Origin of the sequence: Acinetobacter halotolerans (genome assembly GCF_004208515.1) — a bacterium.
GTDB lineage: Bacteria > Pseudomonadota > Gammaproteobacteria > Pseudomonadales > Moraxellaceae > Acinetobacter > Acinetobacter halotolerans.
This window is the reverse complement of sequence record NZ_SGIM01000002.1, coordinates 346,029-403,699: the sequence shown is the minus strand read 5'-3', so window position 1 is coordinate 403,699 and position 57,671 is coordinate 346,029. Positions and strand designations below refer to the sequence as shown.

The following is a 57,671-nucleotide window of genomic DNA, read 5'->3' as shown; positions in this document are numbered from 1 at the left end:
GCTGAATGATAAATTCGACAATAGCATTCGCTTCATTTGCATTGGTACGAGTATCTCCTTTATCGTAAATACCCTCAACAACATGTAGTTTTACAGCGTTATCCTCAGCTACAGGTGCAGGGAATGTAAATAATCCGCCTTTGTAATATTTCTGATTACTAAACTGGATAAGACTTTCATAACGACTACGATAATGCCAGTTCAGAGCCAATTCAGGTAACTGAGCAGCAAGACATTCATCAAGAATACTTTCCAAATCTTCAGTCACTTCTTCGTCAACCTCTTCTTCAGAGTCACCCTTACCAAAGAAGCTTGTTGGTGGCATTTGCTTATTATCCCCCACTACAATTGACTGTTTACCTCTTGCTAATGCACCGATTGCATCCCATACAGGTATCTGAGATGCTTCATCAAAAATCACAACATCAAATTTGGCTTCAGTATCTAAATATTGGGCAACAGACAATGGGCTCATCAACAAGCATGGCTTTAGTCCAACCAAAACATCAGGGATTTGACGCATCAATTCACGTACAGGAATATGACGACGTTTCTTCCCTAGCTCTTTATTCAGAACAGTCCATTGTGCCTTGTGCTGATTTTGTTCAGTAAAAATAGCACTCCAGCGATGAATGATTTCTTGACTCGCAGCAAGTTGATGTTCCCTATCCTGCTGTGCGAATGACTGGATTTTTTGTTCATGTCGTTGACTATTAAATTGATTTAATTCTGGGTGCTGACTAAATTGATATGTGATCCAGTGTCGCGCTAAATTAATATTCAAGCGTTTTAATGCAGCGTCTAATTCTAATGGTCTATTGAAAAGCTCAAATGCCAATGGTTTCAAACCTTTTTGGATCAACTCGCTTTTAATTGTCTGCCAATTTAACCAATGTCTCCAAGAGGAACTTTGCTGCTGTAATTGCTGCTGCCTTTCGACTATTTCACTAAAATTAATCTCAAAATACCGAGTGATTTCAGCATCATTTTGCAATACATCATCATTCAACAAATGTCTGAAAGTATTTTCAACCTGACTCATTGCTTGTGTAAATTCATCTAAACGATTATCTCGACTAAATGCTAAGCCGTTCAATAAGGTTTTTTGATCAGTTATGGTTGATGCCACAATTTTCTTAATTTCTTGCCATTGATGATGAAGCGTTTCAAAGCATTGCCATGAACTTTCCTCACCCTGCCAATAATGACCGAGTTTATTAGCTAATTGAGTTTCACATTCAGCAAATTGTTGTTGTTTTCTTTGAATGTGTTGCAAGATTGGCAAATCATGTGCAACGGCCAAAGCTGTAGGACGTTGAGTTGAAGATTGATAAGTTTTCACTAAATTTCTAAGCTGGAACTTAGCAAACCAAGAGAATGGGAAAAATTTCGACTCTGCTTCACGCCATTTAAAGGCAATTTGATTTAAATCAGCTTGATAAACTTGCAATTGGTATTGACCAACAAGATTAGTGCGATTTTGTTTTAAGTCTTGAACTAACTGTTTTGCCTGTGTAATTGTACTTAGATCGAAATCTTTAATTACAGCAAGTAGTTTTAAATCTACGTGCTGAACAATATCTGTTAATGCTTTGAAAATGGAAAAGTCATGTTTGATCTGACTCAAATTTTGCTTTTCGTTCAGTCCAAATGCTTGTTGCCATGTCAAAGCTTTTTTTTGTAGATGTTGAATTTGTTCAGCAAGTTTATCTTGTAATTGTTGGTACTGTTCTTGCCATGCCAAACTCCAAATTGGCTCAGATATACCTTCAGCAAAACCATTCACATTCAAAAGCTGGCGTAAACTTACTGCTCGTGCCACGGTATCATTCAATTGCTCACGATCTTCAACTGTCAAAGATACAATGTCAATTTCAGGAAAACGTAAATGAGGTATTTCTCGATATCGGAGTTCATCACTCATTGCTCCATATAAACTCCATCCAATCGAATGTGGTGTATGCAGATTTTTGACATGTTGATTCAACTCATCACGTGTTTGTACCAGTTGATCAGATAACTTTTGCCATTCTGTTTTCTTAGGCTGATTACTCAAAAAATAAGGATCATTATTTTTTTGAGCCCTTTCTCTCAATTGATCTAGCACTTCCATTTTTTGTGATTTAGATGAATGCAACTGCAAGCACAATTCACTGAGACCAATTTGCGTCAAACGACGATATACAACTTCTAAAGCCGCCATTTTTTCAGACACAAATAAAACAGATTTCCCGTCTGCCAAGCATTGTGAAACCATATTAGTAATGGTTTGCGATTTACCTGTACCAGGGGGACCTGATAAAACAAAAGTTCGCCCCAATGCAGCAGACATAACTGCGGCTAACTGCGAAGAGTCAGATGACAAGGGTGTAAAAAGCTGTTGTGGTCGATATTGTTGGTCTAATTGAGCAGGTTGTGGAAATTCATCTTGTTTGATGAATGGTTCACGTGGTGACTCAATTAAGTGATTCACTACGGGTTGATTTTTCAACTGCTCCATACGTGAAGACAAATCAAGCCACATTAAATATTTTGAGAACGAAAATTGACCAATAGCAGCTTCAGCTTTTACTTCCCAACCAGCTATATTGACGATTGCCTTACGTACAATATGTAAAATCTGATTCACATCTACACCTGACTCATCCATTGGTAATGGATTCAACCCTGCAATATCAAGCTCAAAATCTTGTCTTAACAACTGTAATAAGGTGGAATTAAAACGAGGTTCATCATCATACATAAATAGACGATATCCAGTTTTAGCAGTCTCTCGAGTTATTTGCACGGGAATCAGTAATAGGGGGGCTTTAAATGTACGTTTCGAACGCTCCGATTCTTTCCATTCAAGAAAACCAATCGCAAGAAATAAGGTATTGGCTCCTCCTTCTTCTAAAGCTGTACGTGACGCACGATAAATCTCAATCAAACGCTTATTTAATGTGCTTCCATCCAAAGAACTAAACAATAATCTTCTGGAAAGACTATCATCCACATACTGATTAATATGCTGACCTTCATTGTCACGTTGGACATCTTTTAACGAGATCGTATCAACACTACCAAAGAAGAAACCTTCTTGATTTGCAAGTGCATCTTCAAGCTTACCAAGGGTAAATTCAGAACACTGTAGTGGAATACTATATCGATTGTCTTTAAAGTTTAAGAGCTTATTTCTTAAGCTTAAATCGAGTAAACGCCGTAGCCAGCGATCGACACGCGTTACTTTATTTTCATTGAACTGTTCTTCTATTCCATATTTTGGAGTAGATACAGGTGTCCATTCAGCCCCTATTTCATCTTCATAATTTTTCTTATCTTGTAATGTAGAAATTGGCTTAATCCCACGTAAACGAGATTGTCGGACATCAATGGCGAAATAAAATTTTTCTGCGGCCTCATTAATATGCGTCATCGCAGTATCAAGTGCCTTCGTAAATTTTGCATGTTGGGTTAATAATGTCGTTTCAATAAAAATTACTTCCCCCAACACACTTCTTTTTCTTAGTGCTTGAACGTCATCAATAATCAAATCGATATTTGGAGTCTCGTTCAACCAAACTCCAAGATAAGCATGGCCATCTTCGATGACAAGTAAAGTATCCAAGCCAATTTGTTCAGCTAGTGCACTTAACAATAATGTTGTATCTAAACAACAAGCGAGCTTTTCTTCAAAAATCTGTTTCGCTAAACGAATACGCTGCCCTGTTTTCACAAAACTTGCTGGACTAACAATATAATGAATATCTTGTTGAAGTAAGGCTTCCCATATTGCATCTAACTGAGACAGAACCGAGTCTCGATCACGGTCTAAATATCCACTTAATGAGCCTAAATTTTTTGCTTTTAGAATTTCACTGGCTTTGACTAAAATTGAACTCAGTGCTGAGGCATTGGGTTGTGAAAGACTGGCTAGTAATTCGACGGGTTGGCGTTCTCCTCCCCATGTATCAATCGTTAATAATTCAATATCGATCCTTTGTTCTGCTAGAGTTTCTTCTTTCTTGTTCAACCAAGTGATTTCAACACTTCCTTTTATACTTTCGGGTAATTCTTGCAATAGTTTGACATCAAAAGCTAATTTGGGCTTATCAAGAGCCAAAATTTCATTAGCATCCATACTAGAGACATGAATTGTGTGTTCTTTAAAATATTCTGGATTTGAACGTATAACTATCCGAGAACCTTAAATTGTCTCAGTAGAGGATATTAGAATTTGTCGAATGAGGGGAACTGAATTTTGTTGTAGAACAAAATTTAGGGCAGAAGCACAATCAACTTGTAATGAATATTCTGAATTCACTTTTTTTTCATTGCCCACTTCAGACATAACTCATTCCCCTTCTCAATGTACAAATTTAGATTTTTTAGAATCATTTAAAACCTGAATCTTACCTCATTTATGCTTATTAAATAAAACTAAGTCAGATTTATACTTTCAACTTCTCATAATTTTATCGGGAGGGAGATTACCAAAGGACAAAATGGTTACTGCTATATAATTAAAAAAAACTTATATATTTGTTAAGTAAGGCTATTTATTCAAAATAATATAGTTTATATCTTCACCATCTTTCCACCGCGTACAAGCAGAATATCCAGCTACTGTGACTGTTCTATTTGTTGCTTGGGCTAACAAAAGCAATGCTAATTGTTGCTTCCCAGTAGACGAGGCCTCATTTTTAATTACCATATAGCTTGCTGTTGCACAAGTTGGTTTTTCTGTACGACTTCCAATAAAAGTTACATATACAAGTCCATCGCTATCTCTCACTATAATTCGATCAACTTTACCCGTTACAGAGCTTGCATTCACAGCTCCTATCATTAAAAAGAAAATTAAAAAACTTAATATTTTTCTGAACCTTATAATATTCTTATTTAATATCTTCACGGAACTCACCTCAATTACGGAAAAACCAAAGATGCTATTCTTCAATATAATTATTACTCTCAAACCAATAATTCAACTTATTTATAAACAAATCTAAATCAAAATCTTTAAATTTATACTTTTTCACAATTAAGGGAATTTCAGTTAAAAGCACCCTACATATCTCTGATATACGTTGTTTGTGAGATAATATACTAAACTTATCATAATCCAACATAATATCCATATATAATACTTTCTCTTTTTTTGAAAAACGTAATCTTTGCTTAAACATAGAGTTTTCTTCGCGGCACATTAAAACAATAGCTATACCATTTAAATCACTACCATAATTTTCAGATTCAATTAATCGATAGAACTGTGTCGTCGTAATGTGTTGTTTAGCCTCCAATACTCCTGAGCCCAAACTTGTATCGCTCATTAAATTAAATTGGAACATAATTATTTCACTCCCTTATTACCTGGAGGGACTTTACCATAAACCTCTCTATAATTTTTTAGCCAAGTGCTTTCTTTAATAAATGCATCTTTGGGAAAGTCTTTACTAATCGGTCTTAATTCTAACCCTTTCCCTGTATTTCGGAGGTATGATATAGGATATCTTTTGGTTGTATCGATTGTGACACCTATCTTCCATATATCACCAGCATCTAGCCAAATACCAGCCTGTGGCTCTTTATAGCCCCATTTCATTACTGGATAAAAGCCACTTCGCTCAGCAACGAGTGCATACGTATATGCTGGTCTATATAATTCTAATGTAGGTACTGTAAACTTAGATGATGCTGCAAGAATCTTTACTTCATTTATACCTAACTTAATACCATTTACAGCTGCACTACCAACACCTAAGGTACAAAAATTTAAACAATCCGAGAGAAATGAGGTAGTAAGTTCCCAACCAGTTCCATTATATCCGTTAAATAATGCACCTTTTAGATTAGAATAATCATAAGACTGTCCAGTTACTGCAAACCATGTTTCTGCTAATAGTCCACCAAATGCTTCTGTAACAGTAGCACCTGATGGATCACTATATGAATAACTATCATTCCATCCATACTGATAACGATTTGTTTGACCATGTCCTCCACTTAAGAACGTTATAGGATCCGGCTGATAAAATCGCCCCAGCACAGGGTTATAATGACGATGTTTTAAATAAACCAGATCTCCAGCATCTTGTACACCACCTACAAATGCATTTGGATTCTTAAGGTTACTCGGTTTCTTTAACTGAAGTTGCTGTCCAAAAGGTGCGTATTGGTAAGACTGACTTACTATCCCCTGTTCATTGATGACTTTTATCGTCGAGCCATCAAAATTTTGTACATGGTACTGGATTCGATCTTTCGCAAAACTGGTTTGGTTAAATACAAGTAGCAGAACCAATAGAACTATGTGAACAGTGTATAACCACGTTTTTTGCATAAGAGTACTAATATTATTTTTCATATACATTCCCCTTAGTCATCAGACAAGATCAAATCAAGAATAGGTGGTAACCATGTTGCAACATCTTCTTTAGGATCAGGTTCACTTGGCTTAATTGATGGATTTAAAACCCCTTTTGCACCAAGTAGACGATATTCATAACCATCTTTATGACCATCACCATCAGTATCAGGGTTAAACGGATCTGAACCAATAAATCGCTCGATGTAATCTGGTAAACCATCACCATCACTATCTAAATAACTGTCTGATAATTTAGTAACACCTAATTCAGCTGCTTCAAAGTCATTAACGAAATCAAAACCTTTATTTGTGTCAGGATAACGTTCCAAGGTAGCCACTAACTTGTCTGTAATATAAACATAAGCACGGCTATAGTTAGATGTATAGTTTATGTCATAGAGTAAATTACCATTAAGATCATAAATATAATCTGTTGTTCCATCACTTCTCACTGCACGAACACGGAGCCCGTCAGTGTTATAAAAATAACTTTCATTGCCATTTGTTGTTACGCGATCATAAGCATCGTAAGTCAGTGCACGAATACCATCATTAATCACATTCCCCATATTGTCATAGCTAAATCGATAGGCTGATCCACTAACACTACCCAATTTTGATGTATTGTTTAAATAGTTATATGTATAAATTGCAGGTGAAACCACTTGCCCTTTAGAGATAATATTCACTTTAGTAATATCATCATTATCATAGTTATATTGATAACGTGCTTGATCAAGTTCAACTGTACTCATAAGACCAGTTCCATAACGCCCTACGGTAACGTTATAGATTGAAGTGCATTTGTCAGTCAGACGATCAATTCTATTAAGGCTATCGTAACCATAATCAATATTCAGAAGACAGTTATTATTTAGACCTGCTGCAGAGACATTTTTTGGTAAACCATTTTCAAGATATGTATAAGACCAATTTACATCTTGATTAGCCTGTACCGTAGTCAATTGATGTAATGCATTATAGCCAAGCGATTGGATAACATTAGGAATGGCTGCAATTTCACCAAAAGCATTCTGATTGGATAGACTGACTGACTTACCGTTTGGATATTGAATAGACGTAATTTGGTTTAAAGCATTATAGCCATAGCTTATTGCATAAGAACGATTATTATCATTTGTCGTAATCGTTTGTGTATGTTTCTTAATACGACCATAATTATCCAAATCGAATATTTGATTGGTATTCCCGTTTGTAGATGTCTTTAAACGCCCAGCTAGAGAATATGTATAATTCGTCGTTATCCCTCTCCAATTTCGTGTTGAAATTGCATCATTAATAGGTGAATACACAATTGTTTCTACAGAACTATCAGGATGAGTCACAGTAATAATTCTTCCTGTAACATCATATCCAAAACTCTTTTGCCCCGTAATGCCATTATCTTTTTCTGTGGCTAATGTTGCATTAGAGTTATAAGTATAGCTCTGAGTAGACTTACCAGAAACAGCTGTTTTTGGTTTTAGAAGTGCTAAATCATACACGGTAGATGTTTGAAATATAGATCCATCTGTTCCCTTTCGTACAACTGCTGTTTTTAGATCAGCATTAAAATCTCCACCAGCTAAAAAGCTCGCTTCTGTTGATCCATAAGCATCTGTTGTTTTTGTGATCGCACCCTGTTTTCCGCCACAAGATTGGTAGCAATATGTGACGATACTGCCATTATCATTAACACTAATTGGACGACTAAATAGATCGTAATTGCTGGTCACACCTACACTGGATCCCCCAGCACTTGGATTTGAGGCAAATGTTTGATTTCCAAAAGCATCATATTTATTAGTACGAATAATGGTTTTATTGGATGCCTGTGCTTCACTAGAAATCAACAAGCCATCACCGTTATATTTTTCTATAGTCTTTAATGGACTACCTCCACTTAAGGTTTTCGTAATAGTTAAACCATCATAATTAATAGTTGTTGTCCCTAAACCAACAATAGGTGTATCAACTCGTAACCGTCCTGCGTCATCAAATTGTTTTCTAGTTGTAATATTATCAGCATCAGTATGCTGAGTAATGTTCCCAAAATCATCAACAATGCTTGTCTCAGTACCACCATTTGCAAGTTTAGTACGGGTAGGTATTCCTTTTTTATAGGCTGCAAATTGTGTTATCTGTTTACCATTCCCAACATCAACTTCTATTGGAAGACCAACATGTAAATCACCGAGAACATAGTTAGAGATACAACTCACAAATTTGGACCATTGGAAATCGGCTAAATTGCCCAAACATGTTGCAAATGAAACAGTTTCATACTTATATTTCGTCGTACGACCAGCCTGTACGTCACTTCTGATCGCACCTTGCGAATCATATTCAGTTGTTTGCAATGTAAAACTACCCGATTTCCTTTGTTTTGGTAAACCAACAATCCAAGGAAGATTACCTGAATTAACACTACTGTTCGCATAATCTGAGTTATAAAACGTAACCGTGGAGCTTGGGAACTGAGTAATTGTGGCTCCGTTTAAGCCTATTTTTTGGACTGTTTGTGCTTGACCATAAGAGTCAAAATTACTAAAAACAGTTTTATATTCACCAAAATGATTAATATTTTTTTGAGCTAAACGTACTAATCGGACATCTTCATAATCTGTATAATTATTGTCTGTCGTTTTAGTTTTTTGTCCAATGAGAGACAAAGTCGTCCAAACATAATTCTCTTCACGGTCACCGATTTTTATTTTTTTAAGCAATCCATGTAAAAAGTTCTCTGCATTCCCCCCTGAAAATGCATGCATTATATATGTATATGCTTTAGAGAATCCTGTGCTTACATCTTTAGTAGTGACCGTTGTAGACTGCTCATGAAGTGAATCATCTCTGTTATAACCATATGTAATTTGGTATGAGTTTGCATTAACCACAGAATATGTTGAGTTTTTTACTCTAAATGCTTTTTGTTCAATAAAACCTGGCCGCGCCATGTTGACAAGCTCATAATCCCAATTTACAGATAAACTATTGATGAGATTACTACTTGAATACTTATAGTATTTAATAGCTGTTAAGTCACTATAGAACCATAAAAACTCTTGAGTCGTTACACCACCGCTTTCAGATGGACTTGCATTTCCAACTACACGATATGGTCCACCATACGTATAAGTTATTACATCACCAGTGATATAGTTGGCTTTATCCAAATATAGTTTGGCAGCATTTCTATCCTGAAATGCCCCTATAGTATCATTTGCTAAGATAGCATCAGTCAGCTTATAGCTTGAACCAGCTTTCAACCCAGCTGAATACGTATATGAAACCCATTCTTTATAACTTCCGTTCAAGAACCTTTTCACTTTTTTTAGTAAGATATCTCCTTTGAGACTATCAAACTTACTTTCATCTATAGTTTCAGTGCCTCCCAAACTTTTAACGTACTCAAGTACAATTTCTGGAGAGTTTTTATTTACTATTTGCCCATCTAATGTGTGTTGTACGGACTTTATAAAGATTTTATTTGTATTCTTGAAACCACTATACAGCAGCATTCCAGCTTGTTTATTGAAATAATTTAGCAGATAACCTTCTTTATATTGGTTTTCTATCTTAGATGCATAAATCGTTACTTTTCCTGGGATATATTGACTTGAAAAAAATGAAGTAAATCCAGTTTGATTTTCTCTATTTGTGTTTGGAAAATAATATGTTATTCCAGAATTTGAGCGTACAACAAAGTCACTGCCTGACTCAGCACAGCTAATAAACCAATTATCTTGAGAAACATATTTTGCTGAACTTGGATAACCTGTAGCTTTTCCATTCGTTGGATAAAAAATTATATTTTTTTGACCAGGTAAATACAAGCTAATCACTCTTTGTCTTGAATCGACATCACTTGATGTTCTTAATGAGCTTGTTGAATACATGCCATCTAAAAGAAAAGGAGACTTAATCTGCTCAATATTTGAGTAATATAAATAACCAATAACTACTTGTCTTATTACTCCAGTTAGTAAACCGTTATTAGTTGTAACAGTTAAATTAGATGTGACTGTCAAATCATCTAAAACAGTACTGATATTACTTCTTGTTAAACGATATCCATTGACATAAATTTCCGTTTGCCCTGTGTCTAGGGTGTTTGTCAGACTTTGCTTATACTGTGCTTTTTTTGTCCTAGCATCATTGTAACTAATAGAAATCGCATTTACATTTGTTTTAAATGCATCAAATAACTGGTTTTGTAATGTGGTATAAGCAGCTTGTGCTTGTTGGTTATTATACTGTGCATTTGGATCGCTAGTTAGTGATGCAAAATATTGGAGGATATTAATAATTGATGTCAAAGTTTGATTAGCTAAGTTTACATTCACCTGATTTACATATGTTTTTTCTATTCTATCCTTAAATGGCGTATTTAATAAAGTAGCTGAAAACCTAGGACGTCCTGATGTATTATTGGTTGCATCGCCATTAGCCTCACAAATGCCCTTACCATTCTGATCTCCTTGAAGGACAGTTGAGGGGCCTGTATTCATCACTAATCTTGGAACATCAAACTCCCAATTCCCCATCGAGCGAAAACCATTATTTACTTTTCCATAAGAACGAGAAAGTGTAAAATTTAATCCACGATCACCTTTTAGCGTTACTTCAGGCACATCAAAAACAACGTTTCCTGTCAATAAGTCCACATAGCCATTTGGTGTTTTCTCATGACCGGCATCTCCAACACTTTGATCTGATGGAAAAGAAGTCATGGCAACAGACCAATCTATTGGGCCCGCATAAAGTATCGGACACAAAATACTTAAAATAAAGCCCAATAATATTTTCATATACTACTTCCTAGGTGATACTTTTTCTTAATTGATTAATTTTATAAAAAACTAAAACATAATTTTAATAAATATCAGATACCTGCTATTTTTTATTTTCCGATTCGAATCATATCAAGATTAGTACTATAATCTATACTTTCACAATCATAATTATCTTGTTGATATCTTAATACAATCGTATCTCCCATTGCATATGCTTGCATTGCTATAGCCATATGAGATTTAGTAATTGGTACGCTCCAACTTCCTAACCTTTTCCAAGTTATAACACCTGTAGAAAGCTGCAAACGAATAAGATTTACTCCATTCGCTTGAGATTGAATACCTAAAACCTTATATGGTCCGCAATTAGTTATCGCATTTGCTGATGATGCGGAAATCAACATAAAGAAGATCAAAACTATTTTTTTAAATTTTCTTATAAAAACCATAACCCAAGCATTCCAGTATTATTGTTGATTTTATTATATTGAGAAAATATTAATTTTCAACAACTGGATATGAAAATAATTTCTTTACAAGCAATTAACCTAAATTCCCCTCTACTATAATTACAAAACCATACTGCACCAGAATCGACACAACTAGATAAAACATTAAAAACTCAGCAATTAAGTAAAAAATCAAAAATAAATCAACAAAATAAATTTTATAAAATAATTGTTTATATTATTAAAGAAATTTCCTATCATTAAATAAAACAATCCTTTGAACTTTTACAAGGAACTAAAATGTTAAAAAAAATCTATTTTCTTATGCTATTCATGTGTTTTACCAATCAAGCAATCGCAGCCGATCAGTGTGCAGCTTGGGGTTGTATATCTAGAATTGAAAACCTTGTTATCCAAGATTCTGGAAGAATCCTTATAAATACTCCATTAGATCAGAGTATTGTAAATTGTAAACTGTACGGCAATACATATTTCGTAGTAAGTTCTGGGCAACCTAGATACAAAGAACTCTATTCAATGCTTCTATCTGCATATTTAACAAAAACCAAGGTTCAATTACGGATTGTTGAAGGCTCAACAAACTGTGAAATATCCTATATTAGAATGAGCAATGCTTATAAATAAGTGCTCCAATGATTACACCTTAGTCATTGAAATAGTTAAATTTTTAATTACTATGGCTGCCTTTATCATATCTTTCAGGTACTGTAAAATTTGTTTAACTCTAATTCCAATATGTACAAATAAATTATTCAGTATTAATATAATCAAAACAAGGCTAATAACTGTTGAATTATGAATATTCAAATACATAAAAAAATTGTTCTATTTATTTTTCTGCTTTGGAGTTTTATTGGTGGCTCCGCTACGAGCTATGCTGCGACCAACTCTGGACAAACTACCATCGGTGTTATTGAAAGAATATATATAACTGGCTACTCCTATAATGTTAGATTTGTTGGTGAAGACAATTGTGCAAAAAAAACTGGTGGCTCTAATGAGTACTACACCTTCCCTATCACTCACCCTACTGCCAAAAGCTGGTATGCATTATTGCTTGTTGCAGCTCAAACCAAAAAACCTGTTGTAATTCGAGCCGAAACAGATTGCGCAACTGATGGAAATAAAGTGGTTTCTTATATGTACCAAGATTTCAAATAAATCTTTTCGTTAAGCCTCAAGGGAAATGGCTCAAGATTGAGCCTTTTCCCTTCAATTAATATCATTTATGAAAACCAACAATTATCTAGTGCAAAACATTTATTCACTCAAAAACCACAAAAAAAAAGAGAGTAAAAACTCTCTTTATCGTTATCGTTTTGCCATTTTGGATTCAATCCAAGCATGTAGTTCGCTGGCGATCCAGCCTACTCGATTGTTGGAGAGCTTTATCTGTTTGGGAAAAGTAGAATCATACGTTGCTGCTTTAGGATCCAACATGTTATAGATCGTCGCACGACCTAGCTGAGTAATTCGCATGACTTCTTTAAGGCTGATGACTTGATGCATCTGAAAAGTTTCACCTGTAAACGCATTCATGATGTTTAACTCCTAATCAATGATGCGAGCGGTATTTGCTCAGATAAAAAAGCTCAAACAACCTTCTGCATTATCTACTTCAACAAAATAGGACAGTTAGTAAAGTGGTTGATTCTCTATAAAATTATAAGAGGAACATGCATATGTTCTTCTTATAACAAAAAAGATATATCACAAAAAACTTGAATCAAATTTTAAAACTTCTTGAATTGAACTTCTTTTTTCCAAATTATATTTTAAAATAAGAATTTTTGGCCATTTCTCTAAGTCTATAGAAAAATAGTCACACCAATGCAACATTACAAAGAAATAAAGATCTGCGATTGAGATTTCACCACTATTTAAATACTGATTTGAGTGAAGCTTACTTTCAAGAAAATCAAAACTTCTTGCAAGTTTTTGTTTAGATACCTCAATCCAAGAATCAATCTTTTCATTGTAGAAAAAAGCAGAAAAGTTCTTATGAATATCCATACTAATAAATGATAAAAGACTCATCATTTCATAACGTTCAAAAGAACCAACTTTGGGAATTAGATTTTTCTCTGGAACCAAGTCAGCTAAATAAGTCAGTATCGTTGTAACTTCAGTGAGAACTTTACCATTGTCAAGCCCAAGTGCAGGAACTGCCCCTTTAGGGTTAATCTTTAAATAATCTAGTCCAGATCCAGTGATTTTTGTTGATAATCCTACAAACTCTGTATCAAATATTTGCCCAGTTTCTTTTAAAGCAATATGAATCGCCATTGAACAAGCATGAGGATAAAAAAATAATTTCATAAATGGTTACCAAAATTTAAATAGAAAAAATAAAGGTAAAAATACAAAACTGCATTTCTACCTTTTGAAATTATTTAAGTTTTTCATCTACACTAAAGCTACCTGCTCCAAAGATAACAAGTGCCAAAAGACCTCCCGCCATTGAAATGTTTTTCATAAACATAATTTGGCTATTCATATCAGAACCACTGTGGAATAACACTGCTGCTACTAACGAGAAACCAAACAATAGGAATGCGGCAAGTCGGGTTTGGAAACCAATCAATACAAGGAGGCCTCCTCCAAATTCCACCATAATAGCTAATGGTAATAATGCGGATGAAACTCCCATAGACTCCATATACCCGGCATTACTCGAGTATTGAAATATCTTTCCTAATCCAGATAAGATAAAAATTACAGATATCATTACCCGCATTAGAAGTGATGCAAATGGAAATATCTTTGGATGTTGAATAACTTTTTCAATTGCATTATTAATTTTAGTCATGATCATTCTCCCTCAGTTTTGAGCAGGAATAGCAAACATTTCTGGAATACTATTAATTGTTTGGCTAATTGATTGAGAACGAGTTGGAAAAGCCATTCCTTCTGCACGGACTATAAATACATCTTGGACACCTAAGAAATTAAAAATATCTTTTAGATAGGATTCTTGATGATCCATTGGGAATTGGTCACCATAAGCACTACCGCGAGCACTTACAATAATAACTTTCTTACCTGAAACTAAACCTTGTGGTCCATTTTCTGTATATCTGAAAGTCCGACCTGCAATTAAAATTCGGTCAATCCATGCTTTCAATGTGGTAGGGATACTCAAGTTATACATCGGTGCACCTAGTACAAAAACATCTGTTTCTTCAAATTGTTGAAGAATACGTTCATCAACCTGAGCTTCAGCACTCAAGCTATCTAAATGTTTGACAAAATGTGGAATTGGATCTGTATGCAAATCTCGATACGTCACGTCTAAAGGACCATGTTTTTTTAACTCTTGAACAATTGCATGACCAATCTCTCTGGTGGCAGAGTATTCACCGAGTGCACTTGAATCTAAATGTAATAATTTCATTTCATACCTATATCGGTTTTTAAGTCGTGAAATGAGTTTATTCGTTTTAGATTTGCAACTTAAGATCTATAATTGGGAACATATGTTGCAAATAATGCAACCAAAAATAATATAGTTCGAAGTAAAATAAATTATTAGTTCATTAAGATTAAAAAACATCTATGAAAGATTTGAATGACTTATATATTTTTGCCCTGATTGTTGAACATGGTGGTCTAAGCAAAGTAGAACAAAAAACAGGTATATCTAAATCCAAATTAAGCCGCAGACTTTCAAATTTAGAGAAAAATTTAAATGTAAAATTATTACAACGAGACTCAAGACAAATTAAGCTTACTGCAATCGGAGAACAGATTTATCAATATGTGCAATCAATGCTTTTGGAGGCACAAACTGTCTATGATTTAATTGATCAGTTGCGTGGCGAGCCCATTGGATCGATTACTGTCAGTCTGCCAATAGATGTTGCAGAAAGAATTATGCCTCTCATTCTGCCTGAATTTATGGATAGATACCCTAAAGTAGAAATCAAATTTATTGTGACTAACAAGAGAGTCGATATACTTAAAGAGTCAGTTGATATAGGTATACGTATTCGACAGAATTTAGATAGTGATCAGAATTTGGTTATGAGACATCTTGGTTATACACAGTCAGTGTTAGTTGCTAGTCCCCACTATCTTAAGCAACATGGCATACCTACTCATCCCACCGAGTTAACCAAATACAAGCTTTTAAGTAATATAGAAAACGAAAATCAGACATGGTTATTCAACAATCAAACTCTTAACGAAAACTTAAGTTTACCTATTAAACCATTTGTTAAAGCTGCAAGTTTAACCTTGCTTAATTGTTTAGCTACGGATGGAAAAGGTATTGCTTTACTGCCTTTGTTAAAATGTAAAAGTCTAATATTAGAAAAGAAACTTATAGTCGTTTTACCGGAATGGGAACTTCCTACTGGAAATTTTCATTTAATCTTTCCATCCCGAAGCGGTGCTTTACCAGCATCAAAGGTTTTTCTTGATTTTTTGATAGAAAAAATTCCTCCTCTATTAAAAGAAATGCAGGATATTTAATTAATCCTAATCCACCTTAAGCTTACGTGATGTGTGCTAAGGCACTAAATATTAGTGATATGACCGTTTTTGTGGTGGGATTAATCTGTCCATTCAGTACTAGGGCATTACTGGCTATGATTGGCTGGAAAACTATGAATATAGCTCTTATTCCTTGGTTAATTATAATCATAGGAGCGCTATTTTGGCTTCATTATAAAAACTTAATGACAATCAAGACTTGAGTATTTCTAGCAAATATCCATCTGATACTTCAATTTCGAAGCCTGAGCCAACGGCTATCACCTTTATAAAATAGCCCACACATGATCCAATCCCTCCTGATACAACCCTGCTGCTTTCAAGGGTGACCAAAATAAAAAGGAGCAAAATGACTATTAACTAACAGCAAAAAAACAGGATCAAGAATCAACTACTCAGGACCTAAATGGCAGTTTGCTCAGTTAGAGTTCAACTTAAACGCAATTTATCCATTATCTAAAGCCATCTCAACTATTATTATTTTGACTGTTCCAATCCAGAATTTTATGTGGGGTAGGTTGAGGGGTAAAAGCACAAGTAAAAAATAAGCCCTTGTAAAAACAAGGGCTTATTTCGATATTTGGCGGAAGCGGTGAGATTCGAACTCACGGAGGACTCACACCCTCGTCGGTTTTCAAGACCGGTGCATTAAACCGCTCTGCCACGCTTCCATGTGCGTAAGAATACAAAGCTTGTTTAGTTTATTCAAGGAATATTTAACTGCAATGTATTCAAATGCATATTGTTTCATCAATTATTAAAGTCGAGCAGCCAACTCTGCACCATCACGAATCGCACGCTTCGCATCAAGTTCGGCAGCTAACTTAGCACCACCAATAATATGATAGTTAGCAAAAGTATTTTCGCCGTCTTTAGGCATTAAATCTTTTACCGACTCTTGCCCAGCACAAACCACAATCGTATCGACACGCAATAACTGATCATGCCCATTGTGCTCAACCCATAAGCCTTCATCCGTTACCGCTTTATATTGCACACCACGAAGCATACGCACGGCATGCTTTTTCAATTGTGCGCGATGTACCCAACCTGAAGTTTTACCTAAACCAATACCAAGTGGTGTAGTCTTACGTTGTAATAAAAAGATTTGGCGTACAGGCATCTCAACTTGTGGACGCTGCATGCCCCCTTCAGAAATATAATTCGGGTTCGGATCAACGCCCCATTCCCGCTGCCAATCTGCAAGCGGTTGTGGCTGAGGTTGATGTTCAGGTTTTAATAAAAACTCCGATACATCAAAACCAATTCCACCAGCACCAATCACAGCAACTTTATGACCAACTTTGGCGCCTCTTAAAACTTCGGCATACGATAGAACTTGTGGAGCGGTACTGCCTTGGATTTTCAAGGCACGAGGAACAACACCTGTCGCTACAATAACTTCATCAAAACCTTCACCCTCAAGCTGTTCACGACTGACTTGAGTATTCAAACGTAAATCAACGCCTGTTTGTTTGAGCTGTACTTTAAAATAACGAATGGTTTCGTGAAATTCTTCCTTACCCGGAACAACTTTGGCCAAATTAAACTGACCGCCGACATCGTTATTTGCTTCAAACAAAGTTACTGCATGCCCACGACTGGCTGCTACAGTAGCCGCTGACATCCCCGCAACACCACCACCCACAACCGCAATACGTTTTGGTTTTTGCGTTTTGACATAAACCAATTCTGTTTCAAAAGCTGCTTGGGGGTTAACTAAACAAGTCGCACGTTGATTTTTAAAGGTATGATCTAAACACGCTTGGTTACATGCAATACAGGTATTAATTTCATCAACACGATTGGTTGCGGTTTTATTGACCCAATACGGATCAGCCAAGAATGGACGCGCCATTTGCACCATATCGGCCTTACCAGAAGCAATAATATCCTCTGCAACATCAGGCATATTGATACGATTTGATGCAATCACGGGGATAGAAACGTGCTGTTTAACAAATGCGGTATAGTCCACAAATGCGGCACGAGGAACAGAAGTCACGATAGTCGGAATACGTGCTTCATGCCAACCAATACCCGTATTTAATAAAGTAACACCAGCCTTCTCTAATGCTTTAGCAACAAGAATAACTTCTTCCATGGTGTTGCCATCATGTACTAAATCCAACAAAGATAGACGGAAAGCAATAATGAATTTTTCACCAACTTTTGCGCGAATTGATTTAACAATTTCCACCGCAAAACGCATACGATTTTCAATATCGCCTCCCCAACGATCGGTACGCTGGTTGACATGACGACTGAGAAACTGATTCAGCAAATAGCCTTCTGAACCCATAATTTCAACACCATCATAGCCCGCTTTTTTGGCTAGACGAGCACAACGTGCATAGTCATCAATCGTATCTAAAATATTTTTATTACTCATTTCACGCGGTTTAAATGGTGAAATGGGTGATTTCACTGAGCTTGAAGACACCACAAATGGTTGATAGCCATAACGACCCGAATGCAAAATTTGCATTAAAATTTTAGCACCATGCTTATGTACTGCATGCGTGACCAGACGGTGATGGGGAATATCGACTAAGCTATTCATGGTACCACCAGCAGGCAACAACCAACCTTGGCGGTTTGGAGAAATCCCCCCGGTGATAATCAAACCAACACCACCCTTTGCTCTTTCTTCAAAATAAGCAGCAAGTTTAGGATAGTTAAAAAAACGATCTTCTAAACCTGTGTGCATAGAGCCCATTACCACACGGTTTTTAATCGTGGTAAAGCCTAAATGTAATGGTTTTAAGATATTTGCATAGCTAGTCATGGTATTCCTTCTCTATTTTTTGGCTTTGCAACTTGTTGCATAGTACTTTAATACTTTTTGGGTGCTTTGGGATGACTATTTCTCATATTTTCAGTGTAGAAAGTGTCAATTAAAGGCTAGTATTTCAAAGTTTTTCATTTAAATAGCACAAAATAATAATGACTTACAATTTATGCCGTACTTATCGGATCAATTGCATCGATAAAAATAAAAATCAGCCATGTGCACATGACTGATTTACGATTCGACCTCTTTTATCATTTTTATAACTCCCTTATGCTCCTCCTACTAAGGAGAGACACAAGGGATTTGGTAAAGAAAATAGCTAGCGGTTTTGGTTGCTTGAATAGATGACACGATTTCTAGGTACTTTCATTCTCAAAGCACTGATAAAAATTCCTAAGCAAATAAACGCCGCGCCAATTAAAATATTGACTGTTAATGGTTCATGCCAAACTAAATAGCCAAATAACAAACTTAAGATTGGAACACACATAATTGAAATTGAAGCAATAAAAGTATCGACCTGACTCACAATCCAATTCCATAACACAAAGGCAATACCTGTCCCAATCACAGCGATATAAAACAGCATCGACTCATTTAAAGGATTCAACCAAACTTTAAAATCAATCGGTTCAAAGATTAAAGCCCCCACTAAAATGGCACTCCCCCCCATCAATAATTGCCAAATTGTGAGTTTTATTTTGTCATAAGTAGCAAAATTCTTTTTGATATAGACCGTTGCCATGGCCCAAAAAAAGCCAGAGAACACCAAAACGACTTGCCCCATCAAGGATACATTCATGTGTAGATGATGGAGTTGTGGCCAAAGTATCGCAATCAACCCTAAACTGCCAGAAAACAAGCCCAATACTTTCTGGGCATTTAAACGTTCATTTAAAAAATAATGCGCTAAAACCCCAATGAAAATTGGCATGGTAAACACCAAAACGGCGGATAGACCTGAATCAACAAATTGCATCGCAAAAGTCTGTGTCGCGTAAAAACCAAAACAAATAAGCAAACTTGAAATGATCAATGGCTTCCATTCACCATGTTGAGGCAGAATAGATTTCCTCAAAATTAGTTGCAGCACCATCAGCGTCAATGCAGCTAAAATCAATCGTGTAGAAATAAATAAGAAGGGTGGAAAAACCAGTAAGCTATGTTTGACCAGTCCCCACAACGATCCCCAAACCAGACACAGTAACGCGATTGCACTGATGACTCTAATATTCACGAGTTCTACTCAACAGATAGAAAGTGTGACCAGTTTAAATAATAAATGACATCACGAATAATGCTATGTTTTAATGTGTTCATCATTTTTTATGATGCCAATTTGAAAAATGATTATGTCCATTTTTTGGAAATAGAGTTCTTTCATAAGCATTCAACCCTTCTGTGTATTTCTTCCATCTGGAGAATGAGCAACGATTGAAGTTCCGCAAGGGATTTATGCAAGCGCTCTAATGAATGAATTGTAATATTGAGGATAGAGCGTGAATATTGACATTAACGATATCAGATCATTTGTCACCGTTGCTGAACTGAAAAGCATTACGGCAGCGGCAAATAAGCTTAATTATTTACAATCCAATATGACCGCTAAAATTAAAAAAATTGAAAATCATTATAAACGGCAGCTGTTTATTCGTAAGCCCAAAGGTGTGGAGTTGACTGAGTCTGGAATGAATTTATATGCTCAATATAAAAAAATGATTTTTACTTGGGAAGAAACCGAAAACAAACTGTATCAACAAGAAAACTACTTACGTTTCGGCACCAATACCAGCTTAGGCGGCATGCGTTTTTATCCCTCTTTTAGTCAGCTCTATTCAGCTTACCCTGACCTTTCAATCACCATGAAAACAGGTGCAACGGGTTTTATCGAAGATGAAATTTTACGAGGAAATCTTGATATTGCTTATGTACTCGGTCACCCCACACAAAAAAGCCTTCAATACATTCAGAAAGCCGATGATCAACTGGTGATCATTGGTAAAAATGTCATCAATCACGATAATCTAGAGGATTGTCTCAATCATCAGAATATTCTGCTTGCTTCAGAGGAATGTTGTTATGCCACCACACTGAATAATATTTATGCAGACTATCAACTCAGCAAAGGTGAGTTAACTCATATTTATGACCATGAAGCTTTAGTTCATTTTAGCCAATTGGGTATGGGCGTCTCGATGATTGCCAAATCTCTAATTAAAAAATTTAATATCCAATATTATATGGAAACACCTGAACCCTATCGGAATATTGGTTTATATTTGATCGCTCGTCATGATCATGTATTTACCCCGATTGAAAAACAATTGATCGGCTTAAATGATTCACTTTAAGTTAGGTTGATCATTTCGAGAAATCAATATGCATATTAAACCTAAACTTTTATTCCACGGTTCATCTCAACATCTTGAACGACTGCAACCCACTCAAGCAGTGGGCGATGGACTAAAAGATAATGCTTTTGGTATATATGCAATCGAAAATAAATTGATCGCTCAGTTATTCTCAATTCAATATATCAGCCTAGCTAAAGACGCTAGATTCGCGATTAAGCTTGAGAATGATCAAGTGTTCGTGGAACTAGATCGGTGTACTGTCAATTGGGAGCGTGTGGGTTATGTCTATACTCTACCGTCTGATCACTTTGTTAAAATTGATGATCTGCAATGGCTATCGACAAAAAGTGTGGTACCACTGAAGATTGAACAAATTAATCCTTTCGATTTTAAAAAATACATACGCCAGTTATAAAAACGAAAATATCTGTCCTCACATCCAATGGATATCGCATTTTTTAGCGTTCTGATTTGCTTGGCGTGGGTTACTTGAAAATTGCGATTAAGATTAAAGCAATGTAACCTCTAAAAAGGTTTAAATTTTCCTTAAGATCAACTCGATTTTACAAAACCATGACGCACGAAAAGTGTTACAATAGTTCCGATTTTTGATTATCCAAGACCACCTGTTCGGGGTCTTATTATAACGTTAGGACAAGCAATGACTGATAATGCAACTATCTTGCAGCACGTACCTGTAGGCAAAAAAGTTGGGATTGCCTTCTCTGGTGGTCTCGATACTTCAGCGGCTTTATTGTGGATGAAACAGAAAGGCTCAGAGCCTTATGCTTATACCGCAAACTTAGGTCAACCTGATGAAGATGACTATGATGCGATTCCAAAAAAAGCAGAAGCTTATGGTGCAGTCAAAGCTCGATTAATCGATTGTCGTTTACAACTTGCCTTAGAAGGTATTGCTGCGATTCAATGTGGTGCATTCCACATTAGCACTGGCGGTGTTCCTTATTTCAATACCACGCCGTTAGGCCGTGCAGTGACAGGTACGATGCTTGTAACTGCAATGAAAGAAGATGACGTCAACATTTGGGGTGATGGCTCTACTTATAAAGGCAACGATATTGAACGTTTCTATCGTTATGGTTTGTTGACCAACCCAGATTTAAAAATTTATAAGCCTTGGTTAGACCAAAACTTTATTGATGAGTTAGGCGGCCGTGCCGAAATGTCGCAATTCTTAATCGACAACGGCTTTGACTATAAAATGTCGAAAGAAAAAGCTTACTCAACTGATTCAAACATGTTGGGCGCGACGCACGAAGCTAAAGATTTAGAATATCTTGATGCTGGTATTAAAATCGTTGATCCAATCATGGGCGTTGCATTCTGGAAAGATGATGTCGAAGTTCTGCCAGAACAAGTGAGCGTAACTTTTGAAGCGGGTACTCCTGTTGCTTTGAATGGTAAACGTATTGATGATCCTGTTGAGCTTATTTTAGAAGCCAACCGTATCGGTGGTCGTCATGGTCTAGGTATGTCTGACCAAATTGAAAACCGTATCATCGAAGCAAAATCTCGTGGCATCTATGAAGCACCGGGCATGGCGTTATTACACATCGCTTACGAGCGTTTAGTGACGGGCATTCATAACGAAGATACCATCGAACAATACCGTATTAATGGTTTACGTTTGGGCCGTTTGTTGTACCAAGGTCGTTGGTTTGACTCACAAGCACTGATGTTACGTGAAACAGCTCAACGTTGGGTTGCAAAAGTAATTACAGGTACTGTGACTTTAGAATTGCGTCGTGGTAATGACTACACGATTATGAACACTGAATCTCCTAACCTCACTTATGAAGCTGAGCGTTTAACCATGGAGAAAGGTGATTCTATGTTTACGCCGATGGATCGTATTGGTCAGTTAACGATGCGTAACCTAGATATTACCGATACTCGCGCTAAACTCGGTCTTTATACAGAAACAGGTTTACTTGCTGTGGCTCAAGGTTCAGGTTCTGCGATTCCTCAACTTGAGAATAAATCAAAATAAGTGATTGATAAATAATTTTATCTTACTTGAAAAGGCTGAATAATTCATTCAGCCTTTTTTATTCACCAGAAGAAAGATACATAAAACAAAAACATTCTATTTATAGAACAATATGTCGCATTAAAACACTATTAAGCATCATTATGAATCGATAATATGATGTTTAAGCAAAACATAATAATTTGGAGATGAAAGATGAATGCTTATCTACATCGTAGTGAAAACCGTGGCCATGTCAAAGCAGGCTGGTTAGATACTTATCATAGTTTTTCATTTGGTAGCTGGTATGACCCTAAATATATGGGTGTTAGTGCTCTACGTGTGATTAATGATGATACGGTTGCCGCACATAATGGTTTTGGTACCCACCCCCATGACAATATGGAAATCCTAACCTGTGTACTCGATGGTACGATTTCACATAAAGACAGCATGGGAAATGAAGGACAAATCAATGCTGGTGAATGGCAATTAATGAGTGCGGGTACGGGTGTGACCCATAGTGAAATGAATAAGCATGATAAAGCCGTGCATTTATTACAAATTTGGATTCAACCGAATGTGCAAGATGCTGAGCCAACTTATCAGCAAATTTTGCTCAATCCTAAAGATCATCCAAACCAATGGCATTTAATTGCTGGCGATGAATCTGCACCCATGTTGATTCGTCAAGATGCTGAAGTGAAAACTGCGGTGATTGAAAAAGATCAACATTTAGAGATTGCAGCACAGAAGAAAGTAAATTATGTGCATGTGATTTCGGGTGAAGTAATGATTGCTGATCATTTGGTTAAAGCGGGCGATGCTTTGCTGTTTGATGAAACTGCAACTGTTACCGCACTGCAAGACAGCCAAATGATTTGGTTTGATTTACCGTAACCTACTGTTCTAAGTTGTAGACATTAAAAAAGCCCGATTTACGGGCTTTTCTACAACCTTGAACATTTTTAAAAACGATCAGAATCGTTTCGTTCGTTGTTAGCTGTTATATACGGGTTTGTCATATCTTTGTTCATTTAGGCAAGATCGCTCTTGAATCCCAAATAGTATATGACTTCCGTATTGTTTAAATTATCACCATTTTCTATTCGGGTCAAGGGATTTGGAATATCACTAACATTCTAAAAAGCTAAGCAATAAAAAGATTGATAAGATTTGACTTATCAGTCTTTTTTAAATCTTGGTAGGTATATCCAGACTCGAACTGGAGACCTCTACGATGTCAAGATTGAGTCAAAAGCGATCTAATCAATTGAATATTAATAAAATAATGCTCTTTTTTTACCTAAAATTCAGGTCAAAAACTGCTTACCTAACTTCAATAAAATCAGTCATTTAGAAATTCATTCCCCGAAAGTTTTTGAGCGTTTTTTAATCAAACACGAAAGTTTTCACTATAAAATTCGGGGATAAAATTACAGTAATCTTAACCTTTCATTTATGGTTAAATTCCATTGATGAGCATCCAACTTTCTGCGTAATGCTGCTTTCTCAGATTCATCTACATAACCCCAAGCGACGAATGAACCATCTATGAAATAGTCGTGTACAGATGAAGCAATATTCGGGTTAATTTTACGAATAGCATCACCGTACTCTTTCCACCACTGGCGACACCAAATCATGCAGTGAGCTAAAGCAATCGTATTCATATCTGCCGTTCTGTGTTCTCGATGGCTAAATAGTGCAATCAGATGATGGACGTATTCAACCGCTACAGGGATCTGGTCAAGTGAGATCTCATCTATGCCTTCCACACTAAAGCGTTGGTGTATGAGTTTGTAGGCATCGGAAAAGTTAAGATGTTTTGATTTTGCCACAAGCATATTCACAGCATCGTTTAAAACCACACGTTCAGTTTTATGGTTCTTGGTTTTAGGCTGTACTTCCCTATCCAAAATGTCTAAAACCCATTTTCGGAATTCTTTAGCAACTGGTGTACGGGCAAACATAGCAATAAGATGCGCACCACGTAATGAAAATATGCGTGTTTCTTTTTCAGAATTACCATTACCAAACCCCTTGGTGGCTAAATTGACCACCAAGCACATACCAGCACTAAATTCATCAGCATAACGATTATATATTTTGGTAACGGATCAGATATCTACATACCCTAAAGCATTCGCTAATTCGGAAGATGTGAGCCATATTTGATCATCGTTTTGTTGTACTGGATGAAATTCGATTGAGTTAAATGTTAGACTACTCATGTCTATTCTCCGTTCAGGAATTAGATAGAAGCCCCTAGTCCGCCAAGATTCAGGGGCTTCATTGTTTCAGTTCGATTGAGTAAGTAATTTGATACGAACTTCTTCTAGTGATTTAACAATAAAATTATTTAAAGAACGACCATCTTTTTTAGCCTGATTAGCTAGAAAAAATTTTAAATCTGAAGGCAATCGCAAATTATATTGCGGACTCTTATGTTTACCCATTACAGCCCCTCATAATACCCACTAGACACTATTTAATATGTATACATGTCCACATGTGGACAATACATCAACTTTATATCTTTTACTTCAAAGGCATAACATGAGCAGTGGTCATTTAAATGCACAATATAATTTAAGACTTCCTGATGACTTGAAGCAAAAAATTGCTCATTCTTCAAAGGAATTAAATCGTTCAATGAATGCTGATATTGTTGCGCGATTGGAAGAAAGTTTTGAGCAAAAAAGTTTTAACAAGTTAGATGAAGTTCCGCTAGAGGAACTTTTAGCTGTAGTTATGAAAAAATTGGGGAGAAATTCTTTGAGCCTCACTCGTGAAGAAATCGCGCGCGCAAAAGAATTTTCAAAAAAAAGAGAGAAAACCTAAGTTTAGTTAGTTTTTAAATTAAAACCAATTTGACTTAACATTTATAAATATTTAATACTTTTCTTATGGGTGAAAAATGTCCAGCGGTATAAATTCAGCAATTGAACTTATTTTAAACATTATTGAAAGAAATAAAAAATTCGTTTTAATATTTTCAATTTTCTTAATATTATTCTCCTACTTCGGTTATCAATTATATCATCCACCAATTGATAAAACTAAAACTTTTGAACTATTTTTTGAAGAAAATATTTTTACATATATAGGTATCCCTATAATATATTTACTCTCAATAGAATTATATTCTGTATTTAAAAATACAAAAAACCTAAGTGATATTGATACTTCTAGAGAAACAACCCAAAATTCATTCGATAATGATAATAAGTCTAGAAAAAATGAAGAAGAAAGATTAACTACTTTAGCCTCACTAAACAGTTTTAAGTCATATTTTTTAAAAATTATAAATATATTAGAAGAAAAAAGCATTGATTCTGACAAAAAAGCATCGATATTACTTGATAATGGAAAACTATATTTTATTACAGGGATTACTTACTTTATTGTTGCAATTATATTTTGGCAAATATATATAAGCTATATTGGTGAATTTAAGACGAATCATATCTATGGAATTGTCTCCACATCTTTAGTTTTTATCTTTATCCAGTTTATAAGTGCGTGGTATCTACGACAATACAAAAGTTTCTCAGACACATCAACGTACCTCACAAAAATTAAATCAATTTTTGATAAATATATGCTTATCTATCTTGTCTCAGTTGAGAAAGGTGATAAAGATTTTTCAATTTTATTAGAGCAATTAAGTTCTGAAATAAAATGGCCTGAGACTTATCTACTAAAAAATGCAGATATAAGTTTTGCTAAGGATGCTTTAGAGACAATGACGACAATGGCTCAGGCATTTAAAAAAGAAGCAAAAAATACTTCTTCTAACAACTAATTCATCTAAAAGAGAATCATAGGATTCGTATGAAACCAAATAAGTTAGATTTTCCAATAATTTCAGTAAAAAATTGGTGAGGCTAAAGACATTACTGAATATGAAAATTTTAGAACTTTAGTGAAAAAAACAATCGAAATCCATAATAAAATTCAACAAATATGTATCGATGAACTTAAGAGAGAGCTAGAAAGGAAGCCTTCAAATGTTTAATTTTAATTTTAATAATGTATAATAAATAATTTATCCCACTATTTTCTAAACATGCTTCATTAAGCATCGTGCAAATTTAGAAATATTTACAATAAGGTATAATTATGCCTAATGGATTTACTGAAAATAAGTTACCACATAATTGTAACTACTTAGTTCTTAAATCTCAGTATCTAGCAAATAATTGCATTCTTGAAAAAAATCAAGAGAATACCTATTTTCTAGAGCATTCAACAGATACTACAGCTATGAAGTCATTTGATGATGCAACATCAATGACTCTATGGATAGCTATATTAGCAACTCTCCTCGCATGGTGGTATGGTAAGCAAAGTTTTAAACTAACCCAGCAAGCTTTTGAACAAAGTATTGAACAAATTAAAGCCAGCATCTCTATATCTTCTCAAAATACTGCTGCAACCTTAAAATCTAATCAAATATTAATAGATCATCAAATATTAACTCAAAATAATCAATTTAACTTTCAGAAAGACCAAGAAATCAGAAATATCTTGATAGATCTATCAACTACATTTATTCAATCGGGGAAAAAAATATTTTTTATACTCACAAAGTATACTGACCAATTACATCCAAAAGATTGGCAAAATTTCGTCAACTATTCAAGCCCTCACATATCATTAGCTTCTAAAAATAATTCAGAATATTTAAACACTCATTTATCCATTAATAAAGAGATTGAAAATATGCTGGAGAGTTTATTTAAATTTTCGATGGTTACTAAGCCAGATAATCCAAAAGTTTTAAATACATTAAGCTATTTGCAACAAGCAACTGACCTTGCTGTTGAACAAAGAAACATGCACTTGTATAAAGATAAAGATCAGCATATTGAAAAACTAAACAATCTAGATAGAATGATACAGAACTCTAGAATAACTTTAATTGAAGTCATTCAAGATAAAAATTGTTTTTTATAAAAAAAAGCGCCCTTAGGCGCTTTCTTTTACAAGTGTAGGCATTCTTGGTTTTTTAGAAATCTCTATTCCTACCAAATTTTCAAGAAAACTAACATTCATATCTAAAGCTTTAGCTATATCTTCAGCATAAATTTTCTTCTTAGCAAGCATTGCAAAACATGCTTGAAGCAGTTCAGGTCTTTCTTTTGGAATTAAGTGATCTTCTTTCTCAGTAATTGCTTCACTTCGTTTTCTCAAAGTAACTACACCACTCGTATATTGCTCTTGAGTGAGTAATCCTAAAGATTTAGCTCTATAAAGAATTGCAGCCTTACTCACTTTCCAAGTTTGTTTAAATTCACTAAGCTTATCCCAATCATAACGTCCACTTCGAAACCACGTTGGGAAATGAGAATGCATCATCGTTTGAGGAATCATAAAAGCTGAAGCGAACTGATTTGCTTCAGACTCAGTAATACGATCACCTGTAACCATACCATCGTGAAGTACCAAATGACCAAGCTCATGCGCTAAATCAAACCGCTGACGACATTCACTCTCTTTCGCTTCATTACGTACAAAGATTGGACGTGCTGTTGCTAATGAAAGCGCATCTACTTCGGTCGACAATGATTTAAAAGTAGTAACGACTACACCATGTGACTCACACAAACGAATCATATTACTAATCGGGCCTAAACCTAGTCCCCAATCAGCACGACACTGTTCAGCAATCGCTTCTATAGAACCAGAACGACTAGAATCTTGAATATCATATTTAGGCAACCGAAGTTTAGAATCTAAATATTCCGTTAAACGCTTGAGGTATTCACCACGTGCAATAACAACTTGTTTAGTAGTTACTTTCGTAGATCTCAGACTTCTAAAATGGATTTGCTCTTCCTGTAATACGGGTTTTACATGAGTGAATAACTCTTCAGGAACATTAAAATAATTCGCAGCTTGTTGAATAAATTGAATACTAGGAATGGTCTGTCCTGTCTCAACTTTGTGAACATACTGCCGTGTGCACTCTAGGTGCTGACCTAACTCTTCCAAAGACAGTTGATTAAACTGTCTTAGAAGCTTTAGTTCTAATCCATTAAAAGGCGTGTTCATAATGACATTGCTTGTTACGACTATTTGAATTTAGTGTTTAAATCTTCATCTAAAAGATCATCTTCATCAGGATCTTCAATAAATGGAGCATTAAGCTCAACAGATTCAGGAGTAATTGGGTCTACCAAATGTAACTTATTACCATCTAAATTGTCATTAGATCTCCAATAAGCAACTGGCACAGTGGCTAAATTAAAACCAACAAATTCAACATAAGCTTCATCTTCATCAGTTTTCGGTTCATTGAGAATAAATTTCCATACCACTGGTTGATTGTCATCAAACTGGAATAAGTCATAATTTGTAGGTGTGTATTTTCTAAGCTTCAATGATTTGGGATCAGTGAAATCACCTTTACAGAAACCAATCTGAGCATATCCAATTTGAAAAACAAATCTGAAAGTGCCATCTTTTAGGTGTACATCAGCCGGACAGTCTTCAGATACGATTAGCTTTTTAAATTGCTCATAAGTACGACCAAATATAGCAGTACCACGAGTATAGTTATTATCATTGTCACTATTTAAGATTTCGTGAACATCATGATAAATTTCGAGCATTGGTGTTGCAAAGTATCTCAGCACCTCGTCTGTTAACTGAGGCTCAAAGGCTGAAGGAGGATGTAATTTATTACCGTCATTCATAAAATTATAAGTCCAAAAAATTTGAGATGTGGGTTAAATATAACTTAGGACTAAATAGCAACTTTGTCAACCAACTTTTGTGACTATTTTCATAATTTGTCAACCAATAAAGAAAACTGAAAACTCGTTAGCAAGCTACAAAGTTTCAGCAACTAGAATTGCAGAGCTTAATTAAGCACTGATACAATGCTTTCAAACATTTATCAAAATTAAATTTATGAAATATATAACCTTTATATTACTAGCTCTAATTTCAGTTCAAAGCTATGCAAAGAAATGTGCTGACTTTACTACACAACAAGAAGCTCAATCATGGTACGAAAAAAGAAAGAAATCGGGTCAAACAGGATGGAAAAGTTTGGATCGTGACGGCGATGGTCAAGCTTGTGATTGCTTGCCGGGTGGAAATGGCAAGAAATGCCCGAAGAAGAAGAAATAAGGAAAGAAAATGAAGTTTAATTTTTCGTTGGATACAGCAATTATTATTTCTCTGATTACCATTTTTTTATTTGTATCGGGGCAAGCATATTTAGGCGGCTTATTACGCCCTTTTTTTGTCGATCCTGTAGTCTTAAATTTTAGCGTTCAAGATAAAATTTACTGGGGATTTCTAAAAGCACTAGGACCTTTAATTACCTTTTTCTTATTTGGCATAACTCTTTATGTTTTAAGATATATCTATGTTTCTTTAGATTTAGATCAAACGATCGTTAATTTTTTGAGACGAAAAATTAATTTTCGCTTTAAGCATGAAGTTAAACCTCACAATTCAAGCCAAATTGATTCGTTGGAAAAAAGCTATACAACCTTTACCATTTATGTAGCATTGATCATAAGTTTTTCTGTTGGAACATTCTTTTCAATTATTGATACACAAGAAAAAGGTAAAAAAAATGGTACTGACATTCTCGCAAATATAAAAGAACAACCTTTAGTAAAAATTACTGGTGCTGAAACCAATCTAAAACAGTACGGAATTTTATGCGGCTCTGCCCTTTGTGCGGTCATAGATGAACAGAAGAATGTCTCTTTGGTTGAACCCAAGAATGTTGTGTATTTGAGTTCTAATTTTGCTGAAAAGCCTGAGAACAATAGTTAAGGAAGATTGGAGAAATAGAATGCTCTATCCGTGTTTATGCTGTGGTTACTTAACCAGAGGTGAACCATCAAACGATGACTATGATATCTGCCCTGTGTGCTTTTGGGAGAATGATCCCGTACAAGCAGAGGATCATGATTACGGCGGTGGTGCAAACGTGCCTTCACTTAACCAAGCCCGTGAAAACTTTCAAAAGTATAGAGCAAAGGAAGAACGGTTTATTAAGGATGTGAGAAAGCCGAGGGATGATGAGATTCCAAAGGGTTAATCATTTGTGATTAATTTTTATTTTATCTTTGCAATTATCGCAATTTCAAATAGTAGATAAACCATCAAATATTACATTTTTATGACAGGAAGTCCTTATAAAAATGTTTAAATTCATATAGATATTTTACTTAATTTACACTATTCTTCAATGAACTCTTAAAAGTGAAGCATTTTTAAAATGAGTGAAACAAGTCTTCTAAATGAATTAAATGCAACTATTGAATACTATGTCAATAGAAATGGATACCAACCCACGCGGATTATTTTAGGATATAAAGCTTATTCAAACCTCATGAAAGACAAGACTTTTGCAGATGAAGTAAACAATTCTGCAGTTAATCCAAATAAACGCAAATATAAAAAATTAAAAATAAAAGTGACCAAAGATGATCATCAACTAGAACTTGAATGATCATAGATACGAACAAAGCCCTCACTAGAGGGCTTTAACTATCTTTTTCAAATAAGCTTTTGTCGAACTTCAGTAAGCGACGCATGAAGCTTTTCATATTCAGTTCTAGAAATACTTCCAACAGCCAATAAAGTACGCAGTGTTCCGTAGAGAAAACCTATATCAAAACCAAGTGCATAGTCCGTATTTAGATCATCTTTGTTCAATTTCTCTAACTCGCTGATGCCTTCATTTAACCAAGTTAAAGCGTCTTCTGTAGCGTATTCCATACCAAGGCTCGAAACTAAAAATTAAGATACCTAATTTATAAGGCTTTAACACATATCCCAACATGAATATTGTTATTGATCGTATGCGCTGAGCACTCGAATTAAGACCTTTTCACCCTTGGCCATAAAAGTTTTCAAGGCATTCAAAGTGGCTGGTCCATAGATTCCATCAATAATCAAATCTGACCATCCGCCTTTACCTTGATTGTTCAAAAGATTTAAAGCACGTTGCAGTAATGGTTTGGCAAAGCCCGTCCCACAGTTGACACCTGTATCCAGTAACTCTTCAGCAACGGCGTTACTAATCAGATTTTGATCAAATCGTGGCGAGATCCAATACTGTTTTCGATAAATGCCTTTGGCCACATCCAATGGTAGATCTCGCATGTGACCTTTAAAGCCACTCGCACGTGCGACCGCTTCAGTGATACCAAACTTGGTCGCTCCTCCTCAGTCAACAGGATTATTTACATACCCACCTTCACGTTTAATCAATTCATTAAGATATTGTTCGATGTTCATTTTTACTTTCCTTTAGGCGTAAAAAAACCGACTTGGTAGGTCGGTAGATTTTAAAAATTGTTAATTAAAACTATAGAATGGCTACAACCCCCCCCGAGATTTAACTTGAGAGGTTTTTCTTATAATCAAAGTTTAATCGATATGATTACTTTTGATTTTTAAGTTTCTTTTTCAATTTAGCTAATTTGCCTTCGTGTTTAGAGATTTTCTTAAGGCGCGCTTTAATTTGTTTCTTAAGGGATTTTACTTGTTTAGCCACGATGTTACTCCTTGGTTTGTTTATCCGCTGACTGATTTTTTTTTATAAAACTACGAATATATTTTCTTAACTCTCTAGCTGCACTTGTGTCCAAGCTATCACATAAGTGAATGAACTCATCACGCTCAGCTGTATTAATGCGAATTAAGAGTTGACCATCTTTCTTATTAACCTTAGTTTTTTTGGGTAACTCAGTCATATCGTTTTAATTCCCAAAGGCAACAAGAAAATGTATATACAATGTATATGCCATATCAATGAATGTCAACGCCCCTAGTCTTTCGATAAAGCTATTGGCTATTAGCAATAAGGTGTGTAAACCTTGCCACTCTAACAGTTGAACAGAACAAACCTCCCGAAAAAATCAGTGCATTAGTGGAACTATTAAAAGTTATCTTTGTAGTCTTTCATTTCCTTAGCTACGTCGAAGATGGTTGCATCCTCTCTTGCATTCAAGTAGTTAAACATCCAGCGAATGATGGCCCAAAATGGCAAACCTGCAGCAAAGAAAATGCCCCCTATTGCACATAAGCCGGACCAAGTTAAAAGGTAATCATGCAATTCGAAGTGCTGAATTAAGAATCCACCACCGGCAATACTCCCCACCATCGTAGTGATTAAACTCACGACCCATTCACTGCGTGTACGAGGCATTCGAGTCAATGAAAACCAAATAACCCAAAACCACCGCTATAGCCGCAATGGCCATCAAAAACCACATACCATAAACTTTAATTACAGTTGCGACCCCGCCACCGCTACTCATAGGCTCTGCCATTTTTCATTTCTCCAGATGTAAAAAAACCGCCTTTTGGCGGCTATTGATTCAGACATAATCTTTATCGTTTAAATAATATTGATCAGTGTAGTTTATTGCTGTGACTGAAGATCACCTCACCAAGCAATTCCAAAAGTATCGGGATTTATCAGGTGCATGTGATCATTTAGAGCCGAGACAAAGACCATCTTTTCATGATCTGCGTGCTTTAGGTATTTTCAATATTACCGAGAAATATGGCAAAGCTTATGCTCAGGCATTGGCCGGTCATGCGACCGAAAAAATGACGGATCCCTACCTACAAGGACATGAAGAACCGAAGCCGCAACGAGTCAGTTTTAGATGATTTTTTAAATTCTAAACACGGCGATTTATTGTACTTATTCACATTAAAACCGAACGGAGTTCCCCGAAAACACCCCGAAAACAAAAAAGCCCACTTTTTGAGTGGGCTTTAATATACTGTTTTAACAGTGAATTTTGGTAGGTATAAGCAGACTCGAACTGCTGACCTCTACGATGTCAACGTAGCGCTCTAACCAACTGAGCTATACACCTAGAATGAAAAGCATGATATTCATTTTTTAGCATGATCACAAGTTTTTTTGATCTTGTTTGATCACAACCGCACAGTCTTTAAGCAACTTTTTAAATTGTTGTAGATCAACGCGATTCATTTGCTCTAAAAATACGATTTTCTGATACAGCACAATCACTTGTTCAAATGGTTGTTGATTTTCAACAGTTAAAGATAAACGCTGCATCCACGTTTGGAACGTTTCAGTGGGTATTTTCTGCAAATGCTTAGGAAGTTGCTTTTGAAATTTTAAAATCATCCGCTGATATATGGCTTGTTGCTTACGGTGTCGCCACCAAGCAAAAAACAAAAACGAAATTAAAATTCCACTTATGCCGATGATTAACACCACAACATAACCATAAGTTGAATCAAGCCCGAGTTTAGATAGCCAGTTTTTCTGTTTTTCAGCGTCGTAGCCTACAACTTTGCTTTGCCATTGATAACTTAAATAGTCATTCCAAACACGTACATTTTTTAGAAATTTAAACTGTTGTAAGCGCCAAGCTTTCGCTTGCTGATCGCCCCAAATACGTTGGTCTTGCGCCAAATAATCCTGCATACCAGTATCAATACGTTGCGGCGCAATCATTGCGGTTGGGTCTATCCTTTTCCATTTTCCATCTAAATAGACCTCACTCCATGCATGCGCATCCAGTTGACGAACCTCCCAACTTTTCGCATCAAATGCTGGCTGCCCTCCTTGGTAACCCGTCACTACTCGAGCAGGAATTCCGACATAACGCATCAGCATCACGAAGCTAGATGCATAGTGTTCACAAAAGCCTTTACGACTGGAAAATAGGAACTGATCTATACGATCGCCACCCAACGTTCCCGGACTTAATGTGTAGACAAAACCATTTTTACGATACCACCCTAAAACAGCTTGCACATATTTTTCAGGATGTTGGTGGCTTTGCTCAAACAGCTTGCTCGCTAATTGTTGGGCTTTTTGATCTCGTGTTTCATCAAATCGGGTGTTTAATTCAAACTGATGTTCAGCGAGTACACTTGGCTCAGCGGTGCTTCGTCCTAACCAGTACATTTGTATCGGTTGGTTTCGTTTGATCAATTTTGTAGGACGAATACTATCGTCCTGATAGAGTTGTAAATATCGCTCTTGGGGAATTGAATACTCTAAGCCCATAATCCAATTGGCTTGTTCATCAGCAGGCAAATACTGATATGGCACAATCCGCCCAGTGCTTTGCGTGTTTTTTGCATGTTGATTAAAAATACTACTGGTCCATGTCACACCATCATATTCATCTAGAACTAAAGCACGCCAATACAGCTCTTTACGGTTTGGAAACTGATACATGTCTGCTACAACACGAAAAGCCAAAGCTGTGGACTGAGACAAACGTGCAATATCTCCGGGTGACATTCGATCACTCATACCCGTAACAGCCCGATCATTCTGAATCGGAATGGCCCAAAGTGGTGGCAAGCGCGGGAAGAAAATAAACAACAAAATAAAAAATGGCGTTGCTATACCAATGAACTTAAAAACTTGTTTAATATCTTGTTTTAATTGATTGGAAGACAACGTATTTTGATTAAACAAACCCGTTTGGATACGATACAAACCCATTAAACACATAACAAATGTCACGAAAACAATCATTGCCATCCAAAAGGCTTGGCTATGTAAAAGTAAACTTGCACCAACGAATAAGGCAAAATTGAAAACAATCAATAAATCTCGGGTATTTTTAGCTTCAAGACTCTTGGCAAATAAACAGGTACTTAGCAAAGCGACACCTGGTTCAACGCCAAGCAGACTTTGATAGTGGAAATAGATCAGCGCAAATGAGACCAAGACAAAAATAATCAGTATTGGTTTCGGGAACGGCTTTAAATTTTGTTTGTGATAACGCCAAACTAAGATCAGCCACACAATTCCCCATAAACCACTCAAGGAAATTGGAACAAAGCTAACCTGCCCGAGTAGTACACATCCGAGCGCAGCCAAGATAGTGAAAAAAATTGGTTTGTTCATGCTTAGGCCTGCGCAAGTAAGCGTTTTGCTTGAATCAACTGAGATGATCCTTGCCCACTTTCCAACCGAGCATGTGGCAGAATCAAGGCATAATCATCTCCAAACTGTTCACACTGCTCAATCAATCCCATCATAAAGCTTAATTTTTCTTCATGACTTTGTACGGGTATCTGCTGATAATCAATCTCTAAATGTTGATGATTGGCTTGAGCTTCAAACATTTTGATAAAAAAGCCTTGTCCCCGTGCGACTTGTTTCCATGCCACATTTTGATAAGAATCCCCTTGCTGAAAAGTTCTTAGCTCACGAAATTCATCCAGACTATCGTTGGTATGTGATGGTTGATTTTTATGTTCTTTTTGCCAATCATAAGCCTTAGGTGCAATCCATACCTTTTGCTTTAGATTTAAATAGGTCCAAGCGCGAACCAATCCCAAAGGATAGGTCGAATAGATTTTAATCGTATCAAAAGCATATTCGCCACGTTGTTGCGGGAAAAAACCCAGTTCAAGACTTTGCTGTGCTTGGTCTAAATAAAAAATTTGTTCCTGATCGTGCCATTGAACTCGTAAATATCGAGCTACATTTGATTTCTGTTTCAGAAAAAGTTTAAGTGCTAATACCTGCCCCACTTGTCCGACTTCAGTGTTCATGACCTCAATATGTAAAGCATGCAACTGTTTGAAGGTTAAATAAAAACTAATACATAAAATCGCACTTAATAAGAAGCAAAACCCTAAAATCAGATTATTGCCATAGTTAATGCCAGCGATAAAAGTAATTAGAATCAGAGCAAGATATAAAAAACCATGTGTATGAATAAAAACCAAAATATCTTTTTGCAACAGCGTTTTGCTACGGTCCACTTGAAAGCGCTTTGCAATCCACTGCCGAACTTGTTGTTTGAATCGGCTTTGCATGTATCTATCCTCAACTACAACACATCAACCAATTGCAAAATTTGTTTCACGTCCACTTCTGCTAAGCTTAAACGATGCGCAACTACAGCCACGAAAACAGTCTGCACATCATCTGTGGTGACAAAGCTACGACCCTCAACCAATGCATACGCTTGCGCCGCAGCTTTAAGTGCCAAGACACCACGCGTTGACAGACCATGCCGTTGTTTACGTGTTTCAGCAGCCAAATCTAAAATATAGTTTAAGACGGCATTGCTTAAAAATACCTGCTGAGCCAATGAACGCAAATGTAATATATCGGCTTGATCAAATACAGCAGTTAACTGATGAATCAACACATGACGGGAACTTTGCTGTAAGAGTAATTTCTCTGCTTGGCGTGATGGATAACCGAGTGACAAGCGCATTAAAAAGCGATCCAATTGCGACTCTGGCAATGCATAAGTACCACTTTGAAATAGTGGGTTTTGTGTGGCGAGGACCCAGAAAGGCTGTGGCAATTCATAATGTACACCATCGACGGTGACCGCCCCTTCTTCCATTGCTTCCAGCAAGGCACTTTGGGTTTTTGGACTACAGCGATTGATTTCATCGGCCAGCAAAATTTGAGTGAAAATAGGCCCTTTTTTAAACTCAAATAAATGCTCTTTCTGGTTAAACATATTAATCCCAATCACATCGCTTGCCAGCATGTCATTGGTAAATTGAATCCGTTGAAACTGCAAACCTGTTAAACGTGCCAATGCACTGGCTAAGGTTGTTTTTCCAAGTCCAGGTAAATCCTCAAACAGCACATGACCACCAGCCAATAAACACGTCAGCGCCAATTTGGTTTGCTGCGGTTTATCCAAAATAAGCTGATTAACCTCGAGCAAAAAACTTTTGATCTTATGCTCATAATGCTGAATATCTTGTTGTATTTTTTGATTTTGCTGATTGTTTTCTTGAACTGAAACTTTTTCCAGACCCCACATTATTCTATCCCCCAAAAATAAAACAGTGTATGAATCAACATACACTGTTTTAGATTTTTTTCAAAGAAATCAAATAATTTCTATTTCTAACAAGGGCATTTCTTCATCCCACCGCCCGCACTTGGATAGCGCGAATCTACACAGTGACGATAAAAAGTTTTAGCATCCATTGGGGTTAAATCTGGATGGTGTGTTTTCATATGTTGCACATAATTTTCATAGTCAGGTACACCGACCATTAAACGAAAACTCTGTTGCAAATGCTGCCATAAAACCGCGATTTTCGACCAGTTTCTTGGTGACAATAACAAATGTTTTTGCGACATGATGGTGAATTTAATGATCTTCACAATCACTGCACTTCCTTTACGAGCAATTTTAAAATCCATCATCACTCTCCTTTGATACTATTTGCAGTCATCGGCGTTTCGGTATAGACCGCAGGTGCTTCATTGGCTGTTGGTGTTGGACTTGCCAAGGCTCTACGAATCGCGCCAATCGAGGCAATTATCATCACAATTGCAACAATCATAAAGAACGCGCACAACCCTGCATTAATCTGATTTGACAATACAATAGTCTGCATCTCAGCCACAGATTTTGCTGGAGCAAGTACTTCACCACGTGCAATCGCATCCGAGAAACGATTGGCTTGAGCAAGGAAACCAATTTTAGGATTGTCATGGAAAATCTTTTGCCATCCAGCGGTCATTGAAGTAATGATCAAGAAAACAGTCGGTACAATCGTAACCCAAACATATTTTTCTTTTTTCATTTTAAATAGAATAACCGTACCTAAAATCAATGCCATCGATGCAAGGATCTGGTTACCGATACCAAATAAAGGCCATAAAGAATTGATACCACCTAGAGGGTCAACCACACCTTGATAGACAAAGTACCCCCAACCTGCAACCGCAACAAACGTTCCGATTAAGTTCCCAACGAATGAACTTGAGTTTTTCACTGCTGGAACAACGATACCCACCGTATCTTGCACCATGAAACGACATGCACGTGTACCCGCATCTACCGCTGTTAAAATAAATAAAGCTTCAAATAAAATCGCAAAGTGATACCAAAATGCCATCATCGAACGATTATTAAAAATTTCAGAGATGATATGCGCCATACCAATTGCAAAGGTTGGTGCGCCGCCTGTACGCGATAAAATCGAGCTTTCCCCCACTTCGTGTGCCAACACAGTCAACATTTCAGGGGTTACCACAAAACCTAAATTTCGTACCGCTTCCGCAGCAGTTTCAACACTTGTTCCCAAAACTGCTGCTGGTGCGTTAATGGCAAAATAAATACCCGGATCTAAAACAGTGGCACAAATCATCGCCATAATACCGACGAATGATTCCATCAACATACCGCCATAGCCAATCACACGAATATTGACTTCGTTATCAACCAGTTTTGGGGTTGTACCTGAAGCAACCAAGGCATGGAAACCTGAAATCGCACCACAAGCAATGGTAATAAATAAGAAAGGAAATAAACTTCCAGAAAAAACAGGACCTGTTCCATCGACAAAATGCGTCACTGCTGGCATTTTTAACTCAGGCATCGCAAATAAAATACCGACTGCAAGACCTGCGATCACACCAATTTTAAGGAATGTAGAGAGATAATCACGTGGTGCCAATAACAACCAAACGGGTAACACTGAGGCAATAAAGCCATAGATTATCAGTCCCCACGTTAGTTGCGTTCCAGTTAAGGTAAAAAACTCACCCCAATAAGGATGTTTTGCAACATCGCCACCAAATACAATTGCCGCCATCATCAGGACAAAGCCGATAATCGAAACCTCTGCAATTTTCCCGGGGCGCAGATAGCGCATGTATATGCCCATGAACAGTGCGATTGGAATGGTTGCCGCAATACTAAATACCCCCCATGGACTTTCGGCGAGTGCTTTAACCACGACTAAGGCCAATACAGCAAGGATAATCACCATCACGCCTAACGTACCCAGCATGACGATCACACCAGCAAAAGTGCCTAATTCCTGTTTTGCCATTTCACCCAATGAACGACCGTCGCGTCTGGTAGAGATGAATAACACCAAGAAATCTTGTACTGCACCTGCGATGACCACACCCACTAACAGCCAAATTGTTCCAGGTAAATACCCCATTTGTGCGGCTAGAATAGGTCCAACTAACGGTCCTGCACCTGCAATTGCGGCAAAGTGGTGACCAAATAAAACGTATTTATTGGTTGGCACATAGTCCAGACCATCATTCAAGCGATGCGCTGGGGTCAACCGTTTAGGGTTTAACTCAAAAACTTTAGTCGCGATAAATAAACTATAGAACCGATAAGCAATGCTATACACACACACCGCAGCAAGGACCAGCCAAACTGCATTGACATGTTCACCTCGACTCACTGCGAGTATCCCAAATGAGATAGCGCCTACAATGGCAACCAAACTCCATAAAAGTTTGGAGGGAAGCGATGATTTTGTTTGTGTTGTTTCCATTCAGAACCTCTCAAATACATAACTTTTCGTTAGTTGTTACATGGCTTTCCATACCTATATTTTCTCTTCGGAAATATCTTCGTAAGTTTATCGTTTTTAAAAGATGATTTATCTAATACTTTGGCATAAAAAAAGGGATGATTTTCATCATCCCTTCGATAATCTTATCGTTAGATTCGATTATGCACGTTCTAAATAATCACCAGTACGGGTGTCTACACGAACGCTTTCTTCTTGCTGTACGAATAACGGAACACGTACCACAGCACCTGTTTCTAATTTAGCAGGTTTACCACCACCGCCAGAAGTATCACCACGTACACCTGGATCAGTTTCAATGATTTTAAGAACCACGAAGTTAGGTGGGCTTACGGTCAAAGGTACGCCATTAAATAACATAATGGTACATTTTTCATTTGAGTCGTCTTTTAACCATTTCGCAGCATCACCCATCGCAGTTTTATCTGCAGCGATTTGCTCGAAAGAGACAGGATCCATGAAATTCCAAAGTTCGCCATCGTTGTAGAGGTAATCCATTTCAACTTCTACAATATCAGCCGCTTCCAAAGAATCGCCTGATTTAAACGTTTTTTCTAATACTTTACCAGAACGTAAATTACGCAATTTTACGCGGTTAAATGCTTGACCTTTACCTGGTTTCACATATTCATTTTCCATGATTGAACATGGGTTACCATCAAGCATAACCTTAAGGCCTGCTTTAAAATCATTTGTAGAATAATAGGCCATGAAAGGCGCACTCCAAACTTAAAACTCAAATCTATTAATGCTAGACTAGGCAAACAGCTGCGGCTAACACTATTTTTACGTATGGCATGATAAACTATTTACATCAAGAGAAAAACTGGCAATCACAACTCAGTGATCTAATTACCGATCCTTTAGAGCTGTTAAATCTGCTTGAGCTATCTACCGAACAGTTATTATCTGGGGCAATCCTCGCCTCTGAGCAGTTCAAATTACGTGTTCCTCGTGCATTCGTCGGGAAAATGAACATTGGCGATCCTTTAGACCCGTTATTACTGCAAGTTTTACCACACCATTTAGAACTTGAAGAACATCCAGCCTTCGTTACCGACCCATTAGGTGAAGAAGCCGCCAACCAAATGGCAGGTGTTTTACACAAATACCAATCACGGTTTTTACTCACTTTAACGGGCGCATGTGCGATTCACTGTCGCTATTGTTTTCGCCGTCATTTTCCATATCAAGAAAATCTGCCTAAAAATGATGATTGGATAAATATTAAGCAGTACATTGAGCAAAATCCGAAGATCAATGAAGTCATTTTAAGTGGCGGTGATCCACTCACCCTCAGCAACCGAAAACTCGCTTTATGGCTAGAACGTCTAGCATCTCTCCCTCAAATTAAAATACTGAGAATTCATTCACGTGTTCCGATTGTTATCCCCAACCGTGTCGATAAAGAGCTGATTTCTATTTTAAAAAACAGTAGGCTACGCATAATAGTAGTGGTACACTCAAATCACGCAGCTGAGCTTGATGATTACACTTGCTCAAAGTTATTACAGTTATCATTGCATCATATTACCGTGTTGAATCAGGCGGTTTTACTCAAAGGTGTGAATGATTCTGCAAAAACGTTGACTGAGTTGAGTAGCCGGTTATTTGAAGCAAGAGTAATGCCGTATTACCTGCATGTTTTAGATAAAGTCAAAGGTGCTCAACATTTTGATTTAAGGTCTTCAGAGATAGACCATATATACAGTGATGTATTAGCAAGTTTACCGGGATATTTAGTTCCAAAACTTGTGAGGGAAATTGCGGGCGAAAAAAATAAAACACCGCTTTTTGGGGCTCAAACATTCTGAGATTGATAACACAATGATGAACACAGCTTTTTCGGATATTTTTCAAATTCCAACTGTACTAAGACGGGACAAACTGAGTTTTTGTGACACAAACACCAAAAGTTTGAATGAATGGATTTCCAATCTATCCATCATGCAATTAGGTGATACATCCAAAGCACTCTTTGCCGCTTTATTAGAACTCAGCGAGTTAGAATGTTCGGAAACCTTGCGTTTTGACTTAGTCCAAGTCTTACACCCGACCATCGAAAATGTTTTAGGCAGTTTAGAAAAGAATTTTTTCAATCAAGGTGTGATTAGCTCTGATCGCAATGAACATATCATTGAACTCGCGATGCTATTACGCTGCTACTTTGCAGCGGTTTATATCAATATTGTACGTCGTAGCAATGAACAGCTAGACCAGCAGAAGTTCTCGATATTTGCACTCAATCAAAAGAAGAATTTGCAGACAGCGAGAACACTGGCAACCTTCCAATCTTTACAACAACTGACCCAACTCTTATACCAACAACATATGTTGTATAGTGAACCCGTTGCAGGACAATGGCTCATCGCACATCAACTCTATGATGCCGCTGTTACACATAGATATCACCATACCAACTTAGATCAAGTTCATGGTACATCGAGTTCATTGGGCAATATTTCCCAAGCTTACGCCCAGCTCATTTTGATGGATATTTTTAATACCAATCAAATACGCCAATCTGAAATACAAGCGCTGTTCCAGTGTAGTTTTGACTGGGCGAAGATGGTTCAAATTCTACCCAAAGAAACAGACTTAACCAAATATGTGGTCGACACAAGTAAAGATCACCCACCGATTTATAATAAAAAGCAAAGTTCAGGTTTTCTACCGAACATTTTTATTAGTACGCATAGCCTATTGGATCATGTCACTGCAACCCTACATAAAAATGCGGAATATGTGTCCAAAAACGAAAAAGTCTATCTCACTCCTGCTTTAAAATTTCATGTGCAGACAATTCTAGGAACGATCGCGGAGCGTCGCCATGAGCGTTATGAATATAATGCTCAGCTACATATTTGTTTTGGTCTTTTGACCGCACATTTTTACCTGTCCAAAGCGAAGAACTTTTCAGAAACATTATTTCTAGATCATAGTTATGGGCTACAGAATGAATCAAGGTTCATGTCAGCTTGGGATAAAAAGAACACAACAGATAATCAAGAGTCTGCAATTCAACGTTTAAACCGTGAAAGTAAAACGGTATATCAAGCAGATATACTGGACATTAGTGTCAATGGTTATCGTATAAAGTGGTCTGGAGATGCACCTAAAAACTTAAGAACAGGTGAATATATTCTCGTTAAAGAAACCTCTCATGGCCATTGGCGTGGTGGTGTGATTCGCTGGCTCAAACAGTCTACTGAGAAAAGCTTAGAATTGGGTTTAGAAGTGCTTGCACAAGAAATTTTCCCTTGTGCTGCGCGTATTCAAGCGGATCGACATATCAGTAATTATCATCCAGCGCTTTTATTAAAAAATCAAAATTTGGATGAAACCAAAACAACTTTAATATTACCAGGTTCACAAATTTTTCGGGAACACCAAGCTGTTCATTTGAGATTGGGGAAAGAGGAAGTAAAAGTGTATTTATTAAACGCACAACTAATTACCCAAAGTTTTGTTCAATTTGAATTTGAACTACTGAATGAGGAAGAACAACCCGTTCTTCGTAAGTTTATGGCACAAAAAAATCTAGATAAAATTGATCAAGACTTATGGGAAGCATTGAAGTGAGAAATTCTTTACTCTCTAAAAAACTAAAACGGACTGAAACTCGTTTACTCATCATTGATGATAATCAATTACGGTATAATCAAATTTCGGCATTATTTGCGGCTCAAGATCATCAAATTCAAGCCACCTTATTAGATGATCTTAAAGCATTTGAAAAACAATTGAATTTAGCTTGGGATATTGTGATTTTTGGCCGTGCATACGATCTGAAAATTGAACAAACCCTATCGCTCATTCAAGCATCAGCACAGCCTAGCTTACCTGTTTTACTACTTGAGCCAGATGATTATCAGACCGATCAATATCAGTCTTATATTCATAAAGGGATTTATGATGTCTTGAATCTCGAATCACCTGAAAAGTTTTACATCAACATTGTTCGTACACTTTCTTACAGTCGTTTGGTTCAAGCTGAACATCGTTTGTTGAGTGAGTTAGAAGCAGCTCAAACCCAAGCACAATCTCTGGTTGCCGAGAGCCACAAAGCCGTTGCGATCTTACAAGAAGGCATTCATATCGAAGTAAATGCCGAATATGCAACACTATTTGGCTTTGACAGCGCAGACGATCTAGTTGGTTTACCAATTCTCGATGTTTTACAACCTGAAGATTTAAGTCAGTTTAAATTACGTTTTAAGAAAATTTCGCAGGGACAGTTTGAACAAGCACGTTTTGAACTGCGCACCCAGAATCCAATCATAAAAAATAATCCGCTACAAATTGAATTCCTCCCTTCTGGCAATGAAGATGAAATCCAACTCAATATTGAATGTGAATCAACACATCAATCGGTAGCCGCGACTCCAAACACAACACCGACCGAAAAAAGTTCGAGCTTATTTACTGCATTACAGCAAATTAATCGACAACTCGCAAACCAGCCAGCCAATGCCAATGCACTGGTGTTGTTTAGTCTAAACAACTGTCCAAATGAAGTTTTCCAAAAGGATTGGCACGCGACAAAAGCCTATTTCTCTAATATTCCAAACTTTATTAAAGAGCAAGTGAGTGTTCCTGTATATCAAGTTGATACCGCACTTTATGTGGCTTTATTCCAAGCAGAATCCAAAGTGGTATTGAACTCGTTATTGATCAGTCTAAATGGTTTGCAAAAGCCTCAATTGCTAGTCACGGAACAATATAACTTCCCTTTACATTTAAAATTAGGCTATTGCGAACTGACCAAACAGATTCCTGATGAAGCCCATTTTGAGCGCATCCTCTCTAAAGCATTCTTACAGGCATTACCTGTCTTTAACACCCCTAAGATTGATACCAATATCGGTTTAACCACTGAACATATTCCAAAAACGGTTCAAATTAGCCTATTACAAGAGCTGAAACAGAAATTAGATACCGGTGATATTCATCTTAAATATCAACAAACCTATGATAAACAAGATCAATATACGCATACTTATGAAGTTTCAAGTGGCTTTATTCACAATAATCAATGGCAAGATTTAAGTGATCTTGCTGATTTAAAAGATGATCCTGAGCTATCGGTTCAATTAGACCGCTGGATATTGGTAGAAGCATGTAAACAATTACATAATTTCATTACCCAATATCCAAAAGCAAAACTGATTATCAATCTAAATCATCACATTTTATTAAGTGATAAAAAACTTCCTGAACTAGTTGCAAAATTACTCACCATTATTGGAAGTAAACAAGCCCATCCAATCATTTTGCAGTTCTCCGAGCAAGCACTACAACAAAACCTATCACACGCTCAGCCGCAAATTGCTTTACTCCGTCAATATGGAGCTGAAGTGTCGATTCGTGGCTTTGGTGATTCTCTTTATAGCGATACAATTCTTCAGCAAATTGACACCCAATATGTGAGCTTCCACCCAACATTATCGAAAATGCTTGTATCAGATAAAGATATAGGAGCCTTGCAAGAAAAGGTGCTGCATTTTATTGCTCAGAAACCTGTTGAAATATTCTTAACTGAATTAAATGATATGAACTTATTTGCAAATGCGTGGAATGTAGAGAGTCGTTTCTTACAAGGTAATTATTTTCAGAAGAAACTTGATCGCTTAACGGATGTACAAGATCAATAAACACGATATGTAAGAAAATGATCATCGGGCGTAGTCAATACGCCCCTACATCTAATTTATGATCATAAAAAAAAACGGGCATATCGCCCGTTTTTTTGTTTTCTTGATATTAACGTTTGATAGAACGTGACATACCAGAAAAACGTTGTTTGAATTTGTCGATACGGCCGCCTGTATCCACATTCTTTTGTTTACCAGTATAGAATGGGTGGCAAGCTGAACATACGTCTAGATAAAGTGTTTCTTTACCTAAAGCAGATTTAGTTTCAATAACGTTACCACATGAACAAGTAGCAACTAGAGTTTGGTATTTTGGATGAATATCGGCGCGCATGCTCGATGCTCCTAATTAGTAAGAAAGGCTTAAGCTGTTATCGCAATTGATCACTCTCAATATGAGGAAAGCAAAGTGTTTTAAACTTGCAGATCAACACCACAACAGACCATTTCTTTTGACTCACCGAGACTCTAAAGGTCAGAGCAAAGCCAACAAGTGCCGAGCATTATACGCCAACAAAACAGATTTAGCGAATTATTCTTGTCGTGTTTTCGACCAATGATTGGCAATTATTCCACAAACCATCAACTGGATTTGATGAAAGATCATAATTGGCAAAACAATCATGCCTAAAGGTTGTCCGATAAATAAAATTTGCGCCATAGGCACCCCACTCGCCAAAGTCTTCTTTGAACTACAAAAGAAAATTGTCGCTTGATCCGCTTGATTGAAACCAAGCCATTTCGGTAGATAAAAAGCCAATAGCATCACAATGGTAAGCAAGACTGAACATGCAAGGATTAAATACAATAAGGTTAAACCACTGACTTGCTGCCATAACCCAGCAACTACAGCACTGCTGAACGCTCCATAAACCACCATTAGAATAGAGCCCTGATCAAATACCTTGACCAGACTTGGTCGTTTGAGCATTGCAGGAAAAATATAAGGGCGTAATATTTGACCTAATATAAATGGGACTAATAATAACAGTGTGATTTGGATAATCGACTGGGTTGGATCAAAACCATGTTGGCTTTGTCCAAGAATAAAATAGCTGACTAAAATAGGCGTAATAATCATACCAATGATATTGGAAAATGACGCACTACACACAGCACCTGCGACATTACCTTTGGCCATCGAGGTAAATGCAATCGAAGATTGTACTGTTGATGGCAGAAAGCACATAAACAGAAAACCCCAATACAACTGCTGTCCCAAAAGCGGCTCTAAGATCGGTCGGGCCATGAGGCCAATTGCAGGGAAAAGTAGAAAGGTAAACGCAAAGACGAGAGCATGCATTTTCCAATGCAGCATGCCTTCAACCACAGCTTCACGCGACAACTTTGCACCGTGTAAGAAGAAAAGTATTGCAATAGCAACGGTTGTGAGAATATTAAAATAAGATGCAATCTGGCCTGAAACTGGTAAAAATGTTGCAAGTACAACCATCGCAACCAAGAGTAATGTAAAACGATCCAGTGCCAAAATTTTGAACATATCTTATTCCTACTCACCCACTAAGTACAATAAAGCCCAATACAATATTGTTGACCATTTGATCGACATATCATACTGGGCTATATAAATAATGCTAGCGCTTTTAAATGAGAAATCTTCAGCTTAAGATGAATTCAAATTAGTTATTACGTGCATTTTGATCTTGTTGAATTAACTCAATCTTATAACCATCTGGGTCTTCAACAAAAGCGATAACCGTCACGCCACCCTTCATGGGACCTGCTTCACGCACCACCTTTCCACCACGCGCTTTAATATCGTCACATGCCTTATAAGCATCTTCTACACCAATCGCAATGTGTCCATAAGCATTACCAAGCTCATAGCTCGAAGTATCCCAATTATGAGTTAACTCAAGTACGGTATTGTTTTCTTCATCGCCATAGCCGACAAAAGCAAGGGTAAAACGCCCTTCTTCATAGTCGCGTTGGCGTAGCAATTTCATACCAAGTACCTCAGTGTAGAACTTTAAAGATTGTTCTAAATTACCTACACGTAGCATCGTATGTAACATGCGCATCGTTATTCACCTGTCTGTTGTGTTGATGGTTTTTCATGCTCGCGTAACAGCTTTGCAACCCAAACCACGAGGATTAAGATTGGAACACCAATCAAAGTCGTCATTAAAAAGAAATTCGGGTAACCCATATTGCTGACCATTGTTCCAGAATAGCCACCCAATAATTTCGGTGTTAATGTCATTAATGAACTAAAAATAGCATATTGAACCGCGGTAAAAGAAACACTCGTTAAACTAGATAAGAATGCAATAAACGCAGCACCAGCCAAACCAGCAGCGAGATTATCCACCACAATCGCGAGATATAGCCATAAAGAACTATACTGTTTAATGACTTTACCCGATAGCACTGTATCACCTTGCTGGCTTGGATCAATCGGGGCAATCGGTTGAATCTCAACATCCAAAGCCATCGCCGCATGAGGTTCAGTCTCAACTCGATACTGTCGCGTTGCCAATAAGGTCTGTTCACCCTTATTTTTTAAATTCGCGATAGCGCTAATATTTTTGCTTGCCGATGCTTGTAAGACTTGCCCATTAATCACACCAGTAAATAAACCATGTTGATCAACTTTAGTAGCGAACTCATGGCCATCTAATTTTAGAATAACAGGACGCTCCGCATCTAATTGATCAGGATCGATACCTGCCAACTGCCCCTTAATCACCAAACTCTGTTTTAACTCTTTTACGCTAAGTTGGTCATCATTGCTAATCGGGAGCAATTGAATTTGAGCTTGTTCTTTTGCCATCAAATACGGCAATTCTAATTGAATTTTTGAGGCTGCTTGGTTTTGAAATTGTGCAGTAACTTGAATCGAATCAGCATGAGTAAGTGTTTGCGTTGGGACTTGAACTTTCCAATAACCCACTTCATCCGTTGCAGCTTGATAATATTGATTGCCAACTTGAATCTGCACTTGATCTAGTGGTTTGCCAGATTTCACCAAGCCAATAAAAATCAAATTGGTTGAACTCGCCAGCACTGCTCCGATAAACATCAGTTTCATAATGTTCATACGTTGTGCAAGCAAACCACCCAAGAAGCCACCAAGCAAGCTAAATAGCACACCATAAACTTTAACCGCTTCTGCAATTTGTTCTTTGCTGAAATTTAGGTCTTGATAGAATACATTGGAAATCACCCCAGCGATAATGTCAGAGATTCGGAAGAAACCGATCAGCAATAACAGTACCAAAGCGAGTTTCACACCATATCGCTTAAAGAAGTCTAGAATCGGCGCGACCCATGTTTCTTTCGCCATCTGTTGATTCACAACACCCATTTTGACCAGTCCAAAACCAATCAAAATGGCAGTTGCTGTCGCCGTCAAAAACCGAAGTGCTTCTAAACCAAATAATGCTGCTGTGTCTTTAATCGCTGTTGCTTGAATCAAGGCCTGTGTAAGTTGACCCGAATAAATATAAGTCACTACAAAAGTTGTCACCGCAAGAAAAAATACCAAAACCAAACGGTAATAATCTGTGGTTTTATAATTTTTATAAACACGATTGACGAGAGGCTCTCGGACAATCAGTGTGGTAATAATCCCGATCACCATGACGGCAGCCATGGTTAAATAGGTATATTTCCAAGCTTCGTAGATATAATTACCTTTGGCTGTACCTAAATAGGCAGCCAAGAATAAAGCACCTGCACCTGCAACGATCATCCCAATTCGATAACCTGCGTTATAAGTCGATGCCAATACTGTTTGCATTTCCGTTTCAGCCAACTCAATACGATAAGCATCGATCACAATATCTTGAGTTGCCGCAGAGAAGCCCAACAATACCGCACCTGCTGCCATTTGAATTAAATAGCTTTGTCCCAGTGCGGGATCAGAAAAAGCCATGATACAAATTGCGCAAATAATGAGGCATTGTGCGATCAATAACCAAGCGCGACGACGACCTAATGTTTTGGTTAAAAATGGGACAGGTAACTCATCAATCAATGGTGCCCAAACAAATTTAAATGAGTAGCCCAATGCCGCCCAACTAAAAAACGTCACGGCAGTTTTATCAATACCAGCCTCTCCTAGCCACAAAGATAAGCTAGAAAAAATTAAAAGAATCGGTATCCCTGCTGAAAAACCAAGAAAAAACATAATCAGCGCACGGCGATCTAAAAATGCTTTAAATGCAGCCGCCCAACCAGAGGCTTGAGTCGTCATTGCTTATTATTTTCCAAAATGTTCAAATGTGCCTATTCAATCGTTTCTTGCCTCAGCTTGCAAGTTGCTTTATGCAATAATTAGGGTCTGTTGATATTTCAGCCATGCATTGCGTTATTGGCTAAAACCACTCAAACAAGGCATGAAACGTAGGCAATGGCAACTCCCTTGTCAAGTTTCATAACGAAGTTTGAGGCAGTTCTAGCCATAACCCTGAGCAAGAGCAAAGCACTGCTTTGGTCGCAGCGCAAGGCGAAGCTCGAAGACATGGACATTTTACTTGCGGAACGTTGTTCCTCATACTGCGTTATCTTGCGAAACAGTGTTTCTCATTATTTAGAATGACTAAATTTCACAAAACATGCCTTGTACCGCCTAAAAAATGTCCGCTGTCGCAAGCATCTGTGAAATGTCAACAGACCCTATTCTGTTTTGTCGATAAAAAACACAAGTTCGCTTGATCTTTAGACCCAAAACTGTATACCTTTAATTACTTAACTTTCGTTTCTTTGTTGGATAGCAATAGTGACCCAAAAACTCGACCAAATGACTGCAACAACTTTATCTCTAACACCAACAAACACGATTACAGCGAATACCAATATTTTTCCAAATGCTTTTGAACAACCAGATATACAACCAACACTGCTCAAGACCGCTTTACGTGCAGATCAACTGACTCATATCCCAGACTTAGCCAAAATTCCGAGCTCTACTAAACGCATAAAACCGCTCAACAATTTTTTAGGGCAAGATCGCGCACGCGCGTCTGTCGAAGCTGGGATTTCTTTACCGTATTCTGGCTATAATATTTTTGCAGTGGGTACAGCTGGACTAGGTAAACGTACCATGATTAAACGTTTACTCCAGCAACACGCCAAAACTATGCCCACACCGGATGATTGGGTATATGTAAATAATTTCAAAAACCCAAGACAGCCGCTTGCTTTGCGGTTTCCTGCGGGTCAAGGTACAAAGTTCCAAAATGCACTACAACAAGCGTGGCAAATCAGCTTAAAGCAATTGGAGCGTCGCTTTAGTGCAGAAAGTTATCACAATCGTATCGAACGCATCCGCCAAGATACAGGAGAAGTGCAACAACAGGCTTTGGTTGAACTCACCAAAGAAGGTGAAGAACTGGATCTAAAGCTCATTTCTCGTAATGATAAACATGTGTTTATTCCGATGTTCCTCAAGGACGATGAATATCACGAGTTGACCCAAAATGATCTTGATACCCTGAGCAGTAAAGAAAAGGCTGACATCAAATCTAATCTTCGCTATATGGAGAAAAAACTAGAACGTTTAGGTCTACACTTAGGTGATTTAGAAGATGATGCTCGAGATCAAGTTTCTAGTTTAAATCGTGATATTGCCGCACAAGTGGTGATGCCACGTATCAATCAAATATTAAGTCGACATAAAGAGGTCGAAAATTTAGAACAGTATTTAAAACAATATGCTGATGACATCATTAATAATGTCGAACTTATTTTAGAACAAGAGGAAGATGATTTTACCCCTGCTTTATTCAATCGTGTGCCTGCGCGCTATCAAGCAAATGTAATTACATCAAATAAGCCAAACAGCGGTGCACCTGTCATTTTTGAAGACTTTCCAACCCATTACAACTTACTGGGTCATGTTGAACAGTTAACCCATAATGGCACCATTACCACAGATTTCACTTTGATTCGACCTGGTTCACTACATCGCGCCAATGGTGGTTTTCTATTGCTCGAAGCTGAGCATTTACTTGAGCAACCCTATGCATGGCAAGGTTTGAAACGTGCCTTAAAATCAGGAAAACTCAAACTTTCGTCTTTGGAGCATATGCTGACGTTAACTGGCAGCATTTCGATTGAACCAGCAGCGGTGCCTCTTGAAATTAAAGTAGTTTTGCTGGCAGAACCTGAAATTTATTATGAAATTTTAGAAATTGAACCTGAGCTTGGTAGTGTCTTTAAGATTCGTGCTGACTTTACCGACACATTACAACGTAATGACAGTAATGAACAAGCTTACATGCAATTGATCGCAGACTATGTACAAGCAGATAAACTTTTACCTTTTGATCGTTCTGCACTGGCCGCTTTACTGACGGATTCTAGTCGCCAAGCTGAAGATCAAAGCTCATTGTCATTGCATGCATCCACGCTTGGCGATCTGATTCGCGAAGCCCATCATCATGCCTTTAAAGCGGATGACAAGCTAGTCACCAATCATCACGTCAACCAAGCGCTGCACCACCGCCAATATCGCTTGGGTTATCTCCGTGAGCTGTATTGGCAGGATCTATCTCGTGGCACGCAATTGATCGAAACCTCAGGACACCGTCTAGGTCAAATCAATGCCCTCTCAGTAATTCATTACGCTGATGTTGAATTTGGCTTACCTTCTCGTCTCACTGCTTCAGTTTACCAAGGTGGTGGCGATATTCTGGATATTGAACGTAGCGTTGAATTAGGCGGTTCGCTTCATGCCAAAGGTGTGTTGCTAATGTCTAGCTTCCTTAAAGCGCACTTTGGGCGTGAGCAGATTCTGCATTTCTCCGCGGCACTTGCTTTTGAACAGAGCTATGGTCAAGTAGATGGTGACAGTGCCACAGTTGCCGAATTATCAGCTTTAATCTCAGCCATCTGCCAAATCCCAATTGATCAATCTTGGGCAATTACAGGGTCAATGAACCAACTGGGGCAAGTTCAACCCATTGGCGGTGTAAATGCCAAAATTGAAGGTTTCTATGACGCATGTAAGTTACAAGGTCTAACTGGCAAACAAGGCGTGATTATTCCACGCCAAAACATGCAACATCTGATGCTACGTCAAGATGTAAGTGAGGCTGTTCAAGCAGGGCAATTCCATGTACATGCCATTGACACCATTGATCAAGCCTTAGAACTCTTAATGGCGCGCCCAGTAGGTACATTAGACAAGAAAGGCAGATATAGTAAAAACTCCATCTATGCTGCCGTAATGGAACAGTTAGAATATTGGCAGGCGATTGAAGATGGTGATGCAGTTGAGGATGAGGAACCAAAGAAAAAGAAAAAGCGAAAAAAAAGTAAGAAAGATACCTCAACAACTAAAGCGACTGAAGAGAGTGTAGCTGAAACTAAAGCACTTAAATCCATAGCTAAAAAGCGACGTAAATAAAGAAAAGCCATGTTCCCTTGTGGAGCATGGCTTTTTTAAATCTCGAATCTATGTAATACCAATCGCCTTAAGCAACACCTTGTAAGGAACGTCCACCTGGCAATTGGGCAAAATATTGTTTAAGTGCATCAATACAGCGATGTACTTTGACTGGATATTGTTCACGCTTAGAGGTTAATGCTTGTAAGGTATAAACAGGCAGTTGCCAATCTGGTAACACTTCAACCAAAGAACCATTGATCAATTCTTTTTGGACATCCATATATAAAATACGCGCAATTCCAAGCCCCTGTTGGCACAATGATTTGGCTACGAAAACATTATTTGTTCCTAAACGCGTTTTCATATCAACATTTACGACGTCACCACTTAATCCATGACGAAATGTAAAATGCTGAAAGTTTTGCATGAGCGTCACAGGCAACAATTCATGATGACATAAATCTTGCGGGTGAGTAATCGAAGATGCTTGGTTCAAATAACTAGGTGAAGCGACTAAAACCTGATCGACACGTGCTAAAGGAACGATCGTCAATTGAGGGTCATCCACTTTCAAACTCATCCTTATCGCAATATCAATGCGCTCTTCGATCAAATCAATGTAGCGATGATCTGCTTCAAAATGAACGGCTAAACCCTTATGCGCAGACATCCAATGAGAAAGCGCTGGAACCACGTGTAATGCACCGAGTTCAGGCGTTGTTGCGATACGTAAATCACCGACCAAATCATCACGCAATTCATTGATTCTGATTTTGCCACGCTCTGCTGCCGCCAACATTTCTTGACAACTTAGAAAAAATGCTTGCCCAGCCTCTGTGAGACTCAGTTTTCGTGTTGAACGATGAAGTAAAGTGACATCCATTTCTTGTTCTAAAGAACGGATTTGTTGGCTGACCGCACTTGTTGTTATGCCTAAATCCCGAGCGGCTCCGCTAAATGAACTTTTTTCTACGACGCAAGCAAAAACCCCCATTGCACGCAATTGATCTAACATAAACTTCCCTCTCAATTTATTAATATGCTTATTGTTCTAATAAAAGCAAACATAATAAGTATACAGAGAAGTCTATTGTTAGACTAGAGATTATTAACAATTTGTTGAAAGTTTGTTCGTGTTGTGCAACTAGTTAGGAAGTACTGTTGTTGGATTAACTGGTTTGCCATCCAAACGCACTTGGAACTCCAACATTACACGTGATGCTCCCGAAGAACCCATCTCCGCAATTTTTTGTCCTGCTGTGACATTGTCTCCACTCTTGACCAACATTTTGCTGTTATGCGCATAAGCCGTAATATAGCCATCCACATGTTTCACCAAGACCAAATTGCCATATTCTTTTAAGCCATCTGCAGCATAAACAACCTGCCCGTTTGCAGCCGCGAATACTGGATCGCCAACATTGCCGCCATAACGTGTACCTTTAACATTACTTGCCAAATTGAAGGTTTGAATAATCGCACCATTTGATGGTTTAACCCAGCGTAGGCCTGAGGCCAAAGTAGATGATGAAGGATTCACAGGCACGACAGGAACAACAGGTCGTTGAGTCGGTGGGATGACGGTCTGAGTTGGTGGAGTAACTGGTCGTTGTGTTGGTAAATTGACACTTTGACGCTGAATTGGGGCTGTTTGCGCCATCGCTTGTGTTGATGTAGTTCGCTGTGCAGCTGAACCTTTTAAACGCAGTGATTGATTAACATAGATGCGGTATGGAGGTGCAATATCATTGAGTGCTGCGATATCTAAATAGTTCATCCCATAACGATTTGCAATACGGCTCAAAGTATCACCAGAACGAACTGTGTAATAATTTGGTGCGTGTGCATAACTTGCACCACCGCTCACCTGTGGTTTAGATGCACAACCTGTTACAACAGCCGCTGTTGCAACCGCCATAGACAATACGATTGTTTTGATCATTTTTTGTGAATGAAAAATCGAGACATGGTTTAAGTGCATCTTCGCCCTCATCGAAAAATCCTTAATCTATTTGCGCCTTAGAGTACCAAAAAAGTGAGAAAAAACGAGCATTCACGCACGATCTTCACAAAGTTATAACATTCAAGTTATTTACCATTCACATGATTATGCAAATTGTCTAACACTGTGTAATTGGTTGCATCCATTTGAATAGGTGTGACACTGACATATCCACTTGAAACAGCAAAGAAGTCTGACTGAATCTGACTCGAAGCTTGTTGAGGATCAGTTACTGCCTCACCAGCTAGACCGATCCAATAAACTTGTCGCCCACGTGGATCAACATGACTACTAATCGGTTTTGACTGCGCTCTGCGTCCCTGATAAGTGATTTGAGTGCCTTTGATCTGTTTAACATCTGGAATATTAATATTAAAAATATGGCGTGGTGGCAAAATTGGCAAGCCTTGAGCAATAAAATCATGCACCCACTGGGCTGCTTGGGCATACTGCTGAGGGTGATCGTATGAGCGTACATTTGCCCCTGCGAGTGATACCGCAATAGCAGGATGTTTCATTAATCGCCCTTCAAACGCCGCGCCTACTGTGCCTGAATATAAAACATCATCGCCCAAGTTCGCTCCATTATTGATACCACTGACCACAAGATCAAATTCAAAATCAAAAAGCCCATTGGTGGATAAATAAACGCAATCTGCAGGTGTACCATTCACCGCCCAAACATCTGGGGAAATCTGAACAGGACGTAAAGGACGATCTAAGGTTAATGCGCTTGAATAACCACTACGCTCACTTTCAGGCGCAACCACGACCACTCGACCCAAAGGTTTTAACGCTAAAGCCAATGCTTGAAGCCCTGGTGCTAATACACCATCATCATTTGCAATCAATATATTCACTAAAATTCAGTCTCTCTCATTAGGGCTTGCTGCTACTTCAACCATGTATTGATAACATGTCAATAGCCCGTCTACTACACAGTTTTTTCAATTGAATTATTCATTGAATTATATATATTTATCACTTCATAGTATTAGAAATTTATACATTCATGAGACATTTATCTAAATTTATTCGAGTTTTTGGGGTTGGTTTCTCACTTTTAACAGCGCAAGCTATTTATGCAAATGAAGCGGTTTCAGTTCAAGAAGCAAATGCCTTGATCAAAGATGATATTGCCAATGCACAAGTGCTGATCGAAATGTGTCCAAAATTGATCGGTAAAAATGCCCAGTTTGACCAAAACATTAAAACAATCATCGCTTCTTATTTAAGTGGCTATTCAGACAAATCAGCTTCACTTGAAAGCTTGCAGCAAGATGCCGAGTTCAAAGATTTGTTAAAAGATGCACGAGCAGCGACAAAAGAAGTTGACCAAGCTGAACAAAAGACAGTGTGCCAAGAAGTCGTAGATTTTGAAGCGTAATTAAAAAAACTCTCTACTGGTGGTTTTAAACGCTGAATATAAGACTTCTTTCATAAATACCCCCCTCTTTATATTTCCCTATAGGAAAAATACAAAGAGCGGTTAAAAGGAATGATGATAGAAGTCTGTTTAAAACCACACCCACTTCACTCTTTAACGAAACAAAAATGTACTACAGCTACCAAGCATCTGGCTCACGAACCATATGAATAATGTTGGCTGGATTTGTAATCCATCCCCCTCGAAAGCCCTCTGGCAATGGTTCAATTGCATCGCAACGAACAACACCAGCATCACTAAGATGTTTAGCCGCCTGAGCAAAATCATCAGTAAATAGTTCGAGCCAAATCTCGGCTTGGCTCATCTCTGGCGCGATATCAATCCACAATTTGACTGGACCGAATTCGAAGCCTACTTCCGCTCCCTTTTCTGTAATCTGCTTTAGACCGATAACATCACGATAGAAAGCAACAGTCGCTTCGAATTGATGTGGTGGTAACTTCAGCGCGATGTCAATCCCGCCCTCGAATTTGGTCGTCATATCCTACTCCTTATCAAGTAGCGCTCATGTGATCTCCAACAGACTTGCTTAGCTACTAGACTCAAAGTCTGCTGCTGTAAAAAAACGAAGCTTGCGCAGCGTGACCACAACGCCATATATTTATTATTTAGGTTGCTCATCTGATAAGACATTCTGAA

50 protein-coding genes, 2 tRNA genes and 5 pseudogenes (1 of these 57 only partly in view) are annotated in these 57,671 nt (G+C 37.4%); 21 read left to right on the top strand and 36 right to left on the bottom strand.

Annotated elements, in window-relative coordinates; all coding sequences use genetic code 11:
* From EXE30_RS04065 to EXE30_RS04040, 6 genes and pseudogenes are all read right to left on the bottom strand, one after another.
* Positions 1–4,330: pseudogene (locus EXE30_RS04065) on the bottom strand (DUF4011 domain-containing protein); it reaches 806 nt to the left of the window's first position.
* Between the two features lie 204 nt (positions 4,331–4,534).
* Positions 4,535–4,828, bottom strand: a complete 294-nt coding sequence (locus EXE30_RS04060; protein WP_130161325.1) for a hypothetical protein — start codon at positions 4,826–4,828, stop codon at positions 4,535–4,537.
* Positions 4,829–4,928: 100 nt separating this feature from the next.
* The gene (locus tag EXE30_RS04055) at positions 4,929–5,333 is read right to left on the bottom strand and encodes a hypothetical protein (protein WP_130161295.1); all 405 of its coding nucleotides are present in this window, start codon (positions 5,331–5,333) and stop codon (positions 4,929–4,931) included.
* Between the two features lie 2 nt (positions 5,334–5,335).
* Positions 5,336–6,349 carry an RHS repeat-associated core domain-containing protein gene (locus EXE30_RS16055; protein WP_228256102.1) on the bottom strand — a complete coding sequence of 338 codons (1,014 nt, stop codon included), beginning with the start codon at positions 6,347–6,349 and terminating at the stop codon, positions 5,336–5,338.
* Between the two features lie 11 nt (positions 6,350–6,360).
* The gene (locus tag EXE30_RS04045; protein ID WP_130161294.1) at positions 6,361–11,163 is read right to left on the bottom strand and encodes an RHS repeat protein; all 4,803 of its coding nucleotides are present in this window, start codon (positions 11,161–11,163) and stop codon (positions 6,361–6,363) included.
* Between the two features lie 92 nt (positions 11,164–11,255).
* Positions 11,256–11,552: a hypothetical protein gene (locus EXE30_RS04040; protein ID WP_130161293.1), complete on the bottom strand. Its 297-nt coding sequence runs from the start codon at positions 11,550–11,552 to the stop codon at positions 11,256–11,258.
* 345 nt (positions 11,553–11,897) lie between these two features.
* Here EXE30_RS04040 and EXE30_RS04035 point away from each other — a divergent pair, with 345 nt between their 5' ends.
* Together EXE30_RS04035 and EXE30_RS04030 are read left to right on the top strand one after the other, a co-directional pair.
* Positions 11,898–12,242, top strand: a complete 345-nt coding sequence (locus EXE30_RS04035; RefSeq protein WP_130161292.1) for a hypothetical protein — start codon at positions 11,898–11,900, stop codon at positions 12,240–12,242.
* Positions 12,243–12,413: 171 nt separating this feature from the next.
* Complete coding sequence (locus EXE30_RS04030; protein ID WP_228256101.1) at positions 12,414–12,779, top strand: hypothetical protein; 366 nt, start codon at positions 12,414–12,416, stop codon at positions 12,777–12,779.
* A gap of 150 nt (positions 12,780–12,929) precedes the next feature.
* On the opposite strand, the gene EXE30_RS04025 is transcribed toward EXE30_RS04030, so the two are convergent.
* The 4 genes from EXE30_RS04025 to EXE30_RS04010 all read right to left on the bottom strand — a co-directional run bounded on the left by EXE30_RS04025 (position 12,930) and on the right by EXE30_RS04010 (position 15,012).
* Positions 12,930–13,157 (bottom strand): helix-turn-helix transcriptional regulator, encoded by a 228-nt coding sequence (locus EXE30_RS04025; RefSeq protein ID WP_130161291.1) that lies wholly within the window; start codon positions 13,155–13,157, stop codon positions 12,930–12,932.
* Between the two features lie 171 nt (positions 13,158–13,328).
* Positions 13,329–13,937: a glutathione S-transferase N-terminal domain-containing protein gene (locus EXE30_RS04020; RefSeq protein ID WP_130161290.1), complete on the bottom strand. Its 609-nt coding sequence runs from the start codon at positions 13,935–13,937 to the stop codon at positions 13,329–13,331.
* 70 nt (positions 13,938–14,007) lie between these two features.
* On the bottom strand, positions 14,008–14,427 hold the full coding sequence (locus EXE30_RS04015) for a DoxX family protein (RefSeq protein WP_130161289.1): 420 nt from the start codon (positions 14,425–14,427) through the stop codon (positions 14,008–14,010).
* Between the two features lie 12 nt (positions 14,428–14,439).
* A complete protein-coding gene (locus EXE30_RS04010) occupies positions 14,440–15,012 on the bottom strand; it encodes an FMN-dependent NADH-azoreductase (RefSeq protein WP_130161288.1) in 573 nt (190 codons plus the stop codon).
* A 161-nt stretch (positions 15,013–15,173) separates the two neighbouring features.
* Here EXE30_RS04010 and EXE30_RS04005 point away from each other — a divergent pair, with 161 nt between their 5' ends.
* Both EXE30_RS04005 and EXE30_RS16050 read left to right on the top strand, forming a co-directional pair.
* The gene (locus tag EXE30_RS04005) at positions 15,174–16,091 is read left to right on the top strand and encodes a LysR substrate-binding domain-containing protein (protein ID WP_130161287.1); all 918 of its coding nucleotides are present in this window, start codon (positions 15,174–15,176) and stop codon (positions 16,089–16,091) included.
* Positions 16,092–16,126: 35 nt separating this feature from the next.
* A pseudogene (locus EXE30_RS16050) lies at positions 16,127–16,315 on the top strand (hypothetical protein); the annotation flags it as partial.
* A 378-nt stretch (positions 16,316–16,693) separates the two neighbouring features.
* Here EXE30_RS16050 and EXE30_RS03995 read toward each other — a convergent pair.
* From EXE30_RS03995 to EXE30_RS03985, 3 genes are all read right to left on the bottom strand, one after another.
* Positions 16,694–16,783: transfer RNA gene (locus tag EXE30_RS03995), tRNA-Ser, on the bottom strand.
* A gap of 86 nt (positions 16,784–16,869) precedes the next feature.
* Complete coding sequence (locus EXE30_RS03990) at positions 16,870–18,900, bottom strand: NADPH-dependent 2,4-dienoyl-CoA reductase (RefSeq protein WP_130161286.1); 2,031 nt, start codon at positions 18,898–18,900, stop codon at positions 16,870–16,872.
* Positions 18,901–19,225: 325 nt separating this feature from the next.
* Entirely contained in the window at positions 19,226–20,143 is a 918-nt protein-coding gene (locus EXE30_RS03985) for a DMT family transporter (RefSeq protein WP_130161285.1), read from the bottom strand.
* 262 nt (positions 20,144–20,405) lie between these two features.
* Here EXE30_RS03985 and EXE30_RS03980 point away from each other — a divergent pair, with 262 nt between their 5' ends.
* The 4 genes from EXE30_RS03980 (at position 20,406) to EXE30_RS03965 (ending at position 24,150) form a co-directional block, all read left to right on the top strand.
* Positions 20,406–21,257 carry a LysR family transcriptional regulator gene (locus EXE30_RS03980; RefSeq protein ID WP_130161284.1) on the top strand — a complete coding sequence of 284 codons (852 nt, stop codon included), beginning with the start codon at positions 20,406–20,408 and terminating at the stop codon, positions 21,255–21,257.
* 28 nt (positions 21,258–21,285) lie between these two features.
* On the top strand, positions 21,286–21,675 hold the full coding sequence (locus EXE30_RS03975) for a hypothetical protein (RefSeq protein WP_004671850.1): 390 nt from the start codon (positions 21,286–21,288) through the stop codon (positions 21,673–21,675).
* Between the two features lie 246 nt (positions 21,676–21,921).
* Positions 21,922–23,271: an argininosuccinate synthase gene (gene argG / locus EXE30_RS03970; protein ID WP_004671851.1), complete on the top strand. Its 1,350-nt coding sequence runs from the start codon at positions 21,922–21,924 to the stop codon at positions 23,269–23,271.
* Between the two features lie 195 nt (positions 23,272–23,466).
* Positions 23,467–24,150, top strand: a complete 684-nt coding sequence (locus tag EXE30_RS03965; RefSeq protein ID WP_004671854.1) for a pirin family protein — start codon at positions 23,467–23,469, stop codon at positions 24,148–24,150.
* Positions 24,151–24,686: 536 nt separating this feature from the next.
* On the opposite strand, the pseudogene EXE30_RS03960 reads toward EXE30_RS03965, so the two are convergent.
* Positions 24,687–25,484 (bottom strand): annotated as a pseudogene (locus EXE30_RS03960) (BRO-N domain-containing protein).
* A 66-nt stretch (positions 25,485–25,550) separates the two neighbouring features.
* Positions 25,551–25,709 (bottom strand): Arc family DNA-binding protein, encoded by a 159-nt coding sequence (locus tag EXE30_RS03955; protein WP_081406410.1) that lies wholly within the window; start codon positions 25,707–25,709, stop codon positions 25,551–25,553.
* A 100-nt stretch (positions 25,710–25,809) separates the two neighbouring features.
* Between EXE30_RS03955 and EXE30_RS03950 the strand changes: the two genes are divergently transcribed.
* The 3 genes from EXE30_RS03950 to EXE30_RS03940 all read left to right on the top strand — a co-directional run bounded on the left by EXE30_RS03950 (position 25,810) and on the right by EXE30_RS03940 (position 28,212).
* Positions 25,810–26,094, top strand: coding sequence for an Arc family DNA-binding protein (locus EXE30_RS03950; RefSeq protein WP_130161283.1), 285 nt, complete (start codon positions 25,810–25,812; stop codon positions 26,092–26,094).
* A gap of 76 nt (positions 26,095–26,170) precedes the next feature.
* On the top strand, positions 26,171–27,058 hold the full coding sequence (locus EXE30_RS03945) for a hypothetical protein (protein ID WP_130161282.1): 888 nt from the start codon (positions 26,171–26,173) through the stop codon (positions 27,056–27,058).
* A gap of 317 nt (positions 27,059–27,375) precedes the next feature.
* Complete coding sequence (locus EXE30_RS03940) at positions 27,376–28,212, top strand: hypothetical protein (protein ID WP_130161281.1); 837 nt, start codon at positions 27,376–27,378, stop codon at positions 28,210–28,212.
* A 12-nt stretch (positions 28,213–28,224) separates the two neighbouring features.
* Here EXE30_RS03940 and EXE30_RS03935 read toward each other — a convergent pair whose 3' ends face one another.
* Entirely contained in the window at positions 28,225–29,310 is a 1,086-nt protein-coding gene (locus EXE30_RS03935) for an XRE family transcriptional regulator (protein WP_130161280.1), read from the bottom strand.
* Positions 29,311–29,330: 20 nt separating this feature from the next.
* A complete protein-coding gene (locus EXE30_RS03930; RefSeq protein ID WP_130161279.1) occupies positions 29,331–29,954 on the bottom strand; it encodes a hypothetical protein in 624 nt (207 codons plus the stop codon).
* 217 nt (positions 29,955–30,171) lie between these two features.
* Here EXE30_RS03930 and EXE30_RS03925 point away from each other — a divergent pair, with 217 nt between their 5' ends.
* The 4 genes from EXE30_RS03925 (at position 30,172) to EXE30_RS15960 (ending at position 31,735) form a co-directional block, all read left to right on the top strand.
* Positions 30,172–30,393, top strand: a complete 222-nt coding sequence (locus tag EXE30_RS03925) for an excalibur calcium-binding domain-containing protein (RefSeq protein WP_130161278.1) — start codon at positions 30,172–30,174, stop codon at positions 30,391–30,393.
* A 9-nt stretch (positions 30,394–30,402) separates the two neighbouring features.
* A complete protein-coding gene (locus tag EXE30_RS03920) occupies positions 30,403–31,053 on the top strand; it encodes a hypothetical protein (RefSeq protein ID WP_130161277.1) in 651 nt (216 codons plus the stop codon).
* A 19-nt stretch (positions 31,054–31,072) separates the two neighbouring features.
* The gene (locus EXE30_RS03915; protein ID WP_130161276.1) at positions 31,073–31,321 is read left to right on the top strand and encodes a CPCC family cysteine-rich protein; all 249 of its coding nucleotides are present in this window, start codon (positions 31,073–31,075) and stop codon (positions 31,319–31,321) included.
* Positions 31,322–31,501: 180 nt separating this feature from the next.
* Positions 31,502–31,735, top strand: a complete 234-nt coding sequence (locus EXE30_RS15960) for a hypothetical protein (protein WP_130161275.1) — start codon at positions 31,502–31,504, stop codon at positions 31,733–31,735.
* 47 nt (positions 31,736–31,782) lie between these two features.
* On the opposite strand, the gene EXE30_RS03905 is transcribed toward EXE30_RS15960, so the two are convergent.
* The 4 genes and pseudogenes from EXE30_RS03905 to EXE30_RS03890 form a co-directional block, all read right to left on the bottom strand.
* On the bottom strand, positions 31,783–32,004 hold the full coding sequence (locus EXE30_RS03905; RefSeq protein WP_130161274.1) for a hypothetical protein: 222 nt from the start codon (positions 32,002–32,004) through the stop codon (positions 31,783–31,785).
* A gap of 87 nt (positions 32,005–32,091) precedes the next feature.
* Positions 32,092–32,526, bottom strand: a pseudogene (locus EXE30_RS03900) (glycoside hydrolase family 108 protein); the annotation flags it as partial.
* 263 nt (positions 32,527–32,789) lie between these two features.
* Entirely contained in the window at positions 32,790–32,984 is a 195-nt protein-coding gene (locus EXE30_RS03895; RefSeq protein WP_130161273.1) for a hypothetical protein, read from the bottom strand.
* 185 nt (positions 32,985–33,169) lie between these two features.
* Positions 33,170–33,563 (bottom strand): annotated as a pseudogene (locus tag EXE30_RS03890) (hypothetical protein).
* A gap of 100 nt (positions 33,564–33,663) precedes the next feature.
* On the opposite strand from EXE30_RS03890, the gene EXE30_RS03885 reads away from it, so the two are divergent.
* Entirely contained in the window at positions 33,664–33,909 is a 246-nt protein-coding gene (locus EXE30_RS03885) for a site-specific integrase (RefSeq protein WP_228256100.1), read from the top strand.
* 135 nt (positions 33,910–34,044) lie between these two features.
* Here EXE30_RS03885 and EXE30_RS03880 read toward each other — a convergent pair.
* From EXE30_RS03880 to efp, 7 genes are all read right to left on the bottom strand, one after another.
* Positions 34,045–34,121 (bottom strand) — tRNA-Val (locus EXE30_RS03880).
* A gap of 35 nt (positions 34,122–34,156) precedes the next feature.
* On the bottom strand, positions 34,157–36,145 hold the full coding sequence (locus tag EXE30_RS03875) for a transglutaminase family protein (RefSeq protein WP_130161272.1): 1,989 nt from the start codon (positions 36,143–36,145) through the stop codon (positions 34,157–34,159).
* A 2-nt stretch (positions 36,146–36,147) separates the two neighbouring features.
* Entirely contained in the window at positions 36,148–37,065 is a 918-nt protein-coding gene (locus tag EXE30_RS03870; protein WP_130161271.1) for a DUF58 domain-containing protein, read from the bottom strand.
* A 14-nt stretch (positions 37,066–37,079) separates the two neighbouring features.
* Positions 37,080–38,039, bottom strand: coding sequence for an AAA family ATPase (locus EXE30_RS03865; protein ID WP_130161270.1), 960 nt, complete (start codon positions 38,037–38,039; stop codon positions 37,080–37,082).
* An 86-nt stretch (positions 38,040–38,125) separates the two neighbouring features.
* Positions 38,126–38,431: a YbdD/YjiX family protein gene (locus EXE30_RS03860; protein WP_171063447.1), complete on the bottom strand. Its 306-nt coding sequence runs from the start codon at positions 38,429–38,431 to the stop codon at positions 38,126–38,128.
* Positions 38,431–40,533: a carbon starvation CstA family protein gene (locus EXE30_RS03855; protein WP_004671875.1), complete on the bottom strand. Its 2,103-nt coding sequence runs from the start codon at positions 40,531–40,533 to the stop codon at positions 38,431–38,433. Before EXE30_RS03855 ends, EXE30_RS03860 begins: the two co-directional genes overlap by 1 nt.
* 180 nt (positions 40,534–40,713) lie before the next feature.
* Entirely contained in the window at positions 40,714–41,283 is a 570-nt protein-coding gene (gene efp / locus EXE30_RS03850) for an elongation factor P (RefSeq protein WP_130161269.1), read from the bottom strand.
* Positions 41,284–41,369: 86 nt separating this feature from the next.
* On the opposite strand from efp, the gene epmB reads away from it, so the two are divergent.
* Genes epmB through EXE30_RS03835 form a run of 3 tightly spaced genes read left to right on the top strand, consistent with a single transcriptional unit; the run spans position 41,370 to position 46,226 of the window.
* Positions 41,370–42,386 (top strand): EF-P beta-lysylation protein EpmB, encoded by a 1,017-nt coding sequence (gene epmB / locus EXE30_RS03845; RefSeq protein ID WP_121928339.1) that lies wholly within the window; start codon positions 41,370–41,372, stop codon positions 42,384–42,386.
* Between the two features lie 13 nt (positions 42,387–42,399).
* Positions 42,400–44,154 (top strand): GTPase, encoded by a 1,755-nt coding sequence (locus EXE30_RS03840; RefSeq protein WP_130161268.1) that lies wholly within the window; start codon positions 42,400–42,402, stop codon positions 44,152–44,154.
* The gene (locus EXE30_RS03835) at positions 44,136–46,226 is read left to right on the top strand and encodes an EAL domain-containing protein (protein ID WP_130161267.1); all 2,091 of its coding nucleotides are present in this window, start codon (positions 44,136–44,138) and stop codon (positions 46,224–46,226) included. Before EXE30_RS03840 ends, EXE30_RS03835 begins: the two co-directional genes overlap by 19 nt.
* Before the next feature lie 109 nt (positions 46,227–46,335).
* Here EXE30_RS03835 and rpmE read toward each other — a convergent pair whose 3' ends face one another.
* The 4 genes from rpmE to EXE30_RS03815 all read right to left on the bottom strand — a co-directional run bounded on the left by rpmE (position 46,336) and on the right by EXE30_RS03815 (position 50,445).
* Entirely contained in the window at positions 46,336–46,560 is a 225-nt protein-coding gene (gene rpmE, locus EXE30_RS03830; protein WP_004671881.1) for a 50S ribosomal protein L31, read from the bottom strand.
* Positions 46,561–46,758: 198 nt separating this feature from the next.
* Positions 46,759–47,727 carry a bile acid:sodium symporter family protein gene (locus EXE30_RS03825; protein ID WP_004671882.1) on the bottom strand — a complete coding sequence of 323 codons (969 nt, stop codon included), beginning with the start codon at positions 47,725–47,727 and terminating at the stop codon, positions 46,759–46,761.
* Between the two features lie 139 nt (positions 47,728–47,866).
* Complete coding sequence (gene gloA / locus EXE30_RS03820; RefSeq protein ID WP_004671883.1) at positions 47,867–48,268, bottom strand: lactoylglutathione lyase; 402 nt, start codon at positions 48,266–48,268, stop codon at positions 47,867–47,869.
* A 2-nt stretch (positions 48,269–48,270) separates the two neighbouring features.
* Positions 48,271–50,445: an AmpG family muropeptide MFS transporter gene (locus tag EXE30_RS03815; protein ID WP_130161266.1), complete on the bottom strand. Its 2,175-nt coding sequence runs from the start codon at positions 50,443–50,445 to the stop codon at positions 48,271–48,273.
* 525 nt (positions 50,446–50,970) lie between these two features.
* Here EXE30_RS03815 and EXE30_RS03810 point away from each other — a divergent pair.
* Positions 50,971–53,601 carry a Lon protease family protein gene (locus tag EXE30_RS03810; RefSeq protein WP_130161265.1) on the top strand — a complete coding sequence of 877 codons (2,631 nt, stop codon included), beginning with the start codon at positions 50,971–50,973 and terminating at the stop codon, positions 53,599–53,601.
* A 67-nt stretch (positions 53,602–53,668) separates the two neighbouring features.
* Here the strand turns inward: EXE30_RS03810 and EXE30_RS03805 are convergent, their stop codons facing one another.
* The 3 genes from EXE30_RS03805 to surE all read right to left on the bottom strand — a co-directional run bounded on the left by EXE30_RS03805 (position 53,669) and on the right by surE (position 56,445).
* Positions 53,669–54,598 carry a LysR family transcriptional regulator gene (locus tag EXE30_RS03805; RefSeq protein WP_130161264.1) on the bottom strand — a complete coding sequence of 310 codons (930 nt, stop codon included), beginning with the start codon at positions 54,596–54,598 and terminating at the stop codon, positions 53,669–53,671.
* 129 nt (positions 54,599–54,727) lie between these two features.
* Entirely contained in the window at positions 54,728–55,564 is an 837-nt protein-coding gene (locus EXE30_RS03800; protein WP_130161263.1) for a peptidoglycan DD-metalloendopeptidase family protein, read from the bottom strand.
* Between the two features lie 107 nt (positions 55,565–55,671).
* Positions 55,672–56,445: a 5'/3'-nucleotidase SurE gene (gene surE / locus EXE30_RS03795; RefSeq protein ID WP_130161262.1), complete on the bottom strand. Its 774-nt coding sequence runs from the start codon at positions 56,443–56,445 to the stop codon at positions 55,672–55,674.
* A 152-nt stretch (positions 56,446–56,597) separates the two neighbouring features.
* On the opposite strand from surE, the gene EXE30_RS03790 reads away from it, so the two are divergent.
* Entirely contained in the window at positions 56,598–56,972 is a 375-nt protein-coding gene (locus EXE30_RS03790; protein WP_130161261.1) for an MCR_0457 family protein, read from the top strand.
* Between the two features lie 178 nt (positions 56,973–57,150).
* Here EXE30_RS03790 and EXE30_RS03785 read toward each other — a convergent pair whose 3' ends face one another.
* Positions 57,151–57,513, bottom strand: a complete 363-nt coding sequence (locus EXE30_RS03785) for a VOC family protein (protein WP_130161260.1) — start codon at positions 57,511–57,513, stop codon at positions 57,151–57,153.
* Positions 57,514–57,671 lie beyond the last annotated feature (158 nt).

Coding starts and splice junctions, on each gene's coding strand:
- EXE30_RS04060 (WP_130161325.1), bottom strand. CDS start 4,828: ATGATAGGAGCTGTGAATGCAAGCTCTGTAACGGGTAAAGTTGATCGA.
- EXE30_RS04055 (WP_130161295.1), bottom strand. CDS start 5,333: ATGTTCCAATTTAATTTAATGAGCGATACAAGTTTGGGCTCAGGAGTA.
- EXE30_RS16055 (WP_228256102.1), bottom strand. CDS start 6,349: ATGAAAAATAATATTAGTACTCTTATGCAAAAAACGTGGTTATACACT.
- EXE30_RS04045 (WP_130161294.1), bottom strand. CDS start 11,163: ATGAAAATATTATTGGGCTTTATTTTAAGTATTTTGTGTCCGATACTT.
- EXE30_RS04040 (WP_130161293.1), bottom strand. CDS start 11,552: ATGTTGATTTCCGCATCATCAGCAAATGCGATAACTAATTGCGGACCA.
- EXE30_RS04035 (WP_130161292.1), top strand. CDS start 11,898: ATGTTAAAAAAAATCTATTTTCTTATGCTATTCATGTGTTTTACCAAT.
- EXE30_RS04030 (WP_228256101.1), top strand. CDS start 12,414: ATGAATATTCAAATACATAAAAAAATTGTTCTATTTATTTTTCTGCTT.
- EXE30_RS04025 (WP_130161291.1), bottom strand. CDS start 13,157: ATGAATGCGTTTACAGGTGAAACTTTTCAGATGCATCAAGTCATCAGC.
- EXE30_RS04020 (WP_130161290.1), bottom strand. CDS start 13,937: ATGAAATTATTTTTTTATCCTCATGCTTGTTCAATGGCGATTCATATT.
- EXE30_RS04015 (WP_130161289.1), bottom strand. CDS start 14,427: ATGACTAAAATTAATAATGCAATTGAAAAAGTTATTCAACATCCAAAG.
- EXE30_RS04010 (WP_130161288.1), bottom strand. CDS start 15,012: ATGAAATTATTACATTTAGATTCAAGTGCACTCGGTGAATACTCTGCC.
- EXE30_RS04005 (WP_130161287.1), top strand. CDS start 15,174: ATGAAAGATTTGAATGACTTATATATTTTTGCCCTGATTGTTGAACAT.
- EXE30_RS03990 (WP_130161286.1), bottom strand. CDS start 18,900: ATGACTAGCTATGCAAATATCTTAAAACCATTACATTTAGGCTTTACC.
- EXE30_RS03975 (WP_004671850.1), top strand. CDS start 21,286: ATGCATATTAAACCTAAACTTTTATTCCACGGTTCATCTCAACATCTT.
- argG (WP_004671851.1), top strand. CDS start 21,922: ATGACTGATAATGCAACTATCTTGCAGCACGTACCTGTAGGCAAAAAA.
- EXE30_RS03965 (WP_004671854.1), top strand. CDS start 23,467: ATGAATGCTTATCTACATCGTAGTGAAAACCGTGGCCATGTCAAAGCA.
- EXE30_RS03955 (WP_081406410.1), bottom strand. CDS start 25,709: ATGGGTAAACATAAGAGTCCGCAATATAATTTGCGATTGCCTTCAGAT.
- EXE30_RS03950 (WP_130161283.1), top strand. CDS start 25,810: ATGAGCAGTGGTCATTTAAATGCACAATATAATTTAAGACTTCCTGAT.
- EXE30_RS03945 (WP_130161282.1), top strand. CDS start 26,171: ATGTCCAGCGGTATAAATTCAGCAATTGAACTTATTTTAAACATTATT.
- EXE30_RS03940 (WP_130161281.1), top strand. CDS start 27,376: ATGCCTAATGGATTTACTGAAAATAAGTTACCACATAATTGTAACTAC.
- EXE30_RS03935 (WP_130161280.1), bottom strand. CDS start 29,310: ATGAACACGCCTTTTAATGGATTAGAACTAAAGCTTCTAAGACAGTTT.
- EXE30_RS03930 (WP_130161279.1), bottom strand. CDS start 29,954: ATGAATGACGGTAATAAATTACATCCTCCTTCAGCCTTTGAGCCTCAG.
- EXE30_RS03925 (WP_130161278.1), top strand. CDS start 30,172: ATGAAATATATAACCTTTATATTACTAGCTCTAATTTCAGTTCAAAGC.
- EXE30_RS03920 (WP_130161277.1), top strand. CDS start 30,403: ATGAAGTTTAATTTTTCGTTGGATACAGCAATTATTATTTCTCTGATT.
- EXE30_RS03915 (WP_130161276.1), top strand. CDS start 31,073: ATGCTCTATCCGTGTTTATGCTGTGGTTACTTAACCAGAGGTGAACCA.
- EXE30_RS15960 (WP_130161275.1), top strand. CDS start 31,502: ATGAGTGAAACAAGTCTTCTAAATGAATTAAATGCAACTATTGAATAC.
- EXE30_RS03905 (WP_130161274.1), bottom strand. CDS start 32,004: ATGGAATACGCTACAGAAGACGCTTTAACTTGGTTAAATGAAGGCATC.
- EXE30_RS03895 (WP_130161273.1), bottom strand. CDS start 32,984: ATGACTGAGTTACCCAAAAAAACTAAGGTTAATAAGAAAGATGGTCAA.
- EXE30_RS03875 (WP_130161272.1), bottom strand. CDS start 36,145: ATGAACAAACCAATTTTTTTCACTATCTTGGCTGCGCTCGGATGTGTA.
- EXE30_RS03870 (WP_130161271.1), bottom strand. CDS start 37,065: ATGCAAAGCCGATTCAAACAACAAGTTCGGCAGTGGATTGCAAAGCGC.
- EXE30_RS03865 (WP_130161270.1), bottom strand. CDS start 38,039: ATGTGGGGTCTGGAAAAAGTTTCAGTTCAAGAAAACAATCAGCAAAAT.
- EXE30_RS03860 (WP_171063447.1), bottom strand. CDS start 38,431: ATGATGGATTTTAAAATTGCTCGTAAAGGAAGTGCAGTGATTGTGAAG.
- EXE30_RS03855 (WP_004671875.1), bottom strand. CDS start 40,533: ATGGAAACAACACAAACAAAATCATCGCTTCCCTCCAAACTTTTATGG.
- efp (WP_130161269.1), bottom strand. CDS start 41,283: ATGGCCTATTATTCTACAAATGATTTTAAAGCAGGCCTTAAGGTTATG.
- epmB (WP_121928339.1), top strand. CDS start 41,370: ATGATAAACTATTTACATCAAGAGAAAAACTGGCAATCACAACTCAGT.
- EXE30_RS03840 (WP_130161268.1), top strand. CDS start 42,400: ATGATGAACACAGCTTTTTCGGATATTTTTCAAATTCCAACTGTACTA.
- EXE30_RS03835 (WP_130161267.1), top strand. CDS start 44,136: ATGGGAAGCATTGAAGTGAGAAATTCTTTACTCTCTAAAAAACTAAAA.
- rpmE (WP_004671881.1), bottom strand. CDS start 46,560: ATGCGCGCCGATATTCATCCAAAATACCAAACTCTAGTTGCTACTTGT.
- EXE30_RS03825 (WP_004671882.1), bottom strand. CDS start 47,727: ATGTTCAAAATTTTGGCACTGGATCGTTTTACATTACTCTTGGTTGCG.
- gloA (WP_004671883.1), bottom strand. CDS start 48,268: ATGCGCATGTTACATACGATGCTACGTGTAGGTAATTTAGAACAATCT.
- EXE30_RS03815 (WP_130161266.1), bottom strand. CDS start 50,445: ATGACGACTCAAGCCTCTGGTTGGGCGGCTGCATTTAAAGCATTTTTA.
- EXE30_RS03805 (WP_130161264.1), bottom strand. CDS start 54,598: ATGTTAGATCAATTGCGTGCAATGGGGGTTTTTGCTTGCGTCGTAGAA.
- EXE30_RS03800 (WP_130161263.1), bottom strand. CDS start 55,564: ATGCACTTAAACCATGTCTCGATTTTTCATTCACAAAAAATGATCAAA.
- EXE30_RS03790 (WP_130161261.1), top strand. CDS start 56,598: ATGAGACATTTATCTAAATTTATTCGAGTTTTTGGGGTTGGTTTCTCA.
- EXE30_RS03785 (WP_130161260.1), bottom strand. CDS start 57,513: ATGACGACCAAATTCGAGGGCGGGATTGACATCGCGCTGAAGTTACCA.